The organism is Sinorhizobium kostiense (assembly GCF_017874595.1).
Lineage (GTDB): Bacteria > Pseudomonadota > Alphaproteobacteria > Rhizobiales > Rhizobiaceae > Sinorhizobium > Sinorhizobium kostiense.
Genome location: NZ_JAGILA010000007.1, coordinates 338,656 through 396,326, shown reverse-complemented (window position 1 = coordinate 396,326; position 57,671 = coordinate 338,656). Strand labels below are relative to the sequence as shown.

Below are 57,671 nucleotides of genomic sequence, written 5' to 3'. Positions count from 1 at the left end.
TAGACGATGCGGGCGGTCAATCGTTCGGGGTTGTTCACCGGCAGGAGGACATCCAGCGGCTCTGCGGCGGCGAGGGCGACGCGACCGGCCGCCCCGCCATAGACGCTCGCTTCCCCGATCGTTTCCCCGCCGGCGAAGATGCGCCGCTTCTCGAAATTGGTCATCGCCCATTCGAGCACGCGGCGGCTCTCCTCGATCCTTTCCTTTTCGCTTGCGAGCCCGCCCATCGCCAGATAGACGCGGCGATCGCCCCGCTTCATCGAGGCCGCGACGGAGAAGCCGAAACCTTCCGCGAATCCCGTTGCCAGTCCGTCGACGCCGATAATGGCGGCGAGCAGCGGGTTCTTGTTGCGCTGGTAGATCTTGTTCCACTCGAAATCGGGTTGCGAATAGAGGCGGTAGCGGTCCGGATGCGCCTCGTACAAGTGCCGCGACAGGGTGACGAGTTCGCGCATCGTCATCCTGTTTTCAGGATCCGGAAGGCCGGTCGCGTTCTTGAAAGTCGCGACCGGCATGCCGAGATCCCTTGCCCGCTTCGTCATCCGCTCGGCAAAGGCCGCCTCGCTGCCGGCCATTCCTTCCGCCAGCACGATGCAGGCGTCATTTGCCAGTTGAACGATCGCTCCCTGGACGAGATCCGCGACCCTGATCCTCGATTTGATGGGGGCAAACATCGTGGAGGTGCCGGACGGCGCGCCACCCGTCCGCCAGGCATATTCGGAGACTTCGAATGTCGTGTCGGGCGTGACCTCGCCCTTGTCCAGCGCCTCGAAGACCACTTCCATCGCCATCAGCTTGGCGAGCGATGCAGGCGGCACCGGTTCGTTCTCGGCCCGCGAAAAAAGCACGGTGCCGGTTTCCGCGTCGACGAGATAGACCTGTTTGGCCTTGGTGTCGAAGCCGGGCGTCTGCGCTGCCGCCTCCCCCACGGCCAATGCCGTGAGGACGCCTAGGATCGCGAGCCACTTCATGCGCATGAGAAACTCCGGTTTCTTCACGGGCATAGCAGCGAGAACGGCCCCATTTCAAGCGGGGTCAGTAGGAGGAAGCGATCCCGCGTTGCCGCTTCGCATAGGCGAGAATCGACTGAGGCGTCAGCGGATTGGGATCGGCCATGATCAATTCGAACGGCGAAGCCCTGTCGCTGACCCTGACCTCGGCATAGGCTGCGGCATAGGCCATGTTGCCGTTCGGCAGCGGTATCAGTTCCGGCCGCTCTTTCGGCATCGGGCCGATCTCCGGCAGCGTCACGAATTCCGAGATCGCGGCCGATGTGGGAGACGAAGGCGAAGTCGCCGCAAGAGCATTGACCGGCGCGCCGGCGCCAAGGGTTGACTTCGGCGGTATCGTCAGCGTGCCGAGGCTTTGTGCCTGGTTGCGCAGCGGCTCGTTCGACGCCACCATGACGCCCGTTGCGATCTGGCCTTCCGGCATTACGCCGGGGCTGCGGTCGCCCTTCGTCACATAGGAGGCCATCAGATAGGGCATGTCGTTGCCCTCGAGCGGTGCCCGGCCGATATATTGGACGCGCACCTTGGCACTGCCCTTGCGCTTGATATCGAGCAGATCGGCGGTTTTCGACGAGACGTCGATGATACGGCCATATTCATAGGGGCCGCGATCGTTGACGCGTACGATCACCGACGAGCCGTTCTCGACATTGGTGACGCGCGCGTAGCTCGGCAGCGGGAAGGTCGGGTGCGCTGCCGAAAGGTGGTACTTGTCATAGACCTCGCCGTTCGCCGTCAGCCGGCCGTGGAAGGCCGAGCCGTACCAGGAGGCCATGCCGCTCTTGTTATAGCCGGGCTCCTCTTTCGGCTGATACCACCTGCCCTTGACCTGATAGGCTCGCCCCACCTGGAAGCGCCCGCCGCCCTTCGGGATATTGCGCCCCTCGGCCACTCTCGGGCTGGCTTTGACGCCGTAGACCGATTCAGGAAAGTATTCCTTGCTTCTGGAAGCGCTCTTCTTGACGCTGGACGTGGCACCGCAGGCCGCAAGCGCGGCACAAAGGAGTGGAATTGCCGCGAGGCGCAATCCCCTCGCAATGCACGCCGCTTGTCTCTCTGTCATCTGTCCCACTAGGTCATTTGCAATGGCCGTGCCGAAACGTTCCGCTTTACCCCCACGGAAATTTCGACGTCCCGAAAAGGGACATTCAGCAATCATGACAACAACAAGGCGAAAATACGAACCGCAGAGCGAATCCGCGCGGGGTTTTTCGCTTTATGGTTTACGGATGGTAAAGAAAGGCGCCTCAGCGGCAGGCGACGGCAGCGAAGAAATTCTTCCGGACGCGTCACCTAAGTCTTGCAACGCCACGCACTTCGCGCAATAACGCGCTGCCCGGACAGGTGGCCGAGTGGTTTAAGGCAACGGTCTTGAAAACCGTCGTACGGGGAACCGTACCGTGGGTTCGAATCCCACCCTGTCCGCCATGTCCAGCCTGTCCAGCCCGGAGACATAGGTTACAGTTTGTACCTAAGACATGGGTGACAACCTCGTGCCGAACGGGTTGTCGTACCACATCAAGCGCGAGAGGCCGTCATTTCTTCCAAAACCGTTCCGGCAGGCAGCAAGAACCCAAAGTAGATCAGGGTGGCAATCTCGCGATTGTTCAGGTCCAATCGGAAGTGGCTAGCGTTAAACCACATGTCACGCTGACGCCAACTGCCGCTGCAGGACCTGCAGGCTGGTCCCTGCGGCCGCCCATGCAGCGGCGGAACCGACCACATATAGGTTTTGCTTGGCGCGCGAGACAGCGACGTTGATAATGTTGGGTGGGCTAGCTGCCCACTGACGCGCCTTGTGCTGGTTCGCTTTCGGCGCGCCCAACAGTAGGATGACCGTGTCCGCTTCACGGCCCTGGAACGTGTGGATCGTGCCTACACGGTCACTGCTCCACTCATCGGTCTTTACGCCAAATGCTCGCAGCAGATCTGTTTCTCTGTCGAGAAGCCGGCGCATTTCCTGCTCTACGATTTTGAATGGCGTGATGACGAACACGTCTGGGTTGGTCACGCCCGATGCCGCCAATTCCCTGAGCATTCGTACTACGGCATCGCCCTCATCGGGACACCACTTCGACTCGGCATTTCCATTGACATCGATCCAGCGAGAGCGCCCCAAGACCGACCCGATTGGCCCGGGACGTATCGGCGCGACTGCATGGACCATCTGCCCGGCATAGGCGATGGTGTTAGAAACATCGAACATCGGGTTTTGGCAGCGCCGGTGTACAAGGAGAGGTAGCCCGACCTCTCGATCACCGATGTTGGTGACGAAGGTAGATTTGAAGCGCGATGCCTGATCGGCAAGGGTCTGCGTCGATGCCGCAGGGGCGGACCATTCGGTCTTGTCGATATCGAAGAACTTGCAAATTTCGGAATTCAACTTTTCGGGCAGCGAAACAACGGGGGGGATCTGCAGCGGATCGCCCACCACAATGGAGCGCTTTGCCCGCATGATCGCGCCAACGGCTGCCTGAGGAACGGCCTGGCCTGCTTCATCGACCAGAAGCCAGCCTATGCTATCGGGAGGCAAATCCCCGAACATGGTCCTTACGGAGGCGAACGTCGTGGAGACAGTGGGCACCACCATGAAGAGGCTGGACCAGAGGTCGGGGAGCAGTTCACGATGAGCGGGCGACTGGAAGGCACCAGCCTCCATTGCCGACATCAATAGCCCGAGATTGTGTTGCAGGCGATTGGCCGAAGCATCGATGAAAGCCTTATGCACCGCCAAGGCAGCAGCGAACAGATCCTCACGCATGCGGTGGACGTCATCCGGAAGCCAAGGTGCCGTCAGATGGATAGCCTCGTGCTCGCGCTCGAAGAATAGCTCATCGACAATTCTGTCGCCCAAGCGGTTTCGTGCCTGCGCCGCAGCTGCGTTCAATTGAGAGACTGCCTGCCGCTTGTTGGCAGTTTCACGGTCGAGTTGCTGTAGTTGGGATTGGGCCTTGCTCCACTCTGTCTTGGCAAGCTCCAACGCGGCGTCCGCAGCCTGCGCGCGTTGGGCTGATTTCTGCAGGGTTGCCGAGAGATTCTGCTGAGTCGAACTCCATGATTTCCAGGCCGCAGTCCCGAACAACCGGGAGAAGTAACCCGGGCGGCTGAGAAGATGGTTATCGAGCAAAGTCTTGTCCCGCTCGACCTGCGATTTTGCCTTCTCCTGCTCTTGACGGCGGGCCTCGCCAATTTGACGTGCTTGTGCGACGGCTTCGTCCAAGCGGGGACGGAATTCATCCAGCTTCCGCAGTTCGATGAGCGCATCCTTGAGTATCCGGATATCTCGGCGCATCTCTTCGATCCCGGCGATTTCAAAATCCACTGCCTTCTTAAGCTTGAGGAAGCCTGCCTTTGCCTTGCGCCAGGCAGCGGCGGCGTCCGCCTCGTTGGTGCTGGGCCGCTCGTTGACGACCACGTTGGGCATCACGCGATCGATGATTTCGCCAGTCCGCTCGTCGTTTATCTCGCGCACGACATTCATACCGCGAGCTGCCTTCAAGTAGGTGAGGAAGCCACCGTCCTCGTTCCACCAGAAACCCTGCTGGAACGCACCTCGATTGCGGCCATTGCCAAGTGCGGCTGCGATCAATCCCCAAGTCTCGATCGGGTCGGTGGTGGCTTCCTCATCGGCTTCGAAATAGCCGGCGCGTTTGGGGTTCGCGATCAGGTCGCTGATGGACCTAAAGTAGGATATCTGTTCATGTCGACCATTGGCCTCCTTTAGGGGGAGCTCCTTGCTAACGTTCTCGACCGCCTTGTTATTCGAGGACGCAACGACGATCTCATGCCCTTTCAAGGACGCATCGAGCCGGTAGAAGTGTAGGAAGACGTTAGATCCGAATGCCAGCTTCTGGCCCGTGGGGAAAAATGCATCCTGCGGCTTGTCGAAGCCCGCCATCGCCATGGCCCGATCGAGAACGCAACCGACCACGATATCCCTGAGGAGAGTGGTCTTTCCGGTTCCCGGCGGACCATTGACGCCCATGATGCCTGGATCATCACCCAGTTCCGCGCGTGCAGCATTCACGGCGGCTTGCTGTAGCAGAACCAATGGATGGCCGCCATGCGAGGGCCAACGAGCCTGCGGCATGAGCGACGGCGCAACGAACGGCTCGACTGCGGAGACTGGCGACAGCACGTCGACTTTCTCGCCGGGCCTCCCAATTCCCATGTAACGCAGCAAACCGGCCCCCGCCTTGCCCGACTCTATCAGTTCCGCTGCTTCGCGGAGATCCTCAAGATAGAAGGAATTCAGCAAGGATGGCTCGGGTGGTGTCTTCGCCTTGAAGTGATGGAAAACCTTGAGCGCGAATGTCGGAGGCTCGACTAAATGTTCGGGCACGCCGAACTGCGACACGAGCCATCGATGTGCGCTAAGGACGACGTCCAGATCGATTGGTAACGGTTCTCCATGCTCGTCGTGGCGGCGAACCATCCGATCAAGCCGCTCAATGATGCGCAGCTCTACTTTCGGCCAGGCCCCCAAGCTTCCGAGCTTCAAATCGAGCGCCGGCTTGAGCGCCCATGCGAAGCTAGAAACGGCCACGCCCTTGTCTTCCAGAACAAAGCCTTTGTTGTCGATCAGGATTGAGCCGATGGCAGCTCTCTTGCCATCTGGGCGTGAACGCTCCTCGTCCTCTCCAAAGACCTTGACCAGTTCGTCCGTCGCCTTGTCGAGGGCGATGGCGCCGAGGAAGACCTCGAAATAGAGCCTGTGATTTGGCTTGCTGCGGGCGTCTCGTCCCCATGGAATGCCTCGCTCTAGAAGGGCAACACGGGATCGGTCGCCGGACGCCATTTCCTCAGGTCGTTTGTAGCTTTGTGGGGACAAGGCCTCCAAGGCTGTCCATGCCGCCAGGATTGCCCGCGCATCATTCGTTTTACCCGAAGGTGAGAAGGATGGTAGCAGGCCGAGATCGATTCTATCCTCGCTGATTTGGTGCCGGGTGTTGGAATCAGACGTAGGCTCCCGGCCGAGGGGCACGACTCTTGTCGGTGCGTCGCTTGGCGCGACCGCAGAAGATTTTGTCAGCGCCGGGGCGGAAGCGCGCGTCGACGCACCAGAAGCCGACAAGGGTACCACCCTGTGGCTGGCAAGCTCGGTCAAAACCTCCTTGATCTTCGTTGCTAGAGACCGTGCTTTGGCAGTGTTGCGGAAGGTCAGCTCGTGCGATAACCGGTCAAGTTCATTGGCGTCATTGCGCGACCGCTCGAAGATCGCTTCTAGGTCGAAGACTGATTTTTGTGCGTATGGTCGTGTTGCCATAGTTGTATCGCTCAACATCCCCATATGGGGAACCCTGTGGTGCCGTTATACCTGGGGCATGGGTGGCAACCCATTCGGCACGATGTTTCCATGAAGTGGAACCCAAATTCGCTAGGCAGGTCCCGCCTCAAATCGGCTCCTTAATGCCAGAGCCATAGCTATACTTCAGATGCCGCTCGGCTCCATTCTTTGGTGAGATCGCGGTAAAGTGAGACTGGACTGGCAAGCCTGTATTCGCAGAGATCCAGATCTCTATTCTATCGGTCTGCTGGTCGTACAGGCGCTCGTAGCGGTACAATGAAGTCGCAACTCCTTCCAACGTCTCGCGCCTGATGAACTCGCAGTTCCTCACGCTTTCAGGTGATATGTATACACGCTTGTTAACGTGCCATGGACCGCCTTCAACGCTGTGATATTGCTTTGTATTGATGAGAACGGCCTGCCCAGACGAAGAATACCCGAATCCGTCATTCACCACGCGCACTGCGAGGTGAACCTTCGGAGCTTCATTTAACTTACGCATCGTCGTCTGAACCGCACCGCATGCCGTGTCCGCCGCAAGTGCAGGCATCGACAGGCTGGTGGCGCTGCAGAAGACAAATGCGAGCACGATCATTTCTCCACTATTTCCCTTCAACGTAGTGTCCCCTGATTCGGCATCCCGAAATAATTGTATTGATAGAAGATGCAGTTGAAACGGCTTTGATGGGAAAACGAGGAAAGGCCGAAGTTCTCCGCCGATGTCCGACGAGACATAGCGATGCAATCGCCGCCTATGCTCTCACCGGGTGAGACTGACAACCCCTAAATACAGCCCTACTCCGCAGCCGACCGTTCCGAGCCGCCGGCGTCGGCTGCATTCGCGTCGACCGGAGCGGTCTCCGCGCCCAGATCGGGAAAGGCCACGATCCGCTTGCCGGAGAAGTCGGCGTGCACGACGATCAATCCCTGTTCCTCGAAATAGCCGAGCAGACGTCGGGCGCGGCGGGCGGAATGGGTGCCGTAGGCGCGGGCGATCATCGCATCCGAAGGGCACGGCAGGCCACGCACTGCCGCCTGGGCCATCATCAGGAAGACGGATTGCAGATCCTCGGTCACGCGATCGGCAAGCCTTAGGGCGGACGCCCACGTTTCCGTCGCGGCGGTCTCGGGGTCGACGCCGGATCGGGCAATTGCCATTTTGCGGCGGAAGGCGCTCAAGGAGAGCGCCGCACCGGGCACGCGCCGGATTCGGCAGCGCACGAGAAAATCCTGGAAGAGCTCCGCATCGGAGCGGAATGCAGCGTCTGCATTTGCCATGATCTCGGCAAGCAGAGCGTCGAGCAAAGCTTCGCGCTCCTCTGCGGATATCTCCGGCTGAGCGGGCTTGATCTCAAGCTGTCCCACCGGCTCCAGCCGCGGGCGCGACAATTCGGCGAGAATGTCGCTTGCCGGGCGCGGTTGCGGTGCGGCGCGGCGTATGACGGGTCGGGTCAGTTCTTCCGGATCGGGCGTGAAGATCAGGTCCTCGACGTCTTGTGGCGCCTCGGGCAAGGGCATCAGCTTCGGGCTCGTCGAGCGCGCGGAGGTCTCGACCGAGCCGATCGTCACTTTCAGCGGCCGGCGGGAAAGCGCCGGGCCGAGCGCCACAAAGGAGCCGCGCTTCAGGTCGCGGAACATCTCCGCCGTGCGGCGGTCCATGCCCAGGAGGTCGGCGGCGCGCTGCATGTCGATGTCGAGGAAAGTGCGCCCCATCAGGAAATTGGAGGCTTCCGCCGCAACGTTTTTCGCGAGCTTCGCCAGGCGCTGGGTGGCGATGACGCCGGCAAGTCCGCGCTTGCGGCCGCGGCACATCAGGTTGGTCATGGCGCCGAGCGAGGTCTTGCGCGCCTCTTCCGAGACATCGCCGCTGACGGACGGCGCGAACATCTGCGCCTCGTCGACGACCACCAGCACGGGATACCAATACTCGCGATCGGCGTCGAACATGGCGTTCAGGAACACGCCGGCGCTGCGCATCTGCTGCTCGACGTCGAGGCCTTCCAGCGAAAGCACGCAGGAGACGCGGTGTTGCCTTATCCGGGTGGCAATGCCGGCGAGTTCCGCATCCGTCCGTTCGCCCTCGACCACCACATGGCCGAACCTCTCGGCAAGCGTGACGAAGTCCCCTTCCGGATCGATGATGCATTGCTGCACCCAGGGTGCCGACTGTTCGAGCAGGCGGCGCAGAAGATGCGACTTGCCCGAGCCGGAATTGCCCTGCACCAGCAGACGCGTCGCCAGAAGCTCTTCGATATCGAGCGAGGCCGATGTCCCCTCGGACGTCGTTCCTATGTCGATGCCGACTTTCATTCCCACCTCTTCGTCCCAGACCGATTCGCGGCAGCAGACTGCCAAAACGGGCGACACCTAGCATGGAATAGGTCCCGACGTGCCGCCGATTGCGAAAACCCACAGGGAATAGTTCGCGGCGCGCGACGCATTCGTCCGGGCTACGAGGCGATCACCAAACGGTCTTCGTCTGAGGAGTCTCTCCTCGCTCAGAGACGAGGCCTGGGCTCACTTTCAATCCGAACCCCTGCATCAGCCGGCGCGTTGCAAAATCGGGTTTGCCCGAGGTGAAGATCGCGGGATCGTCGCCGTTGATCGGCTCGAAACCTTTCGGCAGCGGCACCAGCGAGCGCGCGCGCCTGGCAATCGCCTCGGCAGGGTCGAGCCAGTCGACCGGCCAGGGCGCAAGGCGCCGGAAGACGTTGGCCATGAAAGGGTAATGGGTGCAGGCGAGGACGACGATGTCGGTCTTGCCTCCGTCCATCTCGACGAAGCAGGGCGCGATCTCGGCCAAAACGGCCTCGTCCTCGAGCTCTTCGCCGCGGATATAGGCTTCTGCCATGCGCGCCAGGTTTTCCGAGCCGACCAGCCGCACATGACATTGCGAGGCGAAGGACTGGATGAGGTCGCGGGTATAGGCGCGCCTCACCGTGCCGGGCGTCGCCAGAACCGCCACGACGCCCGAGCGCGTGCGTTCGGCGGCCGGTTTGATCGCCGGCACGGTGCCGACAAAGGTCATCTGAGGATAGGCGGCGCGCAGCTCCGAGCCGACGAGCGTGAAGGCGGTGTTGCAAGCGATGATGCAGATTTCCGGATCGTGTTCGGCCAGCAATCTGCCGAAGAGAGCGATCACGCGCTCTTTCAGGGCGCCCTCCTCCCAGCCGCCATAGGGAAAGCCGGCATCGTCCGCGATGTAGATGAAATGCCGCTCGGGCATCAGCACCCGCGCTTCGCGAAGCACGGTCAGGCCGCCGATGCCGCTGTCGAAGACGAGAATGGGTTTGAGCTCAATCGTCTTCACAGCCGCCCAATGCTTTCCTGCTTAGCGCTGGCGCGGCCGAACCCCGCGGATTCTCCCGCGTGAACCGGTCGAGCGAAGAGACAACGCCGCGCAGCACCTGGATTTCGGATTCGGTAAAGGAAGGCCGTGTCAGGACCGCCCGCAGATTTTCCATCAATTTCGGCTTTTTATCGGCGGGGCGGAAGTAGTTGCGCGCATCGAGCGCCTCTTCCAGATGATCGACCAGGCCCTGAAGCTGCTCCTTGGTGGCCGGGTGCTGCGCGATCGCCTGGAAGGAAGTCTCCTCCTCCGAGCCCATGCCGGTCTTCATCCATTCATAGGACATGAGAAGCACGGCCTGCGCCAGATTAAGGGAGGCGAAGGCGGGGTTCACCGGAAAGGTCACGATCTCGTCGGCGAGCGACACCTCCTCGTTGGTCAGGCCCGTGCGCTCGCGACCGAAGATGATGCCCGTCGCCTGCCCGGCCGTGAACCGGTTGCGCAGTTCACGCGCGGCGACGATGGGCGAGCGGACCGGCTTGTAACCGTCGCGATCGCGCGCGGTGGTCGCGTAGACGAAATTGAGATCGGCGATCGCCTCCTCGAGCGAGCCATAAAGCTTGGCATTGTCGATCACGTGGTCGGCGCGGCTTGCTGCGGAGCGCGCCTTTTCGCTCGGCCAGCCGTCACGCGGATTGACGAGACGCAACTCCGACAGGCCGAAATTCGCCATGGCGCGCGCTACCATGCCGATGTTTTCTCCGAGCTGGGGAAAGGCCAGGATGATCGCCGGACCTTCCGTCAAGAGTTCGCGCTCGCTGTTCGTGCCTGCCATCGATATTGCCTTCGTTTAATTGGCCGCTTCCCTCGCACAATCCGCATCGAATTTGAAGCCTTCATGCCGTTAAGCCTCGTGCCGGCCGCGTGATTTCCTCGAGCCAAAGTTTCGGCCAAGCATGCTTTGCGTTGTCGACCCATGGTGCTATAGGGCTCTGGATTTTTCCACCGGCGGACACCGCACGGCGTCCCGCAAAGCACGAGGCACATTCATGGCAAAGATCAAGGTCGCCAATCCGGTCGTCGAGCTCGACGGCGACGAGATGACCCGCATCATCTGGCAGTTCATCAAGGACAAGCTGATCCATCCCTATCTCGACCTCGATCTCGAATATTACGACCTCAGCGTCGAGAACCGCGATGCGACCGAAGACCAGGTGACGATCGATGCCGCCAACGCCATCAAGAAGCACGGCGTCGGCGTCAAGTGCGCGACCATCACGCCCGACGAAGCCCGCGTCGAGGAATTCAACCTGAAGAAGATGTGGAAGTCGCCGAACGGCACGATCCGCAACATCCTGGGCGGCGTCATCTTCCGCGAACCGATCATCTGCAAGAACGTGCCGCGCCTCGTTCCCGGCTGGACCAAGCCGATCATCGTCGGCCGCCACGCCTTCGGCGACCAGTATCGCGCCACCGACTTCAAGTTCCCCGGCAAGGGCAAGCTCACGATCAAGTTCGTCGGCGACGACGGCCAGACGATTGAGCATGAGGTCTATGATGCTCCGGGCGCCGGCGTCGCGCTCGCCATGTACAACCTCGACGAATCGATAACGGAATTCGCCCGCGCCTCGTTCAACTATGGCCTGCAGCGCAAGGTGCCGGTCTACCTCTCGACCAAGAACACGATCCTCAAAGCCTATGACGGCCGCTTCAAGGACATCTTCCAGAAGGTGTTCGACGAGGAATTCGCCGAGCAGTTCAAGGCCGAGAAGCTGTGGTACGAACATCGCCTCATCGACGACATGGTCGCCTCGGCGCTGAAGTGGTCCGGCGGCTATGTCTGGGCCTGCAAGAATTATGACGGTGACGTCCAGTCCGATATCGTCGCGCAGGGCTTCGGCTCGCTCGGCCTGATGACCTCGGTGCTGATGACGCCGGACGGCAAGACGGTCGAGGCGGAGGCCGCGCACGGCACGGTCACCCGCCACTACCGCCAGCATCAGAAGGGCGAGGAGACCTCGACCAACTCGATCGCCTCGATCTTCGCCTGGACCCGCGGCCTCGCCCATCGCGCCAAGCTCGACAACAACACCGAGCTCGCAAAATTCGCCGAGACGCTGGAGCGCGTCTGCGTCGAAACCGTCGAAGCCGGCTTCATGACCAAGGACCTGGCGCTGCTGATCGGTCCCGACCAGCCGTGGCTGTCGACGACCGGGTTCCTCGACAAGATCGACGAGAACCTCAAGAAGGCGATGGCCGCCTGAGCCAACCAACATGTCACCGCTTTGGAAACCCGGCCCTCGCGCCGGGTTTCTTGTATAATGGGTGCGACGCTACCGATTGGGAAGCTGGGATACGCAATGCCCCTCACCCTGGCCTCTCCCCGCAAGGGAGAAGGTCGCGGCAGCGGGATGACGGGCATTTTCCGACCATTGGCGAAGAATGGGACGGAAAAAATGACAAACGGTCCGGTAAGGCTGCTGGCATCGGACATCGACGGAACGCTGCTGGGCGACGAGGCGGCGGCCGAACGCTTCCGGCGGACCTGGCATTCGCTGAAGAGCGAGGAGCGGCCGCTCCTCGTCTATAACAGTGCCCGCACGGCCGACGATATATCGTCGCTGGTCGAGGCAAAGCTGCTACCGAGGCCCGACTACATGATCGGCGGTGTCGGGACGGTTATTGCGGATGTGCGCATTGCGGGGCCCCTCCAGGCTTTCATGGAAGAACTTGGCCCTCCCTTCGAGGAGCAAGCGGTCGCCGCTGTCATGCAGTCGATCGAGGGGGCGGCTCCACAGCCTGTCCTGCACCAACTCCCTCACAAGATAAGCTGGCACCTGCCGGAAGCCGGCGAAGAACGAATCCGCTCGCTCGCGATGCGTTTCGCCGCCGCAGGATTGGCTGTGAAGCTTGTCTATTCCTGCCGCCGCGATCTCGACATCCTGCCGCCTGCCGGCGGCAAGGGCGGCGCGCTCGCATGGATCTGCCGTCGTTTGTCGATCGGGCTCGACGAGGTCGTCGTCGCCGGCGACAGCGGCAACGACCGGGAGATGTTCGAGATGCCGCATGTCCGCGGCGTGGTGGTCGCCAATGCTCTTGCCGAACTCCGCGACGCCGCATCGCTCCACCGCCGACATTTCCTGGCATCGCGGTGCCATGCGGATGGCGTGATCGAGGGACTTGAGCATTGGGGGGTGCTGCGCTGACAGCGCTTGTTCGGCGACGCGACTCAGCTACGCTGAGCATGCCCGGCACGTTCGATCCCGCAACGTGACGGCGTCCCGAAAGCCTCGCCGATGCCAGATACCGTCGTCCCGAAAACAATCAGCGTCATTGCCGAAGGCTATGATCTCGCCCGCCTCAAGGCGGATGCCTTTGCCGGGCTGACGGTTGCGATCGTCGCCCTGCCGCTTTCGATGGCGATTGCCATCGCCTCGGGCGTTACCCCCGACCGCGGGCTCTACACGGCGATCATCGGCGGCTTCCTCGTCTCGCTTCTCGGCGGGAGCCGCGTGCAGATCGGCGGCCCCGCCGGCGCCTTCATCGTCCTCGTCGCTGCCACCGTCGCACGCCACGGCATCGACGGTCTCCTGCTGGCAACCGCGATGAGCGGCCTCATGCTGATCGCCGCCGGCTATCTTCGGCTCGGACAATACATCAAATTCATTCCCTATCCGGTGACCGTCGGCTTCACCGCCGGAATCGCCGTGATCATCTTCGCAAGCCAGCTGCGGGACCTGTTCGGTCTCACGCTGGCAGAAGGAGAGCCTGGCCCGATCCTTGATAAAATCGTCGTGCTCGGTCGTGCGGCCGATACGGTCAACTGGGCGGCCGTACTGACCGCGGCGTTGACGATCGGCATCATCCTCGCACTTCGCCGGCTGAGGCCACATTGGCCCGGCATGCTGATCGCTGTTGCCGCAGCATCTGTCCTGGTCGCCCTGCTGCAATTGCCGGCCGAAACGATCGGAACGCGCTTCGGCGGAATTCCGCGCGGCCTGCCCTTGCCGGCCCTGCCGCCGTTTTCGCTGGAGAAGCTGACCGCCGTCTTCCCCGACGCGGTCTCCTTCGCCCTTCTCGGTGCGATCGAATCGCTGCTTTCGGCCGTCGTCGCCGATGGCATGACCGGCCGCAGGCATCGTTCGAGCATGGAACTGATCGCGCAGGGAATCGCAAATTTCTGCTCGGCCCTCTTCGGCGGAATATGTGTGACCGGCACCATAGCGCGCACGGCAACGAACGTACGCGCCGGCGGCACGAGCCCTGTTTCGGGCATGCTGCACTCCGTCTTTCTTCTTCTCTTCATGCTGCTGGCCGCGCCGCTCGCAAGCTATATCCCGCTTGCCGCGCTCGCCGGCGTGCTCGCAATCGTCGCCTGGAACATGATCGAAAAACCGGCCTTCATGGCGCTGCTGCGATCCTCCTACGGCGATGCGGTGGTTTTGCTCGCCACCTTCCTCATTGTCGTCTTCCGCGAACTGACGGAAGGGATCGTGATCGGCTTCGCTCTCGGCGCGGTACTGTTCATCGACCGCATGGCGAAGAGCATCTCCGTCGGGGAAAGCACGCCACTGGCCATTCTGAAACGGGAAAATGGCGAGGAGGAGCATCCGGTCGTTGCCGACGACCCGGACACGGTCATCTACCGGATATCGGGCGTCTTCTTCTTCGGTTCCGCCGCCACGGTCGGCACCGTCCTTGACCGCATCGCCGATCAGCGCCGGAACTTCATTCTCGACTGCTCCGAAGTCCCGTTCATGGATTCGACCGCCGCCAGCGTCATTGAAGGCACACTCAGGAAGGCTGAGCGAAGCGGCGTGCGCTTCATCATCACGGGGGCGAGGTCGCAGGTCCGCCGCACGCTTTACCAGCATCACGTTCGCCCGCCCCGCGTTTTGATGCGCGCCTCGGTCACCGCGGCCCTCGAAAGCATACGAGCCGAAAAGACCGCATGAAAACGGCTGGCGCCGCAGGCGATCATCAGAGGAAATCGGTGATCGCCGGACCGGTGCGCGGTGCAGCACGCGGCCGGGTCCTCGATATCGGAATGAGATGCCAAACCCTTCGACGTTGCGGGCAATCCTGCGTGGGGGTAGATTAACTCCTTGCCACAGAGGCGCAAAGTCTGTGCCCGAGGCGATGTGGAAGCCCCGCCGGAAGAGGGCCAATGAACACAGCTCCCGCAAAAGGCAACGACATCAACGGGCCGGCGGCGGGTAATGTGTTTGCCGACCGGCCTCGCGAGCTGACCATCCACGCGGATGTCCTGGCCCTGTTGCCCGACTTTGCGAGTGCCCGCGCCTGCCTGGATATCGCCGAAGACGCCGCCCGCGCCATCCAGGGCCGCATGGCCGTCGCGCACATCGGTGCCGATCCTGAAGCGATGATCGCCGCGCCCGAGGAAATTGATCTGCAAATGCTGCGCAACCTTGAGGAAGGCATGCCACGCGAGCGTCTCGAGCGCGTCGAGCGGGCTTTCAATGAGTGGAAAGGAGCCAACACCGCTCGCCAGGAGATTCCGCTGGACGACTGCCGCGGCGATCTCGCCCGTTGTGTGCGGAGTGAATGCCACGGGATCGGGCTTGTCGTCGCCCCGGCCCACGGCAGCATGGATGCGCGCGATGCCTTCCACGACGTGCTCTTTAAGGAGTGCAAGCTGGTGCTCGTGCCGCCCAGCGGGGGATACGCCGGCAAACTTCTCCAGCACGTCGTGATCGGCTGGAAGCCGCATCCGCATGCACGCGATGCGGTTTTCGCGGCAAGGCGCTGGCTGGCAGCAGCGGATCGCGTCACGGTCCTTTGCATCGACGACGAGACGGACGACAGCTATCAGTTGACGGCCAGAGAGCTGCTCGCGCAGCTGAGCCTAAGGGGCGACGTCGTCGCGGTCAATTCGGACGGCCGCTCAGTCGCCGAGTCCCTCCTCGACTTCGCCGGCGCAGCAAATGCGACCTGCCTGCTGATCGGGGCGTTCCGACATGGCTACTTCCTTGAGCTGCTACTCGGCCGCGTCACCCGTTCCCTGCTGTCGCATGCGGCGCTTCCTCTGTTGATGAAGCACTCTCTGCCGGCTTGGCCGTAGCGTTGGCTACGACACGCGCCAGCCGAGCGACATTCCGCTCAGCTTGAGCGAACAGAATTGTTTCCATTCTTGCAGTCAGGTGGAATCACCTGACGTCGCACGGCATGGGGTCGTCCGGCGGGGGGTCGAAGTTCTCCTGCGGCTGCTCAGCCGGCGAGCGCAACCGCGACTGCTTCGATCGCCTCGGCCGCACGACCGCCGTCCGGTCCGCCTGCCTGCGCCATATCGGGTCGACCGCCACCGCCCTTGCCACCGAGTGCTGCCGAGGCGACACGCACCAGATCGACGGCACTGACCTTCGAAGTGAGGTCGTCCGTAACAGCGACGACGGCGCTTGCCTTGCCGTCGCCGGAAACACCGACGAAGGCAACCACGCCCGAGCCGAGCGACTTCTTGCCGTCATCGGCGAGGCTCTTCAGATCCTTCGGCTCGACGCCGGAGACGACCCTGCCGAGGAAGCGGACGCCGCCGATCTCGCGGGCCGCATCGCCCGAGCCGTTCTGGCCATCGCCGACGAGCGCGAGCTTCTTCTTCGCATCGGTCAATTCCCGCTCGAGCTTGCGCCGCTCGTCCAGGAGCGCCTCGACGCGGCCAAGAACATCGGCCGGCTGGACCTTGAGTGCGGCGGCCAGGGTCTTGACCCGCTCGTCCTGCTCATTGAGGTAGGCGCGGGCCGCCTCGCCCGTCAGAGCCTCGACGCGGCGCACGCCGGCGCCGACAGCGGTTTCCGAGACGATCCGGATCAGGCCGATATCGCCGGTCGCCGAGACATGCGTGCCGCCGCAAAGTTCGACCGAATAGGGCTTGCCGGCCTTCGTACCGCGAATGCCCTCACCCATCGCTACCACGCGAACCTCGTCGCCGTATTTTTCGCCGAACAGAGCCATCGCGCCTTCGGCGATCGCGTCGTCGACGCTCATCAGCCGGGTCGTGACCGGGGTATTCTGGACGACGATCTCGTTCGCCATTTCTTCGACGACCTTCAACTCTTCGGGCGTCATCGGCTTCGGATGCGATACGTCGAAGCGAAGGCGCTCAGGCGCGACGAGCGAACCCTTCTGCGCCACATGCGTGCCGAGCACTTCGCGCAGCGCCTCGTGCAGGAGGTGCGTCGCCGAGTGATTGGAGCGTAGGCGGGTGCGACGTGCATGGTCGACGGTCAGCGCCGCCGCTTCGCCGGTTTTGACGCTGCCTTCGGCGACCACGCAATAATGAACAAAGAGCCCCTCGCCACGCTTCTGCGTGTCGGTCACGGTCAACTTGCCCGTTTCCGTGGTAATGACACCGGTATCGCCGACCTGACCGCCCGACTCTCCATAGAAGGGCGTCTGGTTCAGGATCACCTGGACGCTGTCGCCTTTCGATGCCGTTCCGACGACGGCACCGTCGCGCACGATCGCCTGGATCACGCCTTCCGCCGTTTCGGTGTCGTAACCGAGGAAATCGGTCGCGCCGTGCTTTTCCTTGAGCTCGAACCAGATCGTCTCGGTTGCCGCTTCGCCGGAGCCGGCCCAGTTGGCGCGCGCCTCGGCCTTCTGCCGCTCCATTGCCGCCGAGAAGGCATCGGTGTCGACGGATATGCCCTTGGCCCGCAATGCATCTTGGGTCAGGTCAAGCGGGAAGCCGTAGGTGTCGTAGAGCTTGAACGCGGTCTCGCCGTCGAACTGGTCGCCTTCGGAGAGCCCCGCGGAGGCATCCGCAAGCAGGTTGAGGCCGCGTTCCAGTGTCTTGCGGAAGCGGGTCTCTTCCAGCTTCAGGGTTTCGGAGATCAGCGCCTCGGCACGCACGAGCTCCGGATAGGCGCGGCCCATTTGGCCGACCAGCGCCGGCAGGAGCTTCCACATCAACGGCTCGTCGGCGCCGAGCAGCTGCGCATGGCGCATGGCGCGCCGCATGATGCGGCGCAGCACGTATCCACGGCCTTCATTCGACGGCAAGACGCCGTCGGCGATCAGGAAGGCGGAGGATCGCAGATGGTCGGCGATGACGCGATGGCTCGCGCGGCGCTCGCCTTCGGCCTTGACGCCGGTCGCTTCCTCGGAAGCCGCGATCAACGCCCGGAAGAGGTCGATGTCGTAATTGTCATGCTGGCCCTGCAGCACTGCGGCAACTCGTTCGAGGCCCATGCCAGTGTCGATCGAGGGGCGCGGCAGGTCGATCCGCTCGTCCTTCGTCACCTGCTCGTACTGCATGAAGACGAGGTTCCAGATCTCGATGAAGCGATCGCCGTCCTCCTCGGCCGAACCGGGCGGACCGCCCCAGATCTCTTCGCCGTGGTCGTAGAAGATTTCCGAACACGGGCCGCAAGGGCCGGTGTCGCCCATGGCCCAGAAGTTATCGCTCGTCGGAATGCGGATGATGCGGTCGTCGCTGAGGCCGGCAATCTTCTTCCAGAGGCCATAGGCTTCGTCGTCGGTGTGATAGACGGTGACGAGCAGGCGCTTGGCGTCGAGCCCGTACTCCTTGGTGATCAGGTTCCAGGCAAGCTCGATTGCGCGTTCCTTGAAATAGTCGCCGAAGGAGAAGTTGCCGAGCATCTCGAAAAAGGTGTGATGCCGCGCTGTATAGCCGACATTGTCTAGATCGTTGTGCTTGCCGCCCGCCCGCACGCATTTTTGCGCGGTCGCCGCGGTCGAATAGGGACGCTGCTCCAGGCCGGTGAAGACGTTCTTGAACTGCACCATGCCGGCATTGGTGAACATCAATGTCGGGTCGTTGCGCGGCACCAGGGGGCTCGACGGCACGATCTCGTGGCCGTTCTTGCGGAAATAGTCGAGAAACATCGACCGAATTTCATTCACGCCGCTCATCTTGCGTCCTATTCTGTGCACATTCCCCGGCGACGAGCGCGTGTTTCTCGTGCTCTGCGCCGCTAGCTTCAACCCCGCGCCTATCGCTTATAGCCGCCCTCGCCGACAACCGCAGCCATCGGAACCACAGGCTTTTATCTTCCGCATATCACGCTGTCCAGACGGCCAGCAAAAACCGGCCGCTCATGGCGAGGGCCGGCTTCGTGCGCGAAACTCGCTGATGTTACATACCGGCCGCTTCGTCGCCCTCGCTCTCCGGTCCGCCGTTTTCAAGGAACCGGTCGGCGATGAGGCCGGCATTCTGCCTGAGCGCCATTTCGATCTCGCGGGCCAGGTCCGGATTGTCGCGCAGGAACAGCTTGGCGTTCTCGCGGCCCTGACCGAGGCGCTGGCTATTGTAGGAGAACCAGGCGCCGGATTTTTCAACGATGCCCGCCTTGACGCCGAGATCGATGAGTTCGCCGGTCTTGGATACGCCCTCGCCATACATGATGTCGAATTCCACCTGCTTGAAGGGCGGCGCCATCTTGTTCTTGACGACCTTGACGCGCGTCTGGTTGCCGACGACTTCCTCGCGCTCCTTGACCGAGCCGATGCGGCGGATATCGAGGCGCACCGACGCATAGAATTTCAGCGCGTTGCCGCCCGTCGTCGTTTCCGGCGAACCGAACATCACCCCGATCTTCATTCGGATCTGGTTGATGAAGATCACCATGCAGTTGGACTTGGAGATCGACGCCGTCAGCTTGCGCAGCGCCTGGCTCATGAGGCGCGCCTGCATGCCCGGCAGATTGTCGCCCATCTCGCCTTCGATTTCGGCGCGCGGCACGAGCGCCGCAACAGAGTCGACGACGAGCACGTCGATCGCGCCGGAACGGACCAGCGTGTCGGTGATCTCCAGCGCCTGCTCGCCCGTGTCGGGCTGCGATATCAGGAGGTTCTCGAGATCGACGCCGAGCTTGCGCGCATAGACCGGGTCGAGGGCATGCTCGGCATCGACGAAGCCGCAGATGCCGCCCTTCTTCTGTGCTTCGGCAATGGTCTGCAGCGCCAGCGTCGTCTTGCCCGAGCTTTCCGGACCGTAAATTTCGACGATGCGGCCCTTCGGCAGGCCACCGATGCCAAGCGCGATATCGAGGCCGAGCGAACCGGTCGAGACAGTTTCGATCTCGACGACGCTGTCCTTCGAACCGAGCTTCATGATCGATCCCTTGCCGAACGCACGTTCGATCTGGGAGAGAGCCGCTTCAAGTGCCTTGCTTTTATCCACCGATTTGTCCTCTACGAGCCGCAAAGAGTTTTGTGCCATTGGGTCCACCTTTAGGTTATTGGAGCTATCGAGGCAATGAAGCCGCCGCAGGAGATTTTGTACATGGTTTGTTCCTTTTTGGCAATGGCACCTCAACGGTTTGAATAACATGCGTTATTTTCAGATCGTTCGGTTCCTGTTCACGGCCGTTGTACTCCCTTTCCTGAGGTCGTGCGGTCCTTCGCTTCGCTTCCCCGCAGGTCGTTCCGATTCGCACAAAGAGGTGCGTGAATGAGGCAGCATGAAATTGCCGTTTTCGGCGGCGCGCATATCGATCGGCGAGGCCGCATTGCCGGCCCGACCACACATGGGGCGAGCAATCCCGGCACCTGGTTCGAGGAAGCCGGCGGCGGCGGCTTCAACGCCGCGCGAAACCTCGCGCGCCTCGGCCATCGCGTGCGCATGATCAGTCCGCGTGGCGGCGACGCGTCGGGTGAGATCGTCGCTGTGGCCGCGGCGGCTGCCGGCGTCATCGACTGCAGCTTCACCTTTCTCGACCGCAAGACGCCGAGCTACACTGCGATCCTCGAAAGTGACGGCAACCTGGTCATCGCGCTGGCGGACATGGGCCTCTACGCCCTATTCTCGCCACGCCGGCTGCAGCAGCGCGCCACGCGAGAGATACTTGCGGCGAGCGATCTCGTCCTGATGGACGCGAACCTGCCTTGTGAGACGCTGCGGGCGCTGGTCGCAGCGGCAAGCGGCGACGACCGGATTGTCGCCGGCATCGCCGTTTCCCCGGCAAAGGTCGTCCGCTACCGGGAATGCCTTCCCGGGCTTGATTTCCTGTTCATGAACGAGGCGGAGGCGCGGGCGCTGACCGGGATTGAAAGCCCTGCCGCCGAGCAATGGCCTTCCCTTTTGCGCGCCGCTGGCCTCTCCGGCGGTGTGGTGACCCGCGGCGGCAAGGCTGCGATTGCCTTTGACCGAGGCGGCGCCTACCGCGTGACACCGCCGGCATTGCCGGCGCTTGCCGATGTCACGGGCGCCGGCGACGCTCTGGCTTCAGGGTTTCTCTCTGCCCGGCTTTCCGGCCTCGACCTCGCCGCATCTCTGCGGCACGGCATTGCCGCCGCCGTCATTACGCTCCGCTCGCCGTTCGCCGCCGCGGAGGAAATGTCCGCAGACAATCTCGACCGGACCTTGGCCCTTGTGCCGGCGCCGGAAATGCTGTCATGAGAACTCGACAGCCGAACTCCGAGCGGTCGTCGATTTCATGGCCTGCTCCAATTTCTAGAAGCAAAGAACGATGACGAAGCCATCCTCCCCTTTCCTGCCGATGGAATATTCCGATGAGGTCGCCGCCGCCAAGGCCCGCGGCGCGCCGATCGTCGCCCTGGAATCGACGATCATCACCCACGGCATGCCTTATCCCGGCAATCTCAACATGGCACGCAGCGTCGAGACGATCATTCGCGAACAGGGGGCGGTGCCCGCCACCATCGCCGTGATCCACGGTGTGCTCCACATCGGCCTTGACGACGCGAAGCTTGAAGCGCTGGCGAAGACTAAAGGCGCCATGAAGCTGTCGCGCGCCGACCTCGCCTTCGCCATCGCCGAGCGCCGCAACGGCGCCACGACGGTTGCCGCGACAATGATCGCCGCCGCCCGCGCCGGCATCGGCGTCTTTGCGACGGGTGGCATCGGCGGCGTTCACCGCGGTGCCGAACAGAGCTTCGACATTTCCGCCGACCTCGATGAGCTCGCCCGCACCGGCGTTATCGTCGTCTGCGCCGGCGCCAAGGCGATACTCGACATTCCGAAGACGCTCGAGGTGCTCGAGACCCGCGGCGTGCCGGTCGTCACCTACGACAGCGAAAATTTCCCGGCCTTCTGGTCGCGCGAGTCTGGGCTCAAAAGCCCGCTGATGCTGAACAGCCCCGCGGCGATCGCCAATTTCCAGCGGATGCGTGAACTGCTCGGGGTCGATGGCGGAATGCTCGTCGCCAATCCGGTACCGGAGGAAAACGAGATCCCGCGCGAGGAGATGGAAATCTATATCACCCGCGCGCTGGACAATGCCGCGAGCGAAGGGATTTCCGGCAAGGCGGTGACCCCCTACCTGCTCGACAATCTCTTCCGCATGACCGAAGGGCGCAGCCTCGAAACGAACATCGCGCTCGTCGAGAACAATGCGCGCCTCGCCGCGGAAATCGCCGTCGCACTTACCGCAGAATAGTCGCAGGTTTATCTGGCCGAACAGGTGCCGGCAGCGGCCGGCTTGACGGCAAAACGAGCGAAGATGCCGACGTCCGCGACCGCTGGCCGTTGTTCTGTGCCACCCTGAAACGATTCCGCCAGCACCGAGGCGAGCCAGGTTGACATTCCTCGCCTCAGCACCCTTTTCAAGGTTCCATCCGACGGACTAGGCCAAACGGCTGGTTACCTCAAGGAGAGGTATCGGCCAACCAGCCGAATGGATCAAAAGGCGCGATGAAGGCTATATCAGGCACAGCGCTGGCGTAACCGAAAAGGGGTCCAGCCCGACCTGTGGTGCCGCACCGTCGGCAACCACTGATTGTCCACCGGAGAATCTTCTCGTCCGCTGCCTGCTTGCGGGGTCGGTGACGGGAAGTTGGCCGCGAAGCTGAAGGGCAAGCGATGAGCCTGATGGAATGGTTCTTTCATAAGCCGGAGACTCGCAAAAACGTGGCGGTCCTAGAGGGCAGGCCGGTGCTCACCGGGGCCGTGGTCAAGACGGTTCCACGAGTGGTCGCGGCCAAGCCGAAGGAGGCAGAGCCGCCTATCAAGGAGGACTGGGACCGCTTTCTGTTGGGGCAGACGCTGATCGACACCCTCATTCCCCATGCGAGGAACCCGGCCCCCTTCTCCACCCACGAATTGCGCTATTTCACCAACCAGTGGATTGCCGCCATGTCCGAGGATGACCGGAGGGTCCTGTCCGAAATCCTCATGCGTAACACGGGCAAACGCGACTTCAACAGGAGGAACAGATGATCGCACCGAAAGCTGGACAAGGGGGTCGATGAAGTTGGCCGAATTGCGCGGAGTAGCCTCTGTAGTTGCCGTCCGCGCGCAAGCAGCTTCTTAAGAGACAGCGCTCAAGTGCCTGTATGCGCGGCCTCGGTCGAAGCAATCTTAATTTTCCATGATCTTCTCCACCCACTCCTGTCCTTCGGATGCTGCTTAGTGCACCAGCCGAATGGCGCCGGGATAATTGAATTCGTTGTCGGCGAGTTCGGCGCTGCAATCCATCTTGAACGTTGCATTTCCGGTGAGCGTGATCTCCTGAGCAATCAGCCGGACGCACTCGCCGCTTGTCTTTCCGTTGCCCGAAAATTGCAGTTCGGCCGCATCGGGGAGATAGACGATTCCGGTCAGCGAGGAATTGCTGTTGCCGTTGACCACCGCCCGCTCGGTATTTCCATGTTCGGCGACGATCGAGAAACCCGCCCATTCACCATCGAGCGACGGCGAGATGTCGAAGGTGGCGCCGCCCCGGATCATGAGATCGGCACCGTTCAGCAGAAAGAAGGTGACGCCCCTGCCGGTCACCACCGACTGGGCGGCTAGCTCGAGACGCCCGCCATCGATGATGTAATATCCGGGCTCGAGCTTGACGGTTCCCTTGACCTCGAAGGTGCCATAGGTGCCAGGCTTCAACGTCACCACATAGCCATCGGTGTTCTTCGGCGTCTTGCCGGTGCCGTTGCAATCGCCGTTGCCGCCGCCACCGCTGACATAGTTCACGCCGCAACCCGAAAGATCGACCCAGGCGGACGTCTTCGGCATCGCCTTGTCCGCAAACGGATCCGAGACGCGCGGCGATCCTTCGACGGCATGCTCGCAGTCGAGCGTAATATGCTGCGGCGAACCGTAGATGCCGCCCGCCGCATAGAGGCACTCGGCTTTCAGCCTGCCCGTCCCCCCGACATAGATCGACTCGTTGTGGTTCGAGTTGGAAACGATCGCGCATCCGGTCATGTCCGCGATCGCGCTGCCGCTGACGTTGAATGCGCGCTGGGCCGTGGGGTGGAGGGCCAAGATGCAGGCTTCTGCGCCCGCGCTCCTGGCAGCCACGGCCTGGCGCCGGATCTGGAATGGCATCCGATCGAGAAATGGCGGCGTGTACTCCATGACATACTCCGCCGTGGCAGTGTCTTCATTGACATCGCGGGTGAATGTCACGCTCAAAGCCTCTTGGGGGTCGGTTCCAATCGACCCTCCAGTCGCCGGCGTCGTATAATTGCTCCAGAAGAACTTCGCGCCTTCCTGCTTGGCTGCTTCTTCAGTCGCCCCTTCGCCATAGGCTCTCACGGATCCGAGTGCGGCGGAATCCAATGCGTTCTGGATCTTTTCCGTTTCGAGATAGGCATCCACAAAATCGATCGCCAGCGCCGCCGCTCCGATGATCGGCACCAGGCCAACAGCGCCCAGCAGCGAAAAATTCCCATTCCTGTCGTATGCCAGTCTCCTCAATTGCATGCGGAAATTCTGGGATCTCATAGCGTCCGCTCCGAAATAGGATCACAATTTTTTTTAACTACTACTTTCTATAGAATTTTTTACAGAGTGCATCTCTTGCGAGCTAAATGCGTAGGAATATGGCCGTGCTGCCTACTCGGCGGCACGGTCTGTCGGTCGGCGTTCCCGCGATTGCAATGACGAGAGTGCTCCGACAAAAACAATTCAAGGTTATTCGCTAAACATTAACAACAGGTGAAATGCGCTTGATCCCTGGCCGCGTGCGAAAGTCGCCAGTCGCATTTCCGAGACAATCCCTATTCCCACCACTGCAGGGACGCCGCCATTTACCGCCTATCCGTCCGGACCGGCTGCGAAAGGTTCCGTGCTTGACAGAGCCGGACAAAGAGCGGAAAACACTGCGCATGGGGTTGCGATCACCCCACGAGGCGACAGCCGAAGCATCGCGTCCGATCAACCGGTAGACGGAGGACGCGCCATGTCGTCACTTATGGAAATCTCTCCCGAAAAGCTTGCACGCCTTATCGGCACCCCGAAATGCCCCGCCCTCGTCGACGTGCGCATCGACGAGGACTTCGATGCCGATCCTCGGCTGATTCCCGGATCGGTACGGCGCGACTACCGCGGATTACAGCTCTGGCTCGATGATCTCCATGGCCAGTCGGTCGTGATCGTCTGTCACCGTGGTAAGAAGCTCAGCTACGGCGTCGCCGCCTGGCTTCGCAATGCCGGAATTTCGGCCGAGGTGCTCGAGGGTGGCTTCGAAGCCTGGGCCGAGGCCGGTCTCCCGGCGGTGCCCGCCTCTGCCACGCCCAAGCGGGACGAACTGGGTCGCACGGTCTGGGTGACGCGCACGCGGCCGAAAATCGACCGGATTGCCTGCCCGTGGCTCATCCGCCGCTTCGTCGATCCGGGTGCCGTTTTCCTGTTCGTGGCCCCATCGGAGGTCGAGGCGGTGGCCGATCGCTTCCAGGCAACGCCCTTCGACATCGAAGCTCCGGTCCGCTGGAGCCACCGCGGCGAACTCTGCACGTTCGATGTGATGGTCGAAGAATTCGGTCTTTCGACGGAACCGCTCCTGCGCCTCGCCAGGATTGTCCGCGGCGCCGATACGGCTCGCCTCGATCTTGCTCCACAAGCGTCCGGCCTGCTCGCCGCATCGCTTGGACTGTCACGCATGTACGCGGACGATAATGAACAACTTGAGGCAGGCTTGCTCCTCTACGACGCGTTCTACCGTTGGTGTCGCGACGCAACCGACGAAACGCACAACTGGCCGAAAAAGGGAGCATGAAGTTGACCGACATTGTACGCGACGGTGATGCCACGTCGGAGCGCCAGCCGTTGAACCACGGCATTTCCTTCGCCGAGGCGCTGCGCGTCTGGGTACGCGTCGCTGCCTTGAGCTTCGGCGGTCCCGCCGGACAGATTGCCATGATGCATCGCATCGTCGTCGAGGAAAAACGCTGGATCGGCGAAACGCGGTTCCTTCACGCGCTCAACTATTGCACCCTGCTTCCGGGTCCGGAGGCGCAGCAGCTTGCGATCTACATCGGTTGGCTCATGCACAAGACCAAGGGCGGGCTGGTGGCGGGGACCCTGTTCGTGCTCCCCGGCGCAGTCGCCATCATGGCGCTGAGCTGGATCTACGCCATCTTCGGAAATGTCGGAGCCGTTCAGGCGTTGTTCTTCGGGTTGAAGGCCGCGGTTCTGGCGATCGTGCTCGAGGCGGTCCTGCGCATTGGCCGTCGGGCGCTCAGGAACAATGTCATGATCGCGATCGCCGCTGCGGCGTTTCTCGCACTATTCCTGTTCCGCGCCCCCTTCCCTCTCGTCGTCTTCACTGCCGGCCTCATCGGCTATGTCGGCGGACGGGCGGGCTGGGCTGCATTCCAGGCGAGCAACGGGCACGGCAAAGTCGGCGGCAAGCAGGTCGCCGACATAGAGACTGCACTTGGCGAAGAGGTGCCGGCGCACGCGCGCCCACCAATCAGCTGGTCGCTCAAGGTCGCTGGCGTGGCACTCTTTTTGTGGTTCGCGCCGGTGCTTGCGCTTCTGGCGTGGTTTGGCCCCGGCAATGTCTTCACGGACATTTCCGTCTTCTTCTCGAAGATGGCTATGGTCACCTTTGGCGGCGCCTACGCGGTTCTTTCCTATGTCGCCCAACAGGCGGTCGAGCACTATCACTGGCTGAAGCCCGGCGAGATGCTTGACGGTCTCGGCATGGCGGAGACCACGCCCGGGCCGCTGATCATGGTCACCCAGTTCGTCGGTTTCATGGGCGCCTATCGCGACCCGGGTCCGCTCAACCCGCTGCTTGCCGGCACACTTGGTGGACTTCTGACAACCTGGGTGACCTTCGTGCCTTGTTTTCTCTGGATTTTTCTTGGTGCGCCCTTCATGGAAACGATGCGCACCAACAAGGCCCTGTCCGCCGCACTGGCGGCGATCACCGCCGCGGTGGTCGGCGTCATCTTGAATCTGGCCGTATGGTTCGCGCTGCACGTGCTGTTTCGAGAACTCTACGAAGCACGCGGGCTCGGCATGACGATCGACATTCCAGTGTTGAGTTCAGTCAATCTCGCCTCGCTGGTGCTGACGCTTGGGGCGATGATCGCGGTGTTCCGCTTCAAGATCGGCATGCTGACGGTTTTGGCCGGCTGCTCGCTCGCCGGCCTTTTCTCCGGATTGCTCATGGGGTGGGTCTAGCACGGCGAGCGAAAGCGATGATGTCGCTGCGAGGCACCCACCCGGCCACATATCTCTTGGCGGCGCGAGCATTGCGCGACTTCGCGGACGGCTTCGTGGCCATTCTTCTGCCGGTTTATCTGATCGCCCTTGGGTTTTCGCCGCTGCAAGTCGGTGTCATCGCGACGGCATCACTCTTTGGCTCGGCGCTCTTGACAATTCTCCCAGGCTGCTCACTGCCCCGACGTAAACGGCCCGAGGCGGACGTTAACGAGCGCGAGGAGAAGTAGCGTCATCCCACGTATCGATCCATTTATCGGTCTTCGCCTGCACGCGACAGAAATGCGTTCAGCCGCTCCTGAACGAGATTTGGGACTTCGAGTTGAGGCAAGTGGCCGGTGCGGGGGAGTGTTTCGAACGATGCCTGCGGAATAAGCGCATGAAGCGCTTTGCCGCGCTCCAGCGGAATCCATGGATCGTCCTCGCCCCACAATATCTTTACCGGGCATCGAATATCCCCGTACATCGGCTCGACTTCGGCGGTATATCTTTCATCCGCTTGCGCGAATTGCCGATAGAAGCTTCCTCGTCCTTCCTCCGACAGCCATGGCAGGACAAGCTTCTCCAAATCTCCGGGATCGACGTCGTTTACGATCGCTCCCTTTATGTACGCCTCCACAATCGCCCTGTGGATGTGCGGCGGCAGCCCCAGAAAGGCGTCCACATTGCGACCGACGTGATCGAAGAACTCCGATCCCCAAGGCCGCATAGCCACGACATTCATCAGAACATACCGTTTAAAGTCGCAGCCATGCAGCAAATGTGCTCGTAGTGTCGTTGCTCCACCGAAATCATGGGCAACGATCATAGGCTTCTTGAGGTCCCAGTACGCGAGCATTTCGGCGAACACTTTCCCTTGCACATCAAGAGATGTGCGATACTCCGCGCCCTTGTGGGATTGCCCATATCCAGGCATGTCGTACCAATGCACACGATACCGCCTTGCAAGATCCGGAATAATCCGATGCCATGAGAACGAAGACCATGGCCAACCGTGGGCCAGCACGAGTGCAGGCCCGCTCCCGAGTCGACCTGCTGCTACCGTGCCCGCAGATGTTTGTACGGTCTCATCGAGTTTCCACGACATCCTATATTGTCCCTCGGTCTTCCGGACCGGCAATTGCATTTCCGATGGGATTTGCGAAGTCACGGCAGTACCCACCGCGCTCAATAACCTTGCAGAGGATATGTGCAAGCGCAACCTTGGGTAACGGATTCACGCATCAGATCGACTTCTCGGCGGTGGCCATAGGGTTGAGATATGACTTCGCGCTGTCAGGAGCATGAATTGGCCCGCGCACCTGCCATCGCGCTCGTTCCGCTCGCCTGGGTTCCGCGAAGCCCGACTTGAACACATGCGGTCAAGCGGCTGTATTGGCGAAAGCCTCGGGAACTTGGACGGCTGCTTCCGGGTGCATCCCCAGCGGCTCCCAAATATAGCCGTCCAGATCCTCGAAGCAGCGGCTGCAAATGAACGCCCTATCCTGCGGCTTTTCGCGCGCCTCGTGTTCACCGGCCGCGACCGCCATTTCGGTGATCGCATCCGCCGCCTCGCGGCGATCCGGATCTCAAAAAGATCCGCAGAAACACTGGGCCGACTCTGGGAAGGTTTGATGATCGAGGCTCTGACCGGGCTTGTCGTCGTCATCACGCTCGCGGCCTACCTGGTCGTGACGCTTCGTGCGGACTTCACGCTTTGAAATGAACGGTCATTTAAAATGACTTCCCATTACGGGGTTAGTACGGCCATGTGATTATCGAAGCTCGTCTGAGCCACCGCTCGACGGCTAACGAACCAAAGAGCTGACTGCATGGAAAACCCGGTCGCATTGAATCGCATCGCCGAAAACAGCGTCTTTCGTAAAGGTGATGTTTTCGTCCTCTTCGGTGAACTATTCGGTCGCGGATATGCGACTGGCTTGCTCGACGAAGCCCGGCGGGCCGGAATGGAGATCGTGGGCATCACGGTCGGGCGGCGCGACGAGAACAACGCACTGCGGCCTCTGAACGCCGAGGAACTCTCTGTCGCCGAGGACCGACTGGGCGGCAGGATTATCAACATACCTCTCATGGCCGGTTTCGATCTCGACGCTCCGACAGGAGGCCCCACTCCGACCGATCTCCTCGCAACAATGACGCTGGAGAGCTGGGAACATGACAGGCTCGACTGGGACTACATTGCGCAGTGCCGGGACATTGCCACCTCACGGTTCACGAATTCGCTTTCACAGGTCATGGCCGTTCTCGACGGAATGATTGCCGACGGCCGCAATGTCTTCTTTGCCCATACAATGGCCGGAGGCATCCCGAAAGCGAAGGTATTCCTGGTTGTTGCCAATCGAATCTACAAGGGACGTGGTCCCCGCCACATGTCTTCGCAAGCGCTGCTCGACAGCGACATGGGCAAGCTCATCCTGCAGAATTTCGACGAAGTCTCCGCAATCACCTTCCAACATCTTATCGACTTCAGCGCGGCGATCCGCGAACGCGTAGAGGCATCGGGTGCTCAGGTCCGGTACACGGCCTACGGTTACCATGGAACGGCAATCCTGATTGACGGCAGCTATCGTTGGCAGACCTACACCAACTACACCCAGGGTTACGCCAAGATGCGGCTCGAAGGCATCGCGCAAGAAGCCTGGGCAGCGGGTGTCAAAGCAACCGTCTATAACTGTCCCGAAATCCGAACCAATTCGTCCGACGTGTTCACGGGCATCGAACTTCCCCTGATACCGCTGCTCCTCGCCTTGAGGAAAGAGAACGGTGGCCAATGGGCAGAGGACCAGTGGCAGGCATGCCAGCAGCTTCTGGCAGACGGCTTCACGATGAAGGATGTGTTCCAAAAGATTACCGATATGCAGGCCAACGAGGTCATGCGTCCGTTTTACGACTTTTCGGCGTGGCCCATGGCAAACAGCCAAGCACAGGCCGATCTGACCATTGGCACGTCCAACGAGATCACGCAGATGCATCGGGACAGCAAGGCGATGATCAGCGACCTCCTGAGTGCTCTCGTGGTGGAGGCGACCGGGCAGCTAATTTTTGGCGAGTCCTCAGATCCCTCTGGCCCCATCCAGTGGCTCAACCACGATATCGTGGCGCGCCGACTTAACGCCTCCCACCCGCAAAGGAAGTCTCCCGCGCCGTTGATCGCGCAAGGGGCGAAAGATTCTCAGCTTGAGTTGGCCTGATAGCCTTCCAATCTAGCTCGCTCCACTAGCCTCGGCTAAGGGCGGCTTTCCCAGCACCCTCCTGTGATCTCTGCGCGCGGTCTTCACGCCAGGCGAGGATGGGCGCGATGGCTCCCCGAAGCTCGGTGAGATCGGCCGTCTCGAGCTTACGGAACGGACGCCGTGATGGTCCGCAGTCCACGCCCATGATGCCGAGCAACGCCTTGGACCCGGGCATTACTCCTACTTTGATCAGCACCTGGATCACCCCGTTGGCCATAACCTGCAGCCGCCGTGCTTCCTCGATCCGTCCTTCCTTTGCGCACGTCCGCAGGGCAGCAAACACATCTCCCATGAAATTATAGCTCGTGCCGATGGCACCCTGCGCCCCCATCGCTAAACCGGCGAGGCACATTTCGTCGTAACCATTGTAGACGATCGCGTCAGGCACTGCATGGCGGATGCGCTCGAGTTGGAACATGTCGCTGGATGTGTGCTTGATACCGATGATATTTCGATACGAGAGGAGCTCGACCAGTTCCGGCAGAGTGAAGCCACTGGCGCGGGCGGGAAAATTATAGACGATAAGCGGCAAGCCGGAGGCGTCAGCCAGCTCTCGATAGTGCGCCATAACCTCGGGCCGCGAGAAATCGTAGTAGAAGGGCGCAATCGCGGAGATTGCGTGATAGCCGGCTCTGGCCGCGTGCTCCGAAAGCTGCAACGCGTCTCGCGTTGCGATCGTGCCGATATGGGCGATCAGCCCGAGGCGACCGGCCGCCGCCGCAGCGACATCGGCCAGACAGGTCACGCGCTCCTCCACCGACTGGAGCATCGCTTCGCCCGAGCTGCCGCCGACATAGAGGCCGTCGACACCCAGTCCGACCTGAAACTCGACCAGCGGCCCGATCGCCTGCCGGTCGATGGCTTCGTCTTCGGAAAAGGGAGTAAGGAGGGCCGAATAAATCCCTTCGAGTTTCATAATTCTGTTCGCTTTCAAAGGCTTGGGGGGAAAAGTTCGGGCAGTTCGTGACGGGCCGCAGCGCCAAGCTGCAGAGCAGCCTCTCGCGGGGCGGAGGCGTAAGGCCAGAGAAGCTTGGGGCCGATCGGGCACCAGCCGCCGGCCGCAGCCATCGCTTTGTCGAGAGCGGCGTTCGACAGGCCGTAGCGTGCGCCAAGCGGCAGGACATGCTCCTTCATGAAGCCGACGACGCGCGCCTCGAACGCGAGGGCGGCCTTCGGATCCTCACCCAGCTGCCACCACCACCGCACGGCGCCGGCAGGGCTCAGGCACGCGACATTGGAATACGATCCGCGGCCACCCGCGAGGCAGCCGCTCGCCATGAAATGCCCCGGAATGAAGACGGAGAGATGTGTGAGCTTCCGGCGAAGCTCCTCGTACCAGATCTCATCGCCTCCAGGTAGCTTCGCGCCGATTAGCATGGGCACAGCCTGCTTAAGCCTTGAGATCTCGTCGAGGTTCAGCCGGCGCTTGGCATGGGGGGGATTGTAGAGGACCAGCGGAATGTCGGGTGCCGTTGCCGCCATACCGACGAGGAACCGCTCCGCTTCGTCATAGCTGGGAGCCCACCAGTCAGGCAGGATGACCTGAACCGCGTCGGGCCTCACTGCTGCGACGCGGCTGAGCCGCTCGCGTGCAACGCGCGCGTTCGTGTGCGAGACCCCGATCTGGAAAGGCAACGCAACGCTGCGGCAGAAATCGGCGACCACTTGGCTCAAGTGATCGAACTCTTGCTCCGTCTGGCTTTGGAATTCGCCCGCCGTGCCATTGGTATAGATGCCTTGGAGTCCACTCGCGTGAAGCACCGATAGCTGCTCCCGCAATGCTGTCCATTCGATCCCGCCTCTTTGATCGAGCGGCAACAGCACCGCTCCCCAGACGCCCTCGGGTGGCTTGGCGAGAGGACTCATCGGTTGGCTCCGAGCATCTGGTCGGGAATGAAAGTGACGAGTGCTGGAAAGACGGTGATTAGCGCCAGCACGATGAAGAGCGGGATGAGCAGAGGAAGTATCCCGCGGGCAAGCACGCCGAAGGGAATGTTGGCGACCTTCGAGACCACGAACAGCGCTACCCCCATGGGCGGTGTCAATATGCCGATCATCAGGTTGAACACCACCATGACCCCGAAATGGACGGGATCGATGCCGTATTGAAGTGCGGTTGGAACCAGAACCGGCACGATCAGCAGCAGGATCGCCAAGGCCTCGATGAAGGTGCCGAGCGCAAGCAGCATGAGGTTAACGAGGATCAGGAAAGTGAGAGGATCACTCGAATAGTCGAGGAAGAACGCGGCGACCTGCTGAGGCACCTGTTCCCGGGCGATCACATAGCCGAACAGGGACACGCCCATGATGAGAAGACCGACGGCGGCCGTATGGCTTACGGTTTCGCGGAGCACCGTCACGAGTTTTGCGAAAGTGATTTCGCGGTAGACCACCACACCTAAGAAAAGAGCATAGGTGGCAGCGACCACAGCCGCCTCGGTCGGCGAAAAGATCCCCGCAAAGATGCCGCCGATGATGATGAAGGGCGTTATGAGCGGGAAGACCGCCCGCCAGAAAGTAGACCAGATCCGGCGAAGGCTCGCCCGCTGCTCGGTCGCGTAGTTCCGCCGCCACGCAATGACATAGACCACAACCATAAGAGAGGCTGCGCAGAGAAGGCCCGGCACGATACCGCCCAAGAAAAGTCCACCTATCGATGTGTTGGCGATCACGCCATAGACTACGAGAGGAATGGAGGGCGGGATGAGCGGCCCTATGATGGCGGACGCAGCCGTGATCGAACCGGAGAACTGCTCGTCATAGCCGGCGTCGCGCATAGCCTTGATCTCAAGTTGGCCAAGACCGGCGGCATCGGCGACGGCCGAGCCGGACATGCCGGAGAACATCACGCTCGCCATGATGTTCACATGGCCGAGGCCGCCCCGGATATGGCCGACAAGTGCCTTGGCGAAATCGAAAATGCGCTCGGTCACGCCGGAAAGATTCATCAGTTGAGCGGTGAGGATGAAGAAAGGGACGGCAAGCAGCGGAAAGCTGTTCAGGCCGGCGACCATTCGCTGCCCCGCAAAATTCAGTCCCGTGCCCTGCCAGAGCATATAGGCGAGCGCCGCCACAATCAGCGTGAAGCCGACCGGCATGCCGGCGGCCAGAAGAGCGAACCATCCGCCGAAGAGCGTCGCCATCTAGAGAAACCTTTCGGAAGGGGTGTCGACGATCGGTCGGCGGCCACTTAAAAGCGTTCGCGCATCCCGCGCCATCACAAGCATGATCCGGACCGCCGCAAGCAACCCGAATACCGGCAAAGCTCCATAGAGCCAGGATTCGGGCACGCCGATCGCAATCGACATCACCTTGTGGGCGCGCATGGCACCAAACGAGCCGTAGTATACGAGGATGAGGAGGGCGCCGAGCACCAGGAGGTCCAGAACGAGGCGCAGGATGAGCTGCGCCCGTTCCGGAAGCATCATCGGCACGATGTCCATGGTGATGTGCGTCCGCGAGGTGAGGCCCGCCGCCGCACCGAGCGCCACCAACCACACGAAAGCGTAGCGAGCCGCCTCCTCTGTCCAGAACAGCGGATCGCGGAGGATGAATCGCGTGGCGATCTGCAGCGCGATGACGACGAAGGCGAAGACCAGAAGGATCGCCGCCAGGGTCTCTTCAAGGTGGGCAAGGCTTCGCCACCGGCTTCGATTGGCCATAGCTGGAATCTCGGATTAGAGGGCGTTGGCGCCTGCAGCGCTCAACGGAGATCGAGCAGTTTCTGCACCGTGCCGGCACCAAACTTCGAGTCGAGATCCTCATAGACAGGCTTCATCGCGTCCCGGAAAGCCGCCTTGTCCGGCTCGACGACGGTGATGTCGCGCTCGCGGAAAGCGTCGACGAGGCTCGCTTCCTTTTCCTTGACCAGCTTGTTATTGAGGGCGCCGCCCGCCTCAAAAGCCTCCATCACGACCTGCTGGTCGGCGGGGTCCAGCGCGCTCCATGTATCTTCCGACACGAGGATGAGCTGGTCCTGCACCAGATGTCCGGTCAACGAGACGTGCGACTGCACCTCGGTGAACTTCATCGAATCGATGATGGGCAGCGGATTTTCCTGCCCGTCGACCTGATTGGTTTGAAGCGCAAGATAGACTTCCGCGAAAGCCACTGGCGTGGGGCTGGCGCCCATCGCCTTCGCCCAGGTGAGAAGCGGTGCCGAATTCGGCACGCGCAATTTCATGCCGGCGAAATCGGCGGGCTTTTCGATCGGCTTCTTTGCAGTCGTATGCCGCGTCCCAAAATACCAGGAATCGACCATGCGCCACTTGTGCTGGGTTCGCATCTCCTCGACGATACCCTTACCCCAGTCCGAGGCGATGATCTTTTGGAGGTGATCGAAATCACCGACCACATAGGCTGTGCTCGCAACCACGGCGCGGGGAACCCAGGCATCCATTCCCCCGAACGGGTTGAGGGTGAAGTCGAGTTCGCCGAGCGTGACTTGCTCCATCATTTCGGTGAAGGTACCGAGCTGGGAATTCGGGAAGATCTCCAGGGTCAACCGGCCGCCGGACTTCTCCTTGATCATACGCGCCGCCTCCGTGACGCCCTCGAATTGCGGATCACCGGCAGTGCCCTGCATCCCCAGCCGCAATGTGCGCGCCTCTTGAGCGGATACTTGGGACGCCATGAGAAGGCCCGCGAGTGCGAGCGACAACAATCCTGTTTTCATTGAATGCTCCTCCCTTTGTCGCCCTTATGGGCTTTTTCGCCTGTATTTGCGTTCTGCACTCTCCAGATGTCGGCGCATGACACGGCCCGCACGCTCCGAGTCGCGGGCGCGGATTGCCTCTACGATCGCGACATGCCCCTCGAAACTCTCCCTGTTCGAAACCTCCGGCCGGTCCGGCAGAGGCCGCCGACTGATCAGCCAATCGACAAAAGCATCATGCACGGCGACGAAAATGGGGTTTGAAACCATCTCGGTCAGCGTCCGATGAAAGGCGACATCGGTCATGGCAAAGGCACGGGCCTTACCGATGGCTGCCTCATTGCGCGCAAGCGCGGCCTCGATCGCCTCAATTTGGTCTGCCGTAGCATGGGTCGCGAGGTGGCGCGCGCAGCCCTCCTCCAGAAACAGGCGCGCCTGCTCGAAATTGGCGACTCCCTCTGGCCGGCCGAGCAGCATGCGCGCTGCTCCTGCCAGGGAAGACAGGAAATGATCGGGCGTGGGCCGGGTGACCTTGGCACGTTCGCCAGTGTTGATCTTCACCAGCCCCATGCGCTCCAAGGCGTAGAGTGCTTCCCGGATCGAGGGACGCCCAACCCCGAACATCTCCATCAGGTCCCGCTCCGAAGGAAGCATGGTGCCGGGAGGATAAACCTCCTCCCGGATCATCTCCTCGAGTCGGAGCCGGACTTCGTCCGACAGTTTTTTTCGAATGGCAAGGCTGCTCATGGTCTAACTGTTAAGGTGTTATACCACTTATGTCAAGAGACACTCCCCATGTCCGGTTCGCTAAGGTTATGGAGGTTAGAGATCTGCTGAGACTCAGCTACGGAGCGCGACCACTCACGGCTGTAGGTGAGACGTCTTGCGCGCTCGACAATGCACACTGGGGCCGACCGGGAACGCAGGTCGTACCACACCGGGTCGTGCAGGCAGAGCGACTTGTAACGCTTGCGCCAGCTGTCGCCCGGTCGCTCGGCGCTGAAGATCAGCTACGACCTTTTACTGCTGCTGCAGTTCCGGCACGTCAAGCCACCTGAGGAAAGCTGAGGTCGCAGCGTCTGTGACGACGCTAAAGTTCTCATGTTTCGCCGGAACTTGAGACGGAGCCGTCGCATTCTTCGTATGGATAATCGAAGGAGGGTAACGTGAAAGGGTTGTTAGCAGGACTTTGCGGGTTCGCGCTTTCCCTCGCGCTGTTCCTGAGTGGGGCTGCCGTCGCAACTTTCATCCTCTCCGCGAAGCCAGCGCGCGAGCCGCGGCTGGACACGAATCAATCTGAAGTATGGTCGGAGGATCCGCGGGCAGTGAACACAGCGGCGCAGCAATTCGAGCGACTGCCGGCTCGCGCTGCCCCAACTGGTCCGACGTCCAGGGTGACTGGAACAACGGCCGCAGAGGCCAAACAGGAACTTCGCCCGGAACCTCGTGCGACCACAACCCGCAACGGGGCCGTGGAAGAACTCCCTTCAGAGCCGTTGGACGCGACGATCACCGGCACGATTCGACCGGTGCCCAGCGAGGAGCAACCAGCATCATCGACCTATTCGACGGCGCACGTCGAATGGTGTGCGCGCCGCTATCGGTCTTACCGTCCACACGACAACAGCTATACACCGTCGAGCGGCGGTCAACGGACCTGCGTCTCGCCCTACATGGATGAAGCCACCAGTTTGCCAGAGGGCGAAAGGGAACTCTCCCCGGAAGAGGTGACCACAATTACAAACGGGGCCGAGGAGGAATTCCTTTCGGCGCCTGAGACCACAACCGGCAACGGAGCCGAGGAGGAAGTCCCTTCGGAGCCTTTGGATACGTCGGTCACCGGCTCTATTCAACCGATGCCCAGCGAAGAGCAGCCGGCGTCGTCAGCCTACCCGGCTGCCCACGTCGAATGGTGTGCGCGCCGCTATCGCTCTTACCGCCCACAGGACAACAGCTACATGTCCTTCAGTGGCGGCCAGCGGACCTGCATCTCGCCCTACATGGATGCGGCGAGGGATCTATCAGATGACGCTTCGCCGCCACCAAGCGACAGCCATGTGGAAGAAATCGCCTACCCATCAATGGAAATCGATCTCCCGGCTGACGCGAATGAAGGCATAAACCTGACGCAGGAACACATCAGCTATTGCTTCAGCCGCTACCGTTCTTATCGCCCGGAAGACAACAGCTATCAGCCTTATAGTGGCGGGCCGCGCAAGCAGTGCCGGTAGTGGGTTCCAACCGCTTCAGGAGTCCAGCATTTCCCGTACGGCAACCGCCAATTGCTTCAGCGAGAACGGTTTTGGCAGGAAACCGAATTTGGCGTCGGCCGGGAGATTGCGTGCGAAGGCATCTTCCGCATAGCCGGAGACGAAGATGAACTTGAGGTCCGGGTACTTCTTGCGCAATTCGCTGAGCAGCGTCGGCCCGTCCATCTCCGGCATCACCACATCCGAGACGACGATGTCGACCGCGCCGTTGAGTTCGTCCATGATGTCGAGCGCCTCGATGCCAGAGCCGGCCTCGTAGACCTTATAGCCGCGGGTCTCGAGCATGCGCTTGCCGCCGCGACGGACGGCTTCCTCGTCCTCGACGAGCAGTACCACGGCGGAATCCCCGGTGAGATCGGTCGGCTCCGCCTGCGTCCCCGGCCTTGCGGCCGGCGCCTCCTTCACATCTGTCGATACGGCCGGGGCGGCAGGCGCTTCGGCCATTGGCTGCGCCTGGCTCTCAGCGGCTTCGACATGGCGCGGCAGGAGTATACGGAATGTCGTCCCCTTGCCGACCTCCGATTCCGGATAGATGTATCCGCCCGATTGCTTGACGATGCCGTAGACCATGGACAGGCCGAGGCCGGTGCCCTTGCCCACCTCCTTGGTTGTGAAGAAGGGCTCGAAAATCTTGTCCATGATCTCAGGCGGAATGCCGGAGCCGTCGTCGGAGACCTCAACCATGACATAGTCGTCCTCCGGCAACTCCCGTCGTCCGAGCGCCGCTACGTCGCTCGCCGGCAGGTTCCGCGTGCGAAGCGTGATGGTGCCGCCCCCAGGCATGGCGTCGCGCGCATTGACGGCGAGGTTGAGCAGCACCTGCTCGAACTGGCCGAGATCGGTTTTCACCGGCCAGAGGTCACGGCCATAGTCCACCTCCACCCTGACATTGGTTCCGGTCATCCGGTCGACCAGCATTCGAAGATCGCCGATCACATCGGTGAGATTGAGCACCGTCGGTCGCATGGTCTGCTTGCGCGAGAAGGCGAGGAGTTGTCGCACGAGCACGGCTGCGCGATTGGCATTGCGCTTGATTTCCATGAGATCCGCGAAGGTCGCGTCCGCCGGCCTTGCCGAAAGCAGCAGGTGATCGGCGGAAAGCAGGATAGCGGTCAGCACATTGTTGAAATCGTGCGCGATGCCGCCGGCAAGCGTCCCGACGGCATTCATCTTCTGCGTCTGCGCCATCTGCCTTTCAAGCGCCTTCTGCTCGGTGATTTCGAGCGCGTGGATGATCGCCGCCTCATCCGGCGCCTGATCGCTTTGGTCGATGACGGCGTTCACGTAGAAGCGGAAGTGGCGCCCGTCATCCGTCGGATGCAGGGCGTCGATCGGCGCGATGTCGCTTTGCCGGTCCTTTGCCGCCGCCAGCGCCTCGGCGAGCCGGTCCCGCTCCGTCTCGTGCACGACCGAGTCGATCGTTACGCCTCGCTCGACCTCGTCCTGCGAAACGAGGCCCGCGAAGAGTTTCAGGAACGGCGCATTGGTTCTGAGGATGCGGCCGTTTCCATCCACCGAAGCGATCGCCATCGGCGTATTGTTGAAGAAACGCGTGAAGCGCATCGCCGCATTCGATGCCGACTGGTCGCCATCCTCGCCCTCGCGCGACATGACTATGGTCCGGCTTTCTCCGGGTGCTCCGTCGCGCATCGAGGAGACGCGGTGGATCAGCCGCACCGGCAAGCTCTGGCCGTTCATCTTGCGCAGATCGAGGTCCAGCAGCTTGGTCTTCTTGAGACCCGGCTCGGCCTGAACCGATTGCACGAGCGTCAGCCCCTCGCCCGCCACGAGATCGCCAATGCTGATCGAGCCCGGCCGAAACTTCGTGAGGTCGATCCCCAGCCAGTCGGCGAGCGTCGCGTTGATATAGAAGATCTCACCCTTGCGCCCGGCCGAGAAGAAACCAGCGGGCGCATGGTCGAGATAGTCGATGGCGTTCTGCAGTTCCTTGAAGAAGCGTTCCTGGTCGTCGCGTTCGGCGGTGATATCGGCGATCTGCCACAGATAGAGCGGATTGCTATCGGCATCTTCCAGCGGCAGCACGCGCGCTTTCAACCGGTACCAATGGGCCCCGGAACCGCCCGCGGTACCGTTTGCCAACGGCTTCAGCAGGCGGAACTCCTCGTGTCCCTGCTTGCCCTCATGCAAGCCGTTGGTGAGGCGATAAATCGCCTCGGTCGCCTCGCGGTTACGCGACAGGATCGTCTCGAGCGATTGTATGCCGGCCGCGCTCTTCGCCCCGGTCAGGGCGCCGTAAGCGGCATTGGCGTAAATGATCCGCCCCTTGCGATCGGTGACGATCGTCCCGTCCGCGTGGCCATCGAGGAAGGCGCGCGCCAGTTCGTCCGGGCGGGACTGCGGCATGACTTCGATGAAGCCGATCACGGAGGATACGAGAAAGAATATCCCGACCATCGCCAGCACACCGAGTATGCCGAGGACGATTTCGTTTTCGAGCTGGTTCTTGAAAACGACGAAGGCAGCGGCCGAAGCGGTCAGCACGATTGCAAGGACGATGATCCTGAAGACCGTTCCCGGCCGCACGCCCCGGTCAACGACCGGCATCTGGTAGTCACCTGACTGCCGCAATTTCGTCATCGGGTCCTCACCCTGCTGGCGGGTTCGCACGCTGCCGTCGCGGCACCGTCCCGCCCGCTCACAGCGCCGCGCATCCCGTGCGGACGCACAAGGCCGCTGTGATCCATCGAATTCCTGCATATCCTCAAAACGGGTCCGGTTAAAGGACATGCAGTGGCCGGCGTCCGACACGGTCCTCGCGAACCGGCACTCGCCGTATCTGCTCCCCGTCCGTCGAACTGGAATCATCTTTAACAATCAGAGATAACAGCAAAAAGCGTCTCTGCGGAAGCGAAGCGGTCAATTCACAGGGAATGTCGGACAAGCGCTTGTACCGGCCCGAAAAAAGCCGTCAATTGCTGCCAAGCGAGCGACAAAAGGAGTTGAGTGCATGATGGAAACGCTTGTCGGGGACAACGGGAGCCGATTCATTATCGCCGCCGGAGCCGTCGCCATCGGTCTACTTTGCCTCGTGGCGGTACTCTGGATCATGAGGCGCAGACCATCCTCTCCCTTTGTGCGCGGCGGCAGGAACAGGCAGCCGCGGCTTGCCGTGCTGGATGCAGCCGCCGTCGACACGCGCCGACGGCTCGTGCTCGTGCGCCGCGACGACGTCGAGCATCTGATCATGATCGGCGGCCCGACGGATATCGTCATCGAAAGCCGCATTGTGGCCGATACGGCGGAGGGGCCGGGCAGCACCCGCCCCGCCGAGCCGCAGCGGAAGGCCGAGGCTGAGCCGACTGTCGAGGCGCCGATTGCGACAGGTCCGGAGGTGAAGCCGCAAAGCGTCGCAAGGGAAACCGTCGCCGCCGGATCCGTTACACCCGCGCGACAAGAACCCGCGCGGGCGCCGCCCCCCCGGCCGGCTCCCGAGCCCGCGCCGGCCCCGACTGCGGAGCTGACGGCGGTTCCGCGGCCCGCTCCGGCAACACAGCCAGCACAGCAGCCCGCCTTCGCCATACCGCAGGCGCCGGTCCCGGCCGGGTCGGTTCCCTCCATGGCCGAATTGCGACGGCAGATGTCCATGGTTCCCGGTGACCGCATGACTCCGATTGCGAGGCAGGCAGAGGAAGAGCGGCCGGCACAACCGGGGCCTACGGAGCCGAGGCCAACGGTGCAGCCCCAAGCCGTCCTGGTCGCTTCCGCCGACAAGAGCGCGGATTTCGAACGCATGCTTGACGCGGAGATCAGCAGCGATCTGCAGCGGCTGGCTCCCACGGTCACTCCAAGGCCCCAGGTCCGCCCGACGGCGAACATCCGCCAGGAACCCGCGCTTGGCGTAGCACCCGCAGAGGCCAGAAAGGAACCTTCGATCGACGAGGAGATGACGCGGATGCTCGCCGACATCTCCGCCGGCCGCAAGCCCTAGCGCATCGACCGGAGAATCGTACCCGATTTTGGGAAAGCATAGCGTGTAGAGTCAAAGACTTGCAGCGTCCAGTTCACCCGCTCAGCGCGCTACACGGCGCTGTAGAGCCGTTCACCGGTGAAGCGTTTCCCGTCGGGCGCCAGTCACCCGCAGTTCACAGTCGGCGCCGGTTCGACGCCAACTGGGCCGCCACCCGCATGTCGTAGCGCAAGCGAGGCCTGGAACTGCCGCATGTCGCTGCGATGATGCCGCCGGGATACTGGTCGCCCGGTCCTGCACAATACCGTCGGCACTCACCAGAAATCCTGGGACCAACAAAAACGGCGCGGTCAAAGCCGCGCCGTGGAAAATATCGAAGTTTGAAGGGCTACTCGTCGCGATAGACTTTTTCCCGACGCTCATGGCGCTCCTGCGCCTCGATCGAAAGCGTTGCGATCGGCCGGGCGTCCAGGCGCTTCAGGCCAATCGGTTCGCCGGTCTCCTCGCAGTAGCCGTAGGTGCCTTCATCCAAGCGCTGCAGAGCAGCGTCGATCTTGGCGATAAGCTTTCGCTGGCGATCCCGGGCGCGCAATTCGATGGCCCGGTCTGTTTCGGAGGAGGCACGGTCGGCGAGGTCTGGATGATTGGCGCTCTCCTCTGCCAAATGGTCCAGTGTCTCGCGAGCTTCTCTAAGGATATCGTTTTTCCAGGCATTCAGCTTGGCGCGAAAATAGGCCCGGTGGTTGGCATTCATGAATTCCTCGTCCTCGGAGAGGACGTAGCTACTAAGATCGATCTTCTCACTCAACGCGATTCTCCTGAAGAACATCTCATTGCGGCGGTGTATAGACCTATGGAAGCCTTGATTCAAGCCTCGCCGCCGACAATGAAACGCATTTTCGCAATGCCTCTTTCCCGGGCTAACCGACGAATTTTTCATCAAAATTTCACACAATGACGTGACCGCCGCATTTCCGTCTTCCACTGGAAATTGCGCCTCCCCAATAAATCGCTTGCGGTCTTGCGAACATGTCTCGGGCGTTTTCAGTTGCGACGCCTAATACATGTCAAGCGTCATTTTCGCTTCACCCGCGTGGGCAGGAATTTTTCGGAAAGGCTTTGATCTTTGCAGCCGCCGCAGGAAAAGGTTACCGGCTCGATTGCCGCCCCAATAGCGCCGCGCGTCTATCACACGCACGGTCGCTGTAGCACTTTGATCACTGAATGTCTTTGTTCTTAAGTCGAGGTCGATTTAAGGAGATATGCAGTAGCCTCGAACGAACAGCAGCGGATGCATCAATGCAAAGCAACATCGTCCCGGCATTCCGCCTTTTCCTCCTTCGTCACGCCCGCTCCGGCTGGGCTCTGCCGGGGCAGCGAGATTTCGATCGCACGCTTGACGCCCGCGGCTATGCCGAAGCGCAATTGACGGCTGAGGCCGCGGCCGCGCGCGGCATACGCCCGGCGCTTATCCTCTGTTCGACCGCAACGCGCTGCCGCCAGACCGCCGAGCCCCTCTGCCGCACGCTGGGTGTAGATACCGACATCCTTTATATGGACGAGCTTTATACCGGACCGGTGGGTTTCTACAGGAGCCTGGTGGCGGCTCACGCAAGCCGAGCTTCCCTGATGCTCGTCGGGCACAACCCCATGATGGAGGAACTGTTGTGCCAGCTCCTCGCCGATGAAGTGGCCGCAGCCGCTCTGGGGGATGGCTACCCACCTGCCGGCCTGGCCACTATCGATTTCCCCGCGCGGCCGATGCCAGGCGGCATTTGGATGGGGACGCTTTCGAGCCTGTGGGTGCCGCAGGCGGAGGCAGCCGAAGGGCAATAAACCACCTCGGCACGTTCGGCGGGGCCGCTGCCTATCGGATCAGGCGGTTCGCCTTCGGTGAGATCGCCGCACGCATCGAGGCCCTGATCGAGCGACGCATCGCGAACGCCTCATGTCGTCGATGTCATTGAGTCGCCGGAAGGATCTCCTATATCGCGGCGACATGCGGCACGAATGCGTGTAACTCTGGCGAATACCGGCAACGACGCTCCAATCGATAGGCATTTCCCAAGGACAGAGACACTTGGCGTCCATTCTCACCAGCTTCAAAGATGATGCCCTGATCGCAATCGACACTCTCGCGGATCGTGCCGCCGGGCTCGTCAATCCCGCCGTGCGTCTTGGCGTCACCGGCCTTTCACGGGCGGGCAAGACCGTGTTCATCTCCTCGCTTGTGCACAATCTGCTGAACGGTGGTCGCCTGCCGCTATTCGAGCCCGTCCGCTCCGGCCGAGTCTTCAAGGTTCGCCTCGAACCCCAGCCCGATGATGCGGTTCCGCGTTTTCAATACGAGGATCATATTGCCGCGCTTGTGCGCGACCGGGCCTGGCCGGATTCGACCCGGGCAATCTCACAACTTCGCATCACGCTCGATTACGAGAGCGCAAGCGGCTGGAACCGGATCTTTGCTCCCGGGCGGCTATCGATCGACATTGTCGACTACCCTGGTGAATGGCTCTTGGACCTGCCGTTGCTCGAACAGGATTTCCGGCAATTCAGCGATGCCACGGTCAAGCGGGCATGCTCAGGCAGCCGCGCCGCCTTGTCGCGTGAGTGGCTCGCCCTTGCTTCGTCCATCGAAGCTGAAAGCACGGCCGACGAGGCCAAGGCGCGCCGCCTCGCCGAGGGCTTCACGGACTACCTCAAAGCCTGCAAGGACGACCATCGCTCACTGTCGACATTGCCGCCGGGACGTTTCCTGATGCCCGGCGATCTCGAAGGTTCGCCTGCACTTACCTTCTCGCCCCTCCCCGACCTCCCCAAGGGCAAGCCGCCGAAAGGTTCGTTCTGGGCGATGATGGAGCGCCGCTACGAAGCCTACAAGACGCATGTGGTAAATCCCTTCTTCCGCGAGCACTTCGCCCGCCTCGACAGGCAGATCGTGCTCATCGATGCGTTGCAGGCCATCAATCGCGGGACAGAAGCTGTGCAGGATCTCGAGCAAGCCCTCGTCGATGTCCTCGCCTGCTTCCGGCCCGGCACCAATTCGTGGCTCTCGTCCTTTCTCACGCGACGGATCGACCGGGTACTGATCGCCGCTACCAAGGCCGATCATCTGCACCACGAGAGCCACGACAGGCTGGAGCGGATAACGGCACGCCTCGTCAGCCGCGCGGCCGAACGTATCGGCATGAGTGGCGCCGGCCTCGAGGTCATGGCGCTTGCATCCGTCCGCGCGACGCGCGAGGCGACGGTGAACCAGGGCGGCCACGCCCTGCCCGTAATCGTAGGTACGCCGCTATCCGGCGAAAGGATCAATGGCGAGATCTTCGACGGAGAGACAAAAACGGCGATATTTCCCGGAGACTTGCCCGAGAATCCCGATGTTCTGTTCGAGGATTCGGCTCAGTCGCTACCGGAACTGAATTTCGTCCGCTTCCGCCCTCCGCATCTGGAAGAAACGCGCGGCGGCCTGAAGCTTTCCGTACCGCATATCCGGCTCGACCGGGCCATGCAGTTCCTGCTGGGAGACCGCCTCGCATGAATGACGACTTCAAATACCGCCGCCGCAGGCCGGCAGCGTTTTCGGTCGAGCACGATGAGCGACCGGAACGGGTCGGGTCAAGCCAGCGTGGTCCGGCAAGTTTCGGCGACCAGGTGATCATGACGCCCGATGCGGAGGACCCCTTCATAGCGACCACTGCGGCCGTGGACGCGCTCAATCCGCCCGAGGCGAAACCCGGGCGCAGGCGCCTGTCCTTCGGCAAGATCGCCTTCGGCGCGGCGGCGATCCTTTTTTCCCTGGCTGTCGGCGTCTGGATCGATCGCCTGGTGCGCGATCTCTTTGCACGTACCGACTGGCTTGGCTATGCGGCGATGACGGTCGTGGCCGTCGGCGCCCTCGCCTTTCTGGTCGTCATCGTCCGCGAACTCGCGGGCATGATGCAACTGACCGCGATCCAGAGGCTGAAAACCGACATCGCTCAAGCGGCGGAACAGGGCAACAGCAAGGTCGCGCGGGGTGCAATTTCGCGGCTCGTCCATTTACTCGCCGCCAATCCCCGGACCGCAAGAGGCCGGACGCGGCTCGCGGAAACCGAAGGTGAGATCATCGACGCGCCACATCTCATCGAACTGGCGGAACGCGAGCTTTTGGCACCGCTCGATCGTGACGCCCGCCGAGTGATCCTCGCCGCGTCGAAACGCGTTTCGATCGTCACCGCCGTCAGCCCTCGGGCGCTCGTCGATCTCGGCTATGTTCTCTACGAATCGGCCCGGATGATTCGCGCCATGGCGGAGCTTTATGGCGGTCGCCCGGGCACGCTCGGCCTCTTAAGACTGATGCGGGACGTTATCGCCCACCTCGCCGTGACGGGGTCGATCGCGGTGGGCGACAGCCTCATCCAGCAGGTCGTCGGGCATGGGCTCGCTTCGAAGCTGTCCGCTCGGCTTGGCGAGGGCGTGGTAAACGGCCTCATGACCGCCCGCATTGGCATTGCGGCGATGGACCTGTGCCGGCCGATGCCGTTCCGCGCGCTCAAACGCCCGGGCATCGGCGATTTCCTCGCCGATCTGGCGCCGGGCTCGGCGAGATTGGAGACCTCAGGAGACCGGTGAAACGCGCAGACAAAGAAACCATCCGTTAACCATTTTCACGCAAATGTGGTAACCAGATTTCGGACGCTCACCATCAAGGATCGTTTATGTTCTTGCGCCCTTCTTTGATCGTTCGCGGCGTTGCCGCCAGCGCGCTTGCAGCCGTTGCAGTCGGCCTCGCTTCGCCTGCACATTCCGGCACCCGCGACAAGGCCTTCTTCGAGAGGGTTGCCGGCCAGTGGAAGGGCCCGGGCGAAATCGTCGCCGGTAAATACAAGGGAACGAAATTCACGTGCGACCTGAAGGGCGAACCGACCTCGGGCCGCGAGGCTGGAATAAAGCTCGACGGCTTTTGCCGCGTCGGCGTTTTCAAGCAGCCGATGTCGGCGATGATCACGCAGAAGGGCGGCAAATACGGCGGGAAGTTCCTCGACGGCGCGGACGGTCAAGGCCTCGATATCGTCTCCGGTAATGTCGCGAACGACAAGGTCGTCGTCGGCATCAACCGCAAGAAGCTCAACGGCGCGATGATTGCCCGTCTTCAGGACAGCGAGACGATGAACATCACCATTTCAGTCAAGGTCGAGGACACCATGGTCCCGGTCATCGGCGTCAGCCTCAATAGGCAAATGGACAACATCGCCGTCGGCTCTATCAAGTAAGTTGCTTCACTCCCAACGCGATGAGCCGCGGATCAGCTGTTCGGCTGGGTAGCGTCAAGCTGCGGAACCCGGTTGCACCCGTCAGCCTAGGAAGTTCGCGACCCTCGCAAGGCAGAGGTCTCGCGCGGGTCCGTCGGTACCGTAGAAGTCGTGCCCGGCCCCGGAAATGACGTACGTCTGCACATGCGAGCACGTGCCCCATGCGTCGGCGGGCCGGTTCCTATCCTTTTCGCCGAAAACAGCCAGGACAGGAATTGGTACGGCGGCGGCGCTCACCAGACGCAGTCGGGTCGAGGAAATACAGATCAGGCGATCCACCGAGAGACCGAGAAGCACGCTCTGCCACAGAACCATTCCGCCTGCGCTGTAGCCGAGCGCCACGTCGGCGTGCTCCGCCAGATCGACAAGGTGCCTGGCAGCCCGCGCAAACCCGTCGCCGTCAACGAGACGCCTGTGCAACGTTTCGCCCGCGCAATCCACGCCAACCAGTTCGGACAGGCTGACGGTGCGGACAATCATTTGCCTGCGGCTGGACAACCGGCGCGACAAGCAATCGGCGAAACCGGGCCGGCCATGAATGTCCGTCACAACCAGTAGACGCATAACCGCCTTAGAGATCGAGAGTTGCCAATCAGTCGAACTTGCGCCACCAGTCCACATCCCCGTCGGCGATTTCTATTCCCCCAACGTCCGCCTCGCCGAGCCACTCACCGACGGTCCGACCCTCAACCTCGAGATCCGCAGCGAAATCGGCAAGCGGCATCAACACGAAGCCGCGCTCGACCATGCGCGGATGCGGCAGTTGCAGGAGTTCGCTTGCAACACTCGCCCCCTCGAAGGTCAAAAGGTCGATATCGATCGCACGCGGGCCCCAGCGCTCCTTGCGCACACGCTTCATCAGCCGCTCGATTTCGAGGCAGGCATCGAGCAACGTCTCGGGATCCAGCGTCGTCTCAACCTCGGCACAGGCATTGAAGAACCAGTCCTGGTCCGTCTTGCCCCACGGCGGAGTTCGGTAAAGCCTCGATACGGCGACGACGCGACAATCCGGCCGCTCGTCGAGAGCCCGCAGCGCGTCCGCCATCGCCCGGCGCGGCTCGCCGATGTTGCCGCCGAGACCGAGCGTCGCGCGGCGCCAATTCTTATCCGGCGACATGCTCGACCGTGACTTCCACATAATCCAAAATGCCCGGAACCGGGGCATTCGGCTTGCGGATGGAGACTTTCGCACGCCTGACCTGCTGGAAACGGGCGCAAAGCGTTTTCGCAACCTCCAGCGCCAGAGCTTCTATCAGATAGCGCCTGCGTCCGGTGACGATCCTCTCAATTTCCGCAAAGGCGATGCCGTAGTGGACGGTGTCGTCGATGCAATCCTCTACAAGTGCGGTACCCTGCTCGACTTCGAGTTCCGCGTCGACGAAGAATCGCTGCCCGAGGAACTCCTCCTCGTCGAGAACGCCGTGGCGGGCAAAGAAGGCGCAGTTCTTCAGCGTGATCGTGTAGGTCGCAGTCATGACTTCATGTCCCGTCGGCTGATCTTGCCGCCAGCATAGCATCCGCGACCACCAGCGCATCCCTGTTGATTGCGACATCATGCACCCGAAAAATCGCAGCCCCCGCAGCTCTGAGAAGCGCCGTCGTCGCCGCAGTCCCCACGTCCCGATCCTGGGCCTCACGGCCGGTTGCCGCGCCGATGAAGCGCTTGCGCGACGTGCCCACGAGGAGTGGCGCTGCAAACCGGTGCAGTTCGCCGAAACGCGCCATTATCTCAAAATTCTCGCCCGTATCCTTGGCGAAACCAAAGCCAGGATCGAGCACGATCCGGTCGCGGCCGACACCAGCATCGGCGGCTATATCGAGCGAGCGCTGGAGGAAATGAAACTGGTCTTCGATGACGTCGGCGAGTTTCTGGCGATCGCGTCCGGTATGCATGATGCAGAGGCCCGCTCCGGTCCTTGCTGCAATTTGCGCGATTGCCGGTTCCCGCTGGAGGCCATGCACGTCATTGACGATATGCGCGCCGGCCTCGACGGCGAGCCGCGCCGTCTCGGCCCGGTAGGTGTCCACCGAGATGAGCGCATCTGCCCGGACTGCAAGCCGCTCGATCACCGGAATAATGCGCGCCTGCTCCTCCTCCGCGCTGATCGGAGTAGCGTCGGGACGGGTGGACTCGCCGCCGATGTCGATGATCGCCGCCCCCTGCTCTATCGCATGCAAGGCAGCCGCCACAGCACTCTCGACGTCCATCAGGCGGCCGCCGTCGGAAAAGGAATCCGGCGTGACGTTGACGATCGACATCAGCACGCCCCGTGGACCCAGTTCGAGACTGCGCCCATGCGCCAACTTCCAGTGGAAACTCTGAAAAGGATCGTAGGTCATCTTGCGACGGTCCTTGGTATCTATGGGCGTCTGCTCAGCCTGACCGGAATGGGAAGCTGCACCCGGTTCACGACCTAGCTCGAAGGAGCCGATTTTCTGTTGCGCTCGCCTCGGCTATGCCCCAAGCTTGGACGAAGTTCAATCGAAGAGTACCGCCGATGTCGCGAGTGCATGTATCGCTGAAAGCCGCCATGATCGCAGTGCTCGTCGGCTTTCCGCTCGAGAGCGCCTCGGGTGAAACCGTTTTCAGCAAGAGTATCTCCTACTTCGCGATCGGCGGACGCACGGCGGCGGAGCTCGACAAGGCACTCGCAACAGCCGGACCGATGATGAAGTCCACCGGCACGCGTCACCCAGGCGCAACGCGCATCAAGTTCGGCGGTACGATAACCTACGTCAGCCGCGGCGGTCGATGCGCAGTCGGCTCGGCACGGGTGACGCTCAGCACGCGTATCATTTTGCCGCGCTGGAAGTATCGCAATCAGGCAAACAGCGATCTGGCACTCGTCTGGGATACGCTCGCGTCGGACATCAAGCGCCACGAGGAGCGCCATGCGGAGATTGCCCGCAATCACGCCCGCGAGATGGAAAAGGCATTTCTATCGCTCAAACCGGAAGCCGATTGTGAGCGGATGCAGGCCCGCGTCACCGAGGTGAGCGCACGGGAAGTCGAGAGCCATGACAAGGATCAGGCGCGTTTCGACCGGACCGAAGCGGCGAATTTCGACCGCCGCATGATCCGGCTGCTGCAACACCGGCTGGAAACACTGAAGAAATCTGCCCGTTGACCTTTCCCGAATAAATGAATGGCCAGCGCATGGATCCGCACTCGGGCAGCGCAAAAACCCACAGTATTTTATTGGCAGAATCTAATGATGGCGGCGGGCTGCCGACTCAGCTATATTCCTCCTATGAAATGGGCGATGAAGCTGAAGATCAACCGCCCGTCGACATGGAAATTTATTTGCAGGTCGAAAGTAACGCTTTGCTCTTGAGCATCGACCTGAATCGAAGCTTGGCGTCATTGCTCCGGGTGGTTAAGAATATCCCTCAAGCGATGAAGCAACGCAGGTTCTCCTGGCGTGTCCTGGTGCAGCAGATGCTCCCTCCCTCATCTGCATGCGATGCGCCCCCCTTGCCTCGCTTGTCATTGGACCAGCGAGGCATTTTTTGTGCGGACCTTCAGACTGGCGCCGCGCGTCAATTCAGGGCGCGGAGAGTTGCTGTCGCGGGTTTGAAATCGCTCGAGGTCGCTTTTAACTCGAGGTCGCTTTTAAGGAGACATGCAGCAACCGGCAGCCGCCTATACAACGTCGAGCAACTCACGCCTGTCGTTCAGGCACGTGAACAACCAGGCCGTCGAGGGCCTCGCTCATCTTGATCTGGCAAGACAGACGCGAGGTCGGACGCACGTCATAAGCGAAGTCCAGCATATCTTCTTCCATTGCCTCCGGAGGGCCGACGGCGGCCGCCCAGGCCTCGTCGACATAGACATGACAGGTGGCGCAGGCGCAGGCGCCGCCGCACTCGGCCTCGATGCCTGGCACAGAATTGCGGACCGCATTCTCCATGACCGTGGAGCCGTTCTCGACATCGAGTTCGTGGCGCGCGCCGTCAAAGGCTACGATCGTAAGTTTTGTCATTTCTCGTTCCGGATTGGTTTGATGGATCAGCCGGCAATTGCGAGAGCCTGCGGTGCAGGCGTCGCAGCGCCCGAAGGTCTGGCCGCTTCTTCCAACAAATCCGCCAGCCAGTCAACACGAGGCTGATGGTTCTGGTCCGGGCACCGCCGACAGCGTACGGATGAGGAACGTGATCTATAGCGGCTTCCGGAATCGGCCAACGCTCTGGAGAACTCCGCTGTCAGCGGCAAAGTTTCAAAATGAAGAGTTCTGTTTCGAGAACGGCGGCAGCGAGTTCGCCCTGCAAGGTCGGATCCCCCGGCTGCGCCTCGATTGCGGCCGCAGCTTCCGCAATGCCGGCTGCCCCTATGGCGAGCGCTGCCCCTTTGAGCCGGTGAGCCGCCTCTTGGCGCCGCTCGACCGCTCCAGCCATGATTTCCGCCATCGCCTGGCGCGCCTGGCGTGCAAAGAGCCGCAGGACTTCCATCTCCAGCCCCTTGTCCCCCATTGTCTGATTGGCGAGGTGAGTAAAATTGATCGGCGTTCTTGCCGAAGGAATGGAGCGTCCGGTATTATCGGGCGCCTCGAAGGCCACCTTGAGTGCCGCCATGGAGTTTTCCTTTTCAGTAGCGCATTGCGTGACCGCACCGTTTTCAGACAGATACCATCGGCAGGCGGGGCTGCGATCGGCTTAAAGGGTGGCACAATCGGGGCAGAAATCTCCAGGAATGGTTAACGCTTGTTAAAGTGGCTGATTTCCTTGTGTTTCCGGGCCACCGCCCGTGGGCCTCATTAAGAAACCGTTAGGAATTTAGTGAATGCGGATTGCGCTTAATTGTAAGAACCTGGCTAATGTGCCACTACGATACGGTTAGGAGCAGGTCTGCATATGAAAATGGCAACTGTTCTGGTGGATAAGCTCAGGCGCCCAGTGTCCCGACGCGGCGTCTGGGGATAATCCATCGAGGCGATGCAATCGGTGATCCGTCAGGACTGCACGTGAGTTGCGATGCGTGTCTTGTCGTTACCGCCCTGTTCAGGATGTCTTATTGGCCCGCCTGCGGCGCCGAGGAGACGGCCATCAGTGGGCAATATTTGTGAGGCGTACCCAATGGCGACGAAGAAGAGCAACGAGTCGATCGACGAGAAGGCCTTCCAGGCTCTGGAAGCAGCGCTGAAGATCGACTTTGACGACCTGAAGTCGACCTTGAACGACAAGTCTTCGGAGACTGTGTCCGAGCCAAGCAGGAAAGCGGCTGCATCCGCTCAGGCACGCGCTGCGAAGCCCCAACAGGAAGTTCCCCGGACGGCGCACGAACCGGAGACCGCGCGCACCACCGCCTCCGAGCCGGCTGCCAAGCAGCCGCCGCTCTCGCCGGCCAACGACGATACCCGCAGATCCCCCGCCGCCGTGCTCCGTTCCTTCGAAGGGCGCGCCAACCGCGCGGCACTGCGCGTCGCCGGCGCCATATCCGCGGTCTGGGCGCTTGCCGGACTCGGGATAGCGCACCTGCTCTATGCGCCGCAAATCTGGCAAATTCGTTCGCTCGGCGATCTGGCGGCGGCGCCCGGCGCGATCGGTGTCCTGCTCGGCATCGCGCTGCCCGTCATGCTCTTCTTCTCCTTCGCGATCATGATCGCGCGTGCCCAGGAGCTGCGCAATGCGGCGCGTTCGATGGCCGAGGTCGCCCTTCGGCTTGCAGAGCCGGAAACGGCGGCGGCCGACCGCGTGATGACGGTCGGCCAGGCGGTGCGGCGAGAAGTGTCCGCCATGAACGAAGGGATCGAGCGTACGATCGCCCGCGCGACCGAACTCGAGGCCCTGGTCCATTCCGAGGTCAATGCGCTCGAACGCAGCTATAGCGACAACGAGATGCGCGTACGCACGCTCGTCCAGGAGCTCGGGCTCGAGCGTGAAGCGATCATCGGCCATTCCGAACGCATCCGCTCGGCGATTGCCGGGGCACACAGCCAGCTGAAGGACGACCTGGAACTTGCAAGCGAGGACATCGCCTCGCGGATCGCGGTTTCCGGCGAGGCCTTTGCATCGCTGATCGACACGCGCGCTGCGGCGTTAAGCGAAAAGTCGGATCACGCTCTGCAGACCATCGGAACCATGCTGTCCAGCCGCACCGACGCGCTGCTTTCCGGCCTGACCAGCGCCGGAACGACCCTCAGCAACGAATTCGACGCACGCCTCGACGCCCTTAGCGACACCCTGACAAAACGCGGTGAGCAGCTGCTAAGCCAGTTCGAAACCCGCGCATCCACCCTCGACACCAATACCGAAAAGCTCAATGCCGCGCTCAACGAACGCGCGCGCCAGTTGAACGAGACCCTAATTGCCCGCACGCGCGACCTTAACGAGAGTCTCAGCGTCGGCCAGCAGGCAATTGCCGGCGGCCTGGACGAGGTGCTGCAGTCGCTCAATGCGGCACTTGACGAAAAAGGAGCGAGCTTCCGCCAAAGCCTCAAATCGAGCGCCGATGACGCGATCATGGATCTCGACTTGAGAGGTGGCTTCTTCGAGGAGAAGCTGCAGACGACCGTCGGGCAACTGGCAAGCGCCTTCGACGAGCGGTTTCTGGAATTCGCGAACGCCTTCGACAAGCGGGCGAACATGCTCGACACCAAGCTGATGGAAAGCCTGCACCGCATCAACGAGACCGTCTCCGGCGGTGCGGACGCGATCGGAACCACCCTTGACGGCAGCATCGAGAAGATCGGTTCGGCGCTTTCAGATCAGTCGTTGACGTTGGCGACGGCGCTTGGCGCCACACAAGACTTCATCGAGGAGACGATCGGTAGCCGCACTGCGGAACTCAGCAATCTCGTCGGCGATGCCCACACCCGCATCGATAGCGTGCTTTCCGAAAAGACCGGTTCGCTCATGGGTGCGCTCAGGGACGCGCAGGAGCGGATCGAGGGCGGCTTCAGCCAGCGCGCGGATGCTCTTGCCGAAGCGCTCACGACCAGCCAGCAGCGGCTGACCGAAGGCCTCGACACGCGGACGTCCGCCTTCATCGAAGGCCTGCAGTCAGCCCATGCGCGCATCGAACAGACGCTCACCGGTTCCACCGACGAGATCACAAGTGCGATTGCCGCCAGCCAGCACCGGCTCGACAATACGCTTTCCGAGCGCACCGCCGCGCTCACGTCCGCGCTCTCCTCCGGTACCGGCGCGATCGAACTTGCCGTCGGCGACACGGCCGAGCGGTTGGAGCGTGTTCTCTCCGAGCGCGGGCAGGCAATTTCCAACTCACTCGGCAGCCAGTCGGCCGCCCTTGAAGGGGTGCTGTCCGAGCGCACCCAGGCACTCACCGATACACTCGCAAGCCAGACGAACACGCTGCAGGGCGTTTTATCCGAACGCAGCCGCGCCATCACCGACACGCTTGCGAGCCAGACTGCCGCACTCGACGGCGTGCTGGCCGAGCGCGCGGAACAAATCAACTCGACCATGTCGGCGCGCGCCCACGAGATGGCCGACTCGCTGAGCCGCCATGCCGAAGATGTCGCCGACAACCTCACCTTCCGTGCGATGGCGGTCGCCGAGACCATGACGGACCGCGTGGGCGAAATCGAAAACAAGCTGTCGCAGAGCGTATCCCAAGTCGCCGAAGATCTCGGCGGCCGCGTCAGCCAGATTGCCGGTACGCTGACCGATACGAGTGCTCGCATCGCGGAGGATCTGAGCAGCCGTGTCAGCAAGATTTCCGATGCGCTGACGGGCACCAGTTCCGAGATCGCCGAGGCGCTTACGGCTCGTACCTCGGAGGCGACGCAATCGCTTGCCGGCAAGGCGGCCGAGATCGAGCAGACGCTTTCCGGCAAGGCGGAGCACTTGCGCGATACGCTGGCAACAACCCACGACCAGATCCGCTCGACCCTCGACGACCGGATCACCGCTATCAATACCGCTGTCAGCCAGGGCCGCGAGCAGCTGGAAGAGCTTCTGTCCGACCAATCCATGGCGGTGGCAACGACACTTGCGACCAGTGCCAGCATGCTGGAGATGACGCTCGAGGAACGGCAAGCCGCGATCGCGGGCGCCATCGACCGCAGCACCGAAGCCCTGGATGCGCGCATGCGCTCGACGACCGGCAACATCGCGGAGCGCCTCGCCGAAACCGCCGACCAGATCAGCCTCGCCGCGGACTCGCTCACCCATCGCGTCGATATCTCGATCCACGGCATCAACAGCCGACTCGACAACACCGGCGCTCGTATCGAATCGAGCCTCGGCTCGCTCGAAGACCGCGTACGCGACAGCGTCAATACCGTCACCACCATCGTCGATGACACCGGCAGCCGGATCGAGACGACGATCGGCTCGCTCGAAGAGCGCATTCGCGGCAGTGTCGGCAGCGTCAACGCCGTTGTCGAGGATACCGGCGCACGCATCGAGTCGGGCCTCGGCTCACTCGAAGAGCGCATCCGCGACAGCGTCGGAAGCGTCAACACGATCGTCGACAGCGCGGGTCAGCGCCTTGCGGAGACCCTTGGCGAACGCGTCGGCGAGATCGACCGGATCAGCGAAGCGGCCGCAACCCGCATTTCCTCGGCGATGGAATCGGGCGCCGGACGGATCGAGGAGCGGCTCGGCACGATGGATCGGGCCCTCAACATCGGTCTTGAGAACGTCAATCGGACGCTTGAAGGCAAGGCGGCTGCACTCGTCACCAGCCTTCGCGGCGCGGTCGGCGATGCGACGCAGGAGATCGATGCCGAAGCTGCGCGCTCGGCGGAACGCCTGTCGAAAACCGGCGCGGATTTCGCAAGCACGCTTGCCGCACGCAATGCCGAATTCGCAGCTTCTCTCGAAGAGACCGCCTCGGCAACGGCCGCGCGGCATGCCGACCTCGCCCGCGCTATCACTGACGCGGCCGAAACGGCAACCTCCCGTCTCGCCTCGACTCATGACGAAGTTGCAAACCACACCCAGAACCTTGAGCAGAGCCTCACGGCTGCCGAGAAGGCGCTCGATGCGCGTGGCCAGTCGATCCGCAGCGCGCTCGATGAGAGCACCCGCGAGCTCAATTCGATGCTTGCCGGCCGCTCGCTCGAACTCTCCCGCCTGCTTGATGAAAAGGCGCGCCCGGTGATCGAGCAATATGCGGCGACCGGCAAGGAGGCCGCCGAGCGCATTGCCGCCCTCACCCACGAGAGCGCCGACCGCCTGCGTGCGGAAAGCGCCGCGCTCGTCAATGCCATCACGGAGCGGACCAGCGAAACGCTTGAAGCCATCTCGTACAGGGCCGAGGACACTGCCAAGGCCATGAAGATGGTCGAAAACCGTCTGCAATCGACGGCAATGGGGCTGATCGACCAGCTCACGGCAAGCAATTCGGCAATTGCATTGGTGGTCGAACAGGCAAGCAACAATCTCGGGGAGATGGATCAACGCCTCGAGGCAACCGCAGCCAAGTTCTCCGATTCGACACGGCAGGCGTCGGATATGCTGTCCACCACCACCCGCCTTATCGAAGGCAAGGTCGACAAACTCTCCGACATTTCAGCCTCCACCCTCTCCCAGGTCGCCGGTATCGTCGGTCGCTTCGACGACCATTCGAAAGTGCTCGGCCAGGCTTCGCAGCTTCTGGCTGCGGCGCAGTCGAACCTCGCCAGCACCCTTGAGGAACGGCAGGACGCCCTGCGCACGCTGTCCGTCGGCCTTGTCCAGCGCTCGGAAGAAATCGAGCGGACGATGCGCGCGCTCGAGGGTTTCGTCGATGGCGCATTCCAGCGCGCCGAGGAGCGGTCGAACCAGGTCGCAGGCAACTTGCGAAGTGGCATTCAGACCTCCTTCAACGATGTCGGCCGGCTGCTGTCGAGCACCGAGCAGCGCGCCGCGGAGGCCGCGGAGGCCATGCGCAATACTCTCGCCCAGGCGGGCGAGGAGGCTGCCGCATCGATGGAAGGCGCCTTCTCGCGCGCCGAAGAACGCTCACGCGAGATTGCGGACACACTGCGCTCCGGCGTGGAGGGCTCGATCAACGAGGTCAACAGGACCTTGTCCCAAGTCGAGAGCCGCGCGTTCAGCGCCTCCGAGGCTATGCGGCAGGCGGTTGCCAAGGCTGGCGATGAAGCCGGTGAGGCGCTTCAAGGCGCCTTCACCAGCGCGGAAGAGCGCGCAAATGAAGTCGCCTCCCGGCTACGCAGCGGCATCGGCGCCTCAGTCTCCGAGATCGAGCGCATGCTCTCGGAAAGCGGCAAGAAGTCGGATGGCGTTGCGACCCAACTTCGCGACGCCGTACGCCAGGCGATCGACGATGCGATCAACCGCTTCAGCGGCGCGACCGAGGACATCCGCCGCTCCGCCGGTGAAATCCGCAAGGAGCTGGACGCGACCCGCGAGGAGCTCAAGCGCGGAGCATTCGATCTGCCGGAAGAGGCCAAGGAGAATGCCTCGCTGATGCGGCGCGCCGTCGGCGAGCAGATCAAGGCGTTGCAGGAGCTCTCCGAGATCATCGGCAAGTCGTCGATGCAGCTTGAGGTGGCACAGCCCGTGCGCCAGCAGGCGGCCGCCGCAGCCCCGCCACCCGTCGCAGCACCTGCCCGCGCCGTTCAGCAGCCGGCGCCGCAGCCTGCCGCGCCGGTACAGCCGGCGGCCGAGCCGCCCGCGTCCAACGCTGCTCTTCGAGGCAGCCTTGGCCTGGAGCAGGCAACACGACCGCTGCAGCCTGCCCGCGCACCGGCTGTCGAGGAGCGTGCCGAGGAAGGCGGCGGCTGGATGCGCGACCTGTTGCGCGCCGCCTCCCGAGAGGAGGAGCCGCCGGTCGCGCGCCAGCGGCCAGCCGAAACCCAGCCGGTCGCCCGCCCGAGCGACAGCCGCAATCCGCGCCACGTGGTCGAGTCGCTCAATTCGCTGTCGGTCGACATTGCCCGGGCGATCGATCACGATGCCTCCGTCGAATTGTGGCGCCGCTATCAGCGGGGCGAGCGGGATGTCTTCACCCGTCGCCTCTACACCCTTAAGGGCCAGCAGACCTTTGACGAGATCAAGCGCAAATACGACCGCGAGCCTGAATTCCGCATGGCGGTCGACCGCTACATCGCCGATTTCGAGAAGCTGCTCGCCGATGTAGCGCGCAACGATCCCGAAAAGCGCATCACCCAGACCTACCTGACCTCTGATACGGGCAAGGTCTACACGATGCTCGCCCATGCCGCCGGGCGCTTCAGCTGACGGTAGACGCGCACAGCGACCCCTGGGCTTCCGATAAGGACCCGCGGCGCTGTAACCCGACGCCAAGCACAAACAGCCTCGTCGCAAGACGAGGCTGTTTGCTTTTTGCGGTCGCGTTCACCTGAACGGAGATCGATCCGCCGGCCGTCGCCAAGCCGCA

The 57,671-nt window shown here is 62.0% G+C and carries 43 protein-coding genes, 1 tRNA gene and 3 pseudogenes (1 of these 47 running past the window's edge); 22 read left to right on the top strand and 25 right to left on the bottom strand.

The genetic code is table 11. The annotated features are described in order from the left end of the window. Window positions 1–977, bottom strand: partial view of a D-alanyl-D-alanine carboxypeptidase family protein gene (locus J2Z31_RS23415; RefSeq protein WP_209605123.1) — the 5' portion only. It extends 178 nt beyond the left edge of the window; 977 of the gene's 1,155 nt are visible here — the first part of the coding sequence; it begins with the start codon at window positions 975–977; its stop codon lies off the left edge, out of view. Between the two features lie 58 nt (window positions 978–1,035). Then, entirely contained in the window at window positions 1,036–2,073 is a 1,038-nt protein-coding gene (locus J2Z31_RS23410) for a septal ring lytic transglycosylase RlpA family protein (RefSeq protein ID WP_209605121.1), read from the bottom strand. A gap of 275 nt (window positions 2,074–2,348) precedes the next feature. Between J2Z31_RS23410 and J2Z31_RS23405 the strand changes: the two genes are divergently transcribed. Further along, window positions 2,349–2,438: transfer RNA gene (locus tag J2Z31_RS23405), tRNA-Ser, on the top strand. Window positions 2,439–2,655: 217 nt separating this feature from the next. Here J2Z31_RS23405 and J2Z31_RS23400 read toward each other — a convergent pair. From J2Z31_RS23400 to J2Z31_RS23380, 5 genes are all read right to left on the bottom strand, one after another. After that, entirely contained in the window at window positions 2,656–6,276 is a 3,621-nt protein-coding gene (locus J2Z31_RS23400; RefSeq protein ID WP_209605119.1) for a DEAD/DEAH box helicase, read from the bottom strand. Window positions 6,277–6,403: 127 nt separating this feature from the next. After that, window positions 6,404–6,892 carry a hypothetical protein gene (locus J2Z31_RS23395; protein WP_209605117.1) on the bottom strand — a complete coding sequence of 163 codons (489 nt, stop codon included), beginning with the start codon at window positions 6,890–6,892 and terminating at the stop codon, window positions 6,404–6,406. A gap of 200 nt (window positions 6,893–7,092) precedes the next feature. Further along, the gene (locus tag J2Z31_RS23390; protein ID WP_209605115.1) at window positions 7,093–8,607 is read right to left on the bottom strand and encodes an ATP-binding protein; all 1,515 of its coding nucleotides are present in this window, start codon (window positions 8,605–8,607) and stop codon (window positions 7,093–7,095) included. Window positions 8,608–8,758: 151 nt separating this feature from the next. Beyond that, on the bottom strand, window positions 8,759–9,607 hold the full coding sequence (murI, locus tag J2Z31_RS23385; RefSeq protein ID WP_209605113.1) for a glutamate racemase: 849 nt from the start codon (window positions 9,605–9,607) through the stop codon (window positions 8,759–8,761). After that, window positions 9,594–10,421 carry an RNA methyltransferase gene (locus J2Z31_RS23380; protein WP_209605112.1) on the bottom strand — a complete coding sequence of 276 codons (828 nt, stop codon included), beginning with the start codon at window positions 10,419–10,421 and terminating at the stop codon, window positions 9,594–9,596. The genes murI and J2Z31_RS23380 overlap by 14 nt, the downstream gene beginning before the upstream one ends. A gap of 214 nt (window positions 10,422–10,635) precedes the next feature. Between J2Z31_RS23380 and J2Z31_RS23375 the strand changes: the two genes are divergently transcribed. The 4 genes from J2Z31_RS23375 (at window position 10,636) to J2Z31_RS23360 (ending at window position 15,668) form a co-directional block, all read left to right on the top strand. Beyond that, entirely contained in the window at window positions 10,636–11,850 is a 1,215-nt protein-coding gene (locus J2Z31_RS23375; RefSeq protein WP_209605109.1) for an NADP-dependent isocitrate dehydrogenase, read from the top strand. Window positions 11,851–12,042: 192 nt separating this feature from the next. Continuing rightward, complete coding sequence (locus tag J2Z31_RS23370; RefSeq protein WP_234939602.1) at window positions 12,043–12,792, top strand: HAD-IIB family hydrolase; 750 nt, start codon at window positions 12,043–12,045, stop codon at window positions 12,790–12,792. Window positions 12,793–12,882: 90 nt separating this feature from the next. Continuing rightward, on the top strand, window positions 12,883–14,541 hold the full coding sequence (locus J2Z31_RS23365; protein WP_209605105.1) for a SulP family inorganic anion transporter: 1,659 nt from the start codon (window positions 12,883–12,885) through the stop codon (window positions 14,539–14,541). A 266-nt stretch (window positions 14,542–14,807) separates the two neighbouring features. Then, the gene (locus tag J2Z31_RS23360; protein ID WP_328243628.1) at window positions 14,808–15,668 is read left to right on the top strand and encodes a universal stress protein; all 861 of its coding nucleotides are present in this window, start codon (window positions 14,808–14,810) and stop codon (window positions 15,666–15,668) included. 146 nt (window positions 15,669–15,814) lie between these two features. On the opposite strand, the gene alaS is transcribed toward J2Z31_RS23360, so the two are convergent. Next, on the bottom strand, window positions 15,815–18,478 hold the full coding sequence (gene alaS / locus J2Z31_RS23355) for an alanine--tRNA ligase (RefSeq protein WP_209605101.1): 2,664 nt from the start codon (window positions 18,476–18,478) through the stop codon (window positions 15,815–15,817). A gap of 223 nt (window positions 18,479–18,701) precedes the next feature. Further along, on the bottom strand, window positions 18,702–19,787 hold the full coding sequence (recA, locus tag J2Z31_RS23350; RefSeq protein ID WP_209605099.1) for a recombinase RecA: 1,086 nt from the start codon (window positions 19,785–19,787) through the stop codon (window positions 18,702–18,704). 231 nt (window positions 19,788–20,018) lie between these two features. Between recA and J2Z31_RS23345 the strand changes: the two genes are divergently transcribed. From J2Z31_RS23345 to J2Z31_RS23335, 3 genes are all read left to right on the top strand, one after another. Continuing rightward, window positions 20,019–20,966: a carbohydrate kinase family protein gene (locus J2Z31_RS23345; protein ID WP_209605097.1), complete on the top strand. Its 948-nt coding sequence runs from the start codon at window positions 20,019–20,021 to the stop codon at window positions 20,964–20,966. Between the two features lie 70 nt (window positions 20,967–21,036). After that, the gene (locus J2Z31_RS23340; protein ID WP_209605096.1) at window positions 21,037–21,966 is read left to right on the top strand and encodes a pseudouridine-5'-phosphate glycosidase; all 930 of its coding nucleotides are present in this window, start codon (window positions 21,037–21,039) and stop codon (window positions 21,964–21,966) included. A 422-nt stretch (window positions 21,967–22,388) separates the two neighbouring features. After that, window positions 22,389–22,745 carry a hypothetical protein gene (locus J2Z31_RS23335; protein ID WP_209605094.1) on the top strand — a complete coding sequence of 119 codons (357 nt, stop codon included), beginning with the start codon at window positions 22,389–22,391 and terminating at the stop codon, window positions 22,743–22,745. A 189-nt stretch (window positions 22,746–22,934) separates the two neighbouring features. On the opposite strand, the gene J2Z31_RS23330 is transcribed toward J2Z31_RS23335, so the two are convergent. After that, the gene (locus J2Z31_RS23330; RefSeq protein ID WP_209605092.1) at window positions 22,935–24,254 is read right to left on the bottom strand and encodes a TadE/TadG family type IV pilus assembly protein; all 1,320 of its coding nucleotides are present in this window, start codon (window positions 24,252–24,254) and stop codon (window positions 22,935–22,937) included. Between the two features lie 457 nt (window positions 24,255–24,711). Between J2Z31_RS23330 and J2Z31_RS23325 the strand changes: the two genes are divergently transcribed. From J2Z31_RS23325 to J2Z31_RS23315, 3 genes and pseudogenes are all read left to right on the top strand, one after another. Beyond that, window positions 24,712–25,527, top strand: a complete 816-nt coding sequence (locus tag J2Z31_RS23325) for a chromate resistance protein ChrB domain-containing protein (protein WP_209605090.1) — start codon at window positions 24,712–24,714, stop codon at window positions 25,525–25,527. After that, entirely contained in the window at window positions 25,524–26,942 is a 1,419-nt protein-coding gene (chrA, locus tag J2Z31_RS23320; protein WP_209605088.1) for a chromate efflux transporter, read from the top strand. Before J2Z31_RS23325 ends, chrA begins: the two co-directional genes overlap by 4 nt. A gap of 17 nt (window positions 26,943–26,959) precedes the next feature. Continuing rightward, window positions 26,960–27,169, top strand: a pseudogene (locus tag J2Z31_RS23315) (MFS transporter); the annotation flags it as partial. Between the two features lie 65 nt (window positions 27,170–27,234). On the opposite strand, the gene J2Z31_RS23310 reads toward J2Z31_RS23315, so the two are convergent. After that, window positions 27,235–28,068, bottom strand: a complete 834-nt coding sequence (locus J2Z31_RS23310; RefSeq protein WP_209605085.1) for an alpha/beta fold hydrolase — start codon at window positions 28,066–28,068, stop codon at window positions 27,235–27,237. A 307-nt stretch (window positions 28,069–28,375) separates the two neighbouring features. Between J2Z31_RS23310 and J2Z31_RS23305 the strand changes: the two genes are divergently transcribed. Continuing rightward, the gene (locus J2Z31_RS23305) at window positions 28,376–28,681 is read left to right on the top strand and encodes a hypothetical protein (RefSeq protein ID WP_209605084.1); all 306 of its coding nucleotides are present in this window, start codon (window positions 28,376–28,378) and stop codon (window positions 28,679–28,681) included. Window positions 28,682–28,792: 111 nt separating this feature from the next. Further along, on the top strand, window positions 28,793–30,172 hold the full coding sequence (locus J2Z31_RS23300; RefSeq protein WP_209605082.1) for an enoyl ACP reductase FabMG family protein: 1,380 nt from the start codon (window positions 28,793–28,795) through the stop codon (window positions 30,170–30,172). A 25-nt stretch (window positions 30,173–30,197) separates the two neighbouring features. Here the strand turns inward: J2Z31_RS23300 and J2Z31_RS23295 are convergent, their stop codons facing one another. Genes J2Z31_RS23295 through nanR form a run of 6 tightly spaced genes read right to left on the bottom strand, consistent with a single transcriptional unit; the run spans window position 30,198 to window position 35,615 of the window. Next, window positions 30,198–31,130, bottom strand: a complete 933-nt coding sequence (locus J2Z31_RS23295) for an N-acetylneuraminate lyase (protein WP_209605080.1) — start codon at window positions 31,128–31,130, stop codon at window positions 30,198–30,200. A 14-nt stretch (window positions 31,131–31,144) separates the two neighbouring features. After that, window positions 31,145–32,080 carry a dihydrodipicolinate synthase family protein gene (locus J2Z31_RS23290; protein WP_209605079.1) on the bottom strand — a complete coding sequence of 312 codons (936 nt, stop codon included), beginning with the start codon at window positions 32,078–32,080 and terminating at the stop codon, window positions 31,145–31,147. Further along, on the bottom strand, window positions 32,077–33,357 hold the full coding sequence (locus J2Z31_RS23285; RefSeq protein ID WP_209605077.1) for a TRAP transporter large permease: 1,281 nt from the start codon (window positions 33,355–33,357) through the stop codon (window positions 32,077–32,079). The genes J2Z31_RS23290 and J2Z31_RS23285 overlap by 4 nt, the downstream gene beginning before the upstream one ends. Next, window positions 33,358–33,876 (bottom strand): TRAP transporter small permease, encoded by a 519-nt coding sequence (locus tag J2Z31_RS23280; RefSeq protein WP_209605075.1) that lies wholly within the window; start codon window positions 33,874–33,876, stop codon window positions 33,358–33,360. A 41-nt stretch (window positions 33,877–33,917) separates the two neighbouring features. Next, entirely contained in the window at window positions 33,918–34,889 is a 972-nt protein-coding gene (locus J2Z31_RS23275) for a sialic acid TRAP transporter substrate-binding protein SiaP (protein ID WP_209605073.1), read from the bottom strand. 24 nt (window positions 34,890–34,913) lie between these two features. Further along, window positions 34,914–35,615, bottom strand: a complete 702-nt coding sequence (nanR, locus tag J2Z31_RS23270) for a transcriptional regulator NanR (RefSeq protein WP_209605071.1) — start codon at window positions 35,613–35,615, stop codon at window positions 34,914–34,916. A gap of 419 nt (window positions 35,616–36,034) precedes the next feature. On the opposite strand from nanR, the pseudogene J2Z31_RS30020 reads away from it, so the two are divergent. Together J2Z31_RS30020 and J2Z31_RS30015 are read left to right on the top strand one after the other, a co-directional pair. After that, window positions 36,035–36,490, top strand: a pseudogene (locus J2Z31_RS30020) (BA14K family protein); the annotation flags it as partial. Window positions 36,491–36,640: 150 nt separating this feature from the next. Then, window positions 36,641–37,099: pseudogene (locus J2Z31_RS30015) on the top strand (BA14K family protein); the annotation flags it as partial. 15 nt (window positions 37,100–37,114) lie between these two features. On the opposite strand, the gene cckA reads toward J2Z31_RS30015, so the two are convergent. Then, window positions 37,115–39,736, bottom strand: a complete 2,622-nt coding sequence (cckA, locus tag J2Z31_RS23260; RefSeq protein ID WP_209605068.1) for a cell cycle histidine kinase CckA — start codon at window positions 39,734–39,736, stop codon at window positions 37,115–37,117. Window positions 39,737–40,106: 370 nt separating this feature from the next. On the opposite strand from cckA, the gene J2Z31_RS23255 reads away from it, so the two are divergent. Then, window positions 40,107–41,087, top strand: a complete 981-nt coding sequence (locus J2Z31_RS23255; RefSeq protein WP_209605066.1) for a flagellar biosynthetic protein FliO — start codon at window positions 40,107–40,109, stop codon at window positions 41,085–41,087. A 367-nt stretch (window positions 41,088–41,454) separates the two neighbouring features. Here the strand turns inward: J2Z31_RS23255 and dksA are convergent, their stop codons facing one another. Then, window positions 41,455–41,874: an RNA polymerase-binding protein DksA gene (dksA, locus tag J2Z31_RS23250; RefSeq protein ID WP_209605064.1), complete on the bottom strand. Its 420-nt coding sequence runs from the start codon at window positions 41,872–41,874 to the stop codon at window positions 41,455–41,457. Between the two features lie 491 nt (window positions 41,875–42,365). Here dksA and J2Z31_RS23245 point away from each other — a divergent pair, with 491 nt between their 5' ends. The 4 genes from J2Z31_RS23245 to J2Z31_RS23230 all read left to right on the top strand — a co-directional run bounded on the left by J2Z31_RS23245 (window position 42,366) and on the right by J2Z31_RS23230 (window position 46,321). Next, window positions 42,366–42,902 carry a SixA phosphatase family protein gene (locus tag J2Z31_RS23245; RefSeq protein ID WP_209605062.1) on the top strand — a complete coding sequence of 179 codons (537 nt, stop codon included), beginning with the start codon at window positions 42,366–42,368 and terminating at the stop codon, window positions 42,900–42,902. 244 nt (window positions 42,903–43,146) lie between these two features. Further along, a complete protein-coding gene (locus J2Z31_RS23240; protein ID WP_209605060.1) occupies window positions 43,147–44,607 on the top strand; it encodes a YcjX family GTP-binding protein in 1,461 nt (486 codons plus the stop codon). After that, a complete protein-coding gene (locus tag J2Z31_RS23235; RefSeq protein ID WP_209605058.1) occupies window positions 44,604–45,680 on the top strand; it encodes a YcjF family protein in 1,077 nt (358 codons plus the stop codon). The genes J2Z31_RS23240 and J2Z31_RS23235 overlap by 4 nt, the downstream gene beginning before the upstream one ends. 86 nt (window positions 45,681–45,766) lie before the next feature. Continuing rightward, window positions 45,767–46,321, top strand: a complete 555-nt coding sequence (locus J2Z31_RS23230) for a hypothetical protein (protein WP_209605056.1) — start codon at window positions 45,767–45,769, stop codon at window positions 46,319–46,321. Between the two features lie 81 nt (window positions 46,322–46,402). On the opposite strand, the gene J2Z31_RS23225 is transcribed toward J2Z31_RS23230, so the two are convergent. From J2Z31_RS23225 to folP, 4 genes are all read right to left on the bottom strand, one after another. Continuing rightward, complete coding sequence (locus tag J2Z31_RS23225) at window positions 46,403–46,840, bottom strand: alpha/beta fold hydrolase (RefSeq protein ID WP_234939601.1); 438 nt, start codon at window positions 46,838–46,840, stop codon at window positions 46,403–46,405. 112 nt (window positions 46,841–46,952) lie between these two features. Next, window positions 46,953–47,477 carry a 2-amino-4-hydroxy-6-hydroxymethyldihydropteridine diphosphokinase gene (folK, locus tag J2Z31_RS23220; RefSeq protein WP_209605052.1) on the bottom strand — a complete coding sequence of 175 codons (525 nt, stop codon included), beginning with the start codon at window positions 47,475–47,477 and terminating at the stop codon, window positions 46,953–46,955. After that, a complete protein-coding gene (folB, locus tag J2Z31_RS23215) occupies window positions 47,464–47,835 on the bottom strand; it encodes a dihydroneopterin aldolase (RefSeq protein ID WP_209605050.1) in 372 nt (123 codons plus the stop codon). The genes folK and folB overlap by 14 nt, the downstream gene beginning before the upstream one ends. Window positions 47,836–47,839: 4 nt before the next feature. Further along, a complete protein-coding gene (folP, locus tag J2Z31_RS23210) occupies window positions 47,840–48,700 on the bottom strand; it encodes a dihydropteroate synthase (protein WP_209605048.1) in 861 nt (286 codons plus the stop codon). 158 nt (window positions 48,701–48,858) lie between these two features. Between folP and J2Z31_RS23205 the strand changes: the two genes are divergently transcribed. After that, complete coding sequence (locus J2Z31_RS23205; RefSeq protein WP_209605047.1) at window positions 48,859–49,488, top strand: DUF922 domain-containing Zn-dependent protease; 630 nt, start codon at window positions 48,859–48,861, stop codon at window positions 49,486–49,488. A 534-nt stretch (window positions 49,489–50,022) separates the two neighbouring features. Here J2Z31_RS23205 and J2Z31_RS23200 read toward each other — a convergent pair. Both J2Z31_RS23200 and J2Z31_RS23195 read right to left on the bottom strand, forming a co-directional pair. Then, a complete protein-coding gene (locus J2Z31_RS23200) occupies window positions 50,023–50,343 on the bottom strand; it encodes a 2Fe-2S iron-sulfur cluster-binding protein (protein ID WP_209605045.1) in 321 nt (106 codons plus the stop codon). A 220-nt stretch (window positions 50,344–50,563) separates the two neighbouring features. After that, window positions 50,564–50,932, bottom strand: a complete 369-nt coding sequence (locus J2Z31_RS23195) for an Hpt domain-containing protein (protein ID WP_209605043.1) — start codon at window positions 50,930–50,932, stop codon at window positions 50,564–50,566. Window positions 50,933–51,433: 501 nt separating this feature from the next. On the opposite strand from J2Z31_RS23195, the gene J2Z31_RS23190 reads away from it, so the two are divergent. Further along, complete coding sequence (locus J2Z31_RS23190; RefSeq protein WP_209605041.1) at window positions 51,434–57,511, top strand: apolipoprotein A-IV repeat region-like domain-containing protein; 6,078 nt, start codon at window positions 51,434–51,436, stop codon at window positions 57,509–57,511. Window positions 57,512–57,671: the final 160 nt, after the last annotated feature.

What these genes read in the sequence shown, in the direction of transcription:
- J2Z31_RS23410 (WP_209605121.1), bottom strand. Translation starts at nt 2,073, where the DNA reads ATGACAGAGAGACAAGCGGCGTGCATTGCGAGGGGATTGCGCCTCGCG.
- J2Z31_RS23400 (WP_209605119.1), bottom strand. Translation starts at nt 6,276, where the DNA reads ATGGCAACACGACCATACGCACAAAAATCAGTCTTCGACCTAGAAGCG.
- J2Z31_RS23395 (WP_209605117.1), bottom strand. Translation starts at nt 6,892, where the DNA reads ATGATCGTGCTCGCATTTGTCTTCTGCAGCGCCACCAGCCTGTCGATG.
- J2Z31_RS23390 (WP_209605115.1), bottom strand. Translation starts at nt 8,607, where the DNA reads ATGAAAGTCGGCATCGACATAGGAACGACGTCCGAGGGGACATCGGCC.
- J2Z31_RS23380 (WP_209605112.1), bottom strand. Translation starts at nt 10,421, where the DNA reads ATGGCAGGCACGAACAGCGAGCGCGAACTCTTGACGGAAGGTCCGGCG.
- J2Z31_RS23375 (WP_209605109.1), top strand. Translation starts at nt 10,636, where the DNA reads ATGGCAAAGATCAAGGTCGCCAATCCGGTCGTCGAGCTCGACGGCGAC.
- J2Z31_RS23370 (WP_234939602.1), top strand. Translation starts at nt 12,043, where the DNA reads ATGACAAACGGTCCGGTAAGGCTGCTGGCATCGGACATCGACGGAACG.
- J2Z31_RS23365 (WP_209605105.1), top strand. Translation starts at nt 12,883, where the DNA reads ATGCCAGATACCGTCGTCCCGAAAACAATCAGCGTCATTGCCGAAGGC.
- alaS (WP_209605101.1), bottom strand. Translation starts at nt 18,478, where the DNA reads ATGAGCGGCGTGAATGAAATTCGGTCGATGTTTCTCGACTATTTCCGC.
- recA (WP_209605099.1), bottom strand. Translation starts at nt 19,787, where the DNA reads ATGGCACAAAACTCTTTGCGGCTCGTAGAGGACAAATCGGTGGATAAA.
- J2Z31_RS23345 (WP_209605097.1), top strand. Translation starts at nt 20,019, where the DNA reads ATGAGGCAGCATGAAATTGCCGTTTTCGGCGGCGCGCATATCGATCGG.
- J2Z31_RS23340 (WP_209605096.1), top strand. Translation starts at nt 21,037, where the DNA reads ATGACGAAGCCATCCTCCCCTTTCCTGCCGATGGAATATTCCGATGAG.
- J2Z31_RS23335 (WP_209605094.1), top strand. Translation starts at nt 22,389, where the DNA reads ATGAGCCTGATGGAATGGTTCTTTCATAAGCCGGAGACTCGCAAAAAC.
- J2Z31_RS23330 (WP_209605092.1), bottom strand. Translation starts at nt 24,254, where the DNA reads ATGAGATCCCAGAATTTCCGCATGCAATTGAGGAGACTGGCATACGAC.
- J2Z31_RS23325 (WP_209605090.1), top strand. Translation starts at nt 24,712, where the DNA reads ATGTCGTCACTTATGGAAATCTCTCCCGAAAAGCTTGCACGCCTTATC.
- chrA (WP_209605088.1), top strand. Translation starts at nt 25,524, where the DNA reads ATGAAGTTGACCGACATTGTACGCGACGGTGATGCCACGTCGGAGCGC.
- J2Z31_RS23310 (WP_209605085.1), bottom strand. Translation starts at nt 28,068, where the DNA reads ATGTCGTGGAAACTCGATGAGACCGTACAAACATCTGCGGGCACGGTA.
- J2Z31_RS23300 (WP_209605082.1), top strand. Translation starts at nt 28,793, where the DNA reads ATGGAAAACCCGGTCGCATTGAATCGCATCGCCGAAAACAGCGTCTTT.
- J2Z31_RS23295 (WP_209605080.1), bottom strand. Translation starts at nt 31,130, where the DNA reads ATGAAACTCGAAGGGATTTATTCGGCCCTCCTTACTCCCTTTTCCGAA.
- J2Z31_RS23290 (WP_209605079.1), bottom strand. Translation starts at nt 32,080, where the DNA reads ATGAGTCCTCTCGCCAAGCCACCCGAGGGCGTCTGGGGAGCGGTGCTG.
- J2Z31_RS23285 (WP_209605077.1), bottom strand. Translation starts at nt 33,357, where the DNA reads ATGGCGACGCTCTTCGGCGGATGGTTCGCTCTTCTGGCCGCCGGCATG.
- J2Z31_RS23280 (WP_209605075.1), bottom strand. Translation starts at nt 33,876, where the DNA reads ATGGCCAATCGAAGCCGGTGGCGAAGCCTTGCCCACCTTGAAGAGACC.
- J2Z31_RS23275 (WP_209605073.1), bottom strand. Translation starts at nt 34,889, where the DNA reads ATGAAAACAGGATTGTTGTCGCTCGCACTCGCGGGCCTTCTCATGGCG.
- nanR (WP_209605071.1), bottom strand. Translation starts at nt 35,615, where the DNA reads ATGAGCAGCCTTGCCATTCGAAAAAAACTGTCGGACGAAGTCCGGCTC.
- cckA (WP_209605068.1), bottom strand. Translation starts at nt 39,736, where the DNA reads ATGACGAAATTGCGGCAGTCAGGTGACTACCAGATGCCGGTCGTTGAC.
- J2Z31_RS23255 (WP_209605066.1), top strand. Translation starts at nt 40,107, where the DNA reads ATGATGGAAACGCTTGTCGGGGACAACGGGAGCCGATTCATTATCGCC.
- J2Z31_RS23245 (WP_209605062.1), top strand. Translation starts at nt 42,366, where the DNA reads ATGCAAAGCAACATCGTCCCGGCATTCCGCCTTTTCCTCCTTCGTCAC.
- J2Z31_RS23235 (WP_209605058.1), top strand. Translation starts at nt 44,604, where the DNA reads ATGAATGACGACTTCAAATACCGCCGCCGCAGGCCGGCAGCGTTTTCG.
- J2Z31_RS23230 (WP_209605056.1), top strand. Translation starts at nt 45,767, where the DNA reads ATGTTCTTGCGCCCTTCTTTGATCGTTCGCGGCGTTGCCGCCAGCGCG.
- J2Z31_RS23225 (WP_234939601.1), bottom strand. Translation starts at nt 46,840, where the DNA reads ATGATTGTCCGCACCGTCAGCCTGTCCGAACTGGTTGGCGTGGATTGC.
- folK (WP_209605052.1), bottom strand. Translation starts at nt 47,477, where the DNA reads ATGTCGCCGGATAAGAATTGGCGCCGCGCGACGCTCGGTCTCGGCGGC.
- folB (WP_209605050.1), bottom strand. Translation starts at nt 47,835, where the DNA reads ATGACTGCGACCTACACGATCACGCTGAAGAACTGCGCCTTCTTTGCC.
- folP (WP_209605048.1), bottom strand. Translation starts at nt 48,700, where the DNA reads ATGACCTACGATCCTTTTCAGAGTTTCCACTGGAAGTTGGCGCATGGG.
- J2Z31_RS23205 (WP_209605047.1), top strand. Translation starts at nt 48,859, where the DNA reads ATGTCGCGAGTGCATGTATCGCTGAAAGCCGCCATGATCGCAGTGCTC.
- J2Z31_RS23200 (WP_209605045.1), bottom strand. Translation starts at nt 50,343, where the DNA reads ATGACAAAACTTACGATCGTAGCCTTTGACGGCGCGCGCCACGAACTC.
- J2Z31_RS23195 (WP_209605043.1), bottom strand. Translation starts at nt 50,932, where the DNA reads ATGGCGGCACTCAAGGTGGCCTTCGAGGCGCCCGATAATACCGGACGC.
- J2Z31_RS23190 (WP_209605041.1), top strand. Translation starts at nt 51,434, where the DNA reads ATGGCGACGAAGAAGAGCAACGAGTCGATCGACGAGAAGGCCTTCCAG.